The 56,667-nt window shown below is 62.8% G+C and carries 54 protein-coding genes and 1 pseudogene (1 of these 55 only partly in view); 20 read left to right on the forward strand and 35 right to left on the reverse strand.

What is annotated here, in order from left to right; all coding sequences use genetic code 11:
* A partial coding sequence (locus FXB40_RS34195; RefSeq protein ID WP_246208148.1) for an Ig-like domain-containing protein occupies positions 1–3,488 on the reverse strand: 3,488 nt, incomplete at its 3' end.
* A gap of 1,017 nt (positions 3,489–4,505) precedes the next feature.
* The gene (locus FXB40_RS34200; protein WP_148776690.1) at positions 4,506–5,345 is read right to left on the reverse strand and encodes a universal stress protein; all 840 of its coding nucleotides are present in this window, start codon (positions 5,343–5,345) and stop codon (positions 4,506–4,508) included.
* Positions 5,346–5,534: 189 nt separating this feature from the next.
* Between FXB40_RS34200 and FXB40_RS34205 the strand changes: the two genes are divergently transcribed.
* The 3 genes from FXB40_RS34205 (at position 5,535) to FXB40_RS34215 (ending at position 8,880) form a co-directional block, all read left to right on the forward strand.
* The gene (locus tag FXB40_RS34205; protein ID WP_148776691.1) at positions 5,535–7,055 is read left to right on the forward strand and encodes a bifunctional aminoglycoside phosphotransferase/ATP-binding protein; all 1,521 of its coding nucleotides are present in this window, start codon (positions 5,535–5,537) and stop codon (positions 7,053–7,055) included.
* Between the two features lie 25 nt (positions 7,056–7,080).
* Positions 7,081–8,055, forward strand: a complete 975-nt coding sequence (locus FXB40_RS34210) for a CHAD domain-containing protein (RefSeq protein ID WP_148776692.1) — start codon at positions 7,081–7,083, stop codon at positions 8,053–8,055.
* Positions 8,056–8,151: 96 nt separating this feature from the next.
* Positions 8,152–8,880, forward strand: a complete 729-nt coding sequence (locus FXB40_RS34215; protein WP_148776693.1) for a CBS domain-containing protein — start codon at positions 8,152–8,154, stop codon at positions 8,878–8,880.
* Positions 8,881–8,900: 20 nt separating this feature from the next.
* Here the strand turns inward: FXB40_RS34215 and FXB40_RS34220 are convergent, their stop codons facing one another.
* From FXB40_RS34220 to FXB40_RS34230, 3 genes are all read right to left on the reverse strand, one after another.
* Positions 8,901–9,359 (reverse strand): RidA family protein, encoded by a 459-nt coding sequence (locus FXB40_RS34220; protein WP_148776694.1) that lies wholly within the window; start codon positions 9,357–9,359, stop codon positions 8,901–8,903.
* A gap of 21 nt (positions 9,360–9,380) precedes the next feature.
* Positions 9,381–11,072 carry a benzoate-CoA ligase family protein gene (locus FXB40_RS34225; protein ID WP_148776695.1) on the reverse strand — a complete coding sequence of 564 codons (1,692 nt, stop codon included), beginning with the start codon at positions 11,070–11,072 and terminating at the stop codon, positions 9,381–9,383.
* Positions 11,073–11,221: 149 nt separating this feature from the next.
* Positions 11,222–11,740, reverse strand: a complete 519-nt coding sequence (locus FXB40_RS34230; protein ID WP_187437338.1) for a MarR family winged helix-turn-helix transcriptional regulator — start codon at positions 11,738–11,740, stop codon at positions 11,222–11,224.
* A 251-nt stretch (positions 11,741–11,991) separates the two neighbouring features.
* On the opposite strand from FXB40_RS34230, the gene FXB40_RS34235 reads away from it, so the two are divergent.
* Both FXB40_RS34235 and FXB40_RS34240 read left to right on the forward strand, forming a co-directional pair.
* Positions 11,992–13,167 (forward strand): ABC transporter substrate-binding protein, encoded by a 1,176-nt coding sequence (locus tag FXB40_RS34235; protein ID WP_148776696.1) that lies wholly within the window; start codon positions 11,992–11,994, stop codon positions 13,165–13,167.
* Between the two features lie 30 nt (positions 13,168–13,197).
* The gene (locus tag FXB40_RS34240; RefSeq protein ID WP_148776697.1) at positions 13,198–13,656 is read left to right on the forward strand and encodes a cupin domain-containing protein; all 459 of its coding nucleotides are present in this window, start codon (positions 13,198–13,200) and stop codon (positions 13,654–13,656) included.
* A gap of 9 nt (positions 13,657–13,665) precedes the next feature.
* On the opposite strand, the gene FXB40_RS34245 is transcribed toward FXB40_RS34240, so the two are convergent.
* The 4 genes from FXB40_RS34245 to FXB40_RS34260 form a co-directional block, all read right to left on the reverse strand.
* Positions 13,666–14,916, reverse strand: a complete 1,251-nt coding sequence (locus FXB40_RS34245; RefSeq protein WP_148776698.1) for a flavin-dependent oxidoreductase — start codon at positions 14,914–14,916, stop codon at positions 13,666–13,668.
* 53 nt (positions 14,917–14,969) lie between these two features.
* Positions 14,970–17,321 carry a bifunctional salicylyl-CoA 5-hydroxylase/oxidoreductase gene (locus FXB40_RS34250; RefSeq protein WP_148776699.1) on the reverse strand — a complete coding sequence of 784 codons (2,352 nt, stop codon included), beginning with the start codon at positions 17,319–17,321 and terminating at the stop codon, positions 14,970–14,972.
* A gap of 97 nt (positions 17,322–17,418) precedes the next feature.
* Positions 17,419–18,255, reverse strand: a complete 837-nt coding sequence (locus FXB40_RS34255; protein WP_148776700.1) for an enoyl-CoA hydratase family protein — start codon at positions 18,253–18,255, stop codon at positions 17,419–17,421.
* A gap of 26 nt (positions 18,256–18,281) precedes the next feature.
* Entirely contained in the window at positions 18,282–19,043 is a 762-nt protein-coding gene (locus tag FXB40_RS34260) for an SDR family NAD(P)-dependent oxidoreductase (RefSeq protein ID WP_148776701.1), read from the reverse strand.
* Between the two features lie 196 nt (positions 19,044–19,239).
* On the opposite strand from FXB40_RS34260, the gene FXB40_RS34265 reads away from it, so the two are divergent.
* The 5 genes from FXB40_RS34265 to FXB40_RS34285 are packed head-to-tail and all read left to right on the forward strand — an operon-like array spanning position 19,240 to position 24,965.
* Positions 19,240–20,058, forward strand: a complete 819-nt coding sequence (locus FXB40_RS34265; protein WP_148776702.1) for an alpha/beta fold hydrolase — start codon at positions 19,240–19,242, stop codon at positions 20,056–20,058.
* 7 nt (positions 20,059–20,065) lie between these two features.
* A complete protein-coding gene (locus FXB40_RS34270; RefSeq protein WP_148776703.1) occupies positions 20,066–21,355 on the forward strand; it encodes an acyl-CoA dehydrogenase family protein in 1,290 nt (429 codons plus the stop codon).
* Between the two features lie 2 nt (positions 21,356–21,357).
* Complete coding sequence (locus FXB40_RS34275) at positions 21,358–22,884, forward strand: class I adenylate-forming enzyme family protein (RefSeq protein WP_148776704.1); 1,527 nt, start codon at positions 21,358–21,360, stop codon at positions 22,882–22,884.
* Positions 22,881–23,969, forward strand: coding sequence for an NAD/NADP-dependent octopine/nopaline dehydrogenase family protein (locus FXB40_RS34280; RefSeq protein ID WP_148776705.1), 1,089 nt, complete (start codon positions 22,881–22,883; stop codon positions 23,967–23,969). Before FXB40_RS34275 ends, FXB40_RS34280 begins: the two co-directional genes overlap by 4 nt.
* Positions 23,970–23,972: 3 nt before the next feature.
* Complete coding sequence (locus FXB40_RS34285) at positions 23,973–24,965, forward strand: 3-hydroxybutyryl-CoA dehydrogenase (RefSeq protein WP_148776706.1); 993 nt, start codon at positions 23,973–23,975, stop codon at positions 24,963–24,965.
* On the opposite strand, the gene FXB40_RS34290 is transcribed toward FXB40_RS34285, so the two are convergent.
* From FXB40_RS34290 to FXB40_RS34315, 6 genes are all read right to left on the reverse strand, one after another.
* The gene (locus FXB40_RS34290; RefSeq protein WP_148776707.1) at positions 24,962–26,008 is read right to left on the reverse strand and encodes a 2,5-dihydroxypyridine 5,6-dioxygenase NicX family protein; all 1,047 of its coding nucleotides are present in this window, start codon (positions 26,006–26,008) and stop codon (positions 24,962–24,964) included. The genes FXB40_RS34285 and FXB40_RS34290 overlap by 4 nt on opposite strands.
* A 36-nt stretch (positions 26,009–26,044) precedes the next feature.
* Positions 26,045–26,809: an ABC transporter permease gene (locus FXB40_RS34295; protein ID WP_148776708.1), complete on the reverse strand. Its 765-nt coding sequence runs from the start codon at positions 26,807–26,809 to the stop codon at positions 26,045–26,047.
* The gene (locus tag FXB40_RS34300; RefSeq protein ID WP_148776709.1) at positions 26,809–27,594 is read right to left on the reverse strand and encodes an ABC transporter permease; all 786 of its coding nucleotides are present in this window, start codon (positions 27,592–27,594) and stop codon (positions 26,809–26,811) included. The genes FXB40_RS34295 and FXB40_RS34300 overlap by 1 nt, the downstream gene beginning before the upstream one ends.
* Positions 27,591–28,436 (reverse strand): ABC transporter ATP-binding protein, encoded by an 846-nt coding sequence (locus tag FXB40_RS34305; protein ID WP_187437339.1) that lies wholly within the window; start codon positions 28,434–28,436, stop codon positions 27,591–27,593. The genes FXB40_RS34300 and FXB40_RS34305 overlap by 4 nt, the downstream gene beginning before the upstream one ends.
* Before the next feature lie 127 nt (positions 28,437–28,563).
* Positions 28,564–30,258 (reverse strand): dihydroxy-acid dehydratase, encoded by a 1,695-nt coding sequence (gene ilvD, locus FXB40_RS34310; protein WP_148776711.1) that lies wholly within the window; start codon positions 30,256–30,258, stop codon positions 28,564–28,566.
* A gap of 78 nt (positions 30,259–30,336) precedes the next feature.
* Entirely contained in the window at positions 30,337–31,320 is a 984-nt protein-coding gene (locus FXB40_RS34315) for an ABC transporter substrate-binding protein (RefSeq protein WP_148776712.1), read from the reverse strand.
* Between the two features lie 177 nt (positions 31,321–31,497).
* On the opposite strand from FXB40_RS34315, the gene FXB40_RS34320 reads away from it, so the two are divergent.
* Positions 31,498–32,406 (forward strand): NAD(P)-dependent oxidoreductase, encoded by a 909-nt coding sequence (locus FXB40_RS34320; protein ID WP_187437340.1) that lies wholly within the window; start codon positions 31,498–31,500, stop codon positions 32,404–32,406.
* Positions 32,407–32,430: 24 nt separating this feature from the next.
* On the opposite strand, the gene FXB40_RS34325 is transcribed toward FXB40_RS34320, so the two are convergent.
* From FXB40_RS34325 to FXB40_RS34340, 4 genes and pseudogenes are all read right to left on the reverse strand, one after another.
* Positions 32,431–32,994, reverse strand: coding sequence for a flavin reductase family protein (locus tag FXB40_RS34325; RefSeq protein WP_148776714.1), 564 nt, complete (start codon positions 32,992–32,994; stop codon positions 32,431–32,433).
* 9 nt (positions 32,995–33,003) lie between these two features.
* Entirely contained in the window at positions 33,004–34,233 is a 1,230-nt protein-coding gene (locus FXB40_RS34330) for an acyl-CoA dehydrogenase family protein (RefSeq protein WP_148776715.1), read from the reverse strand.
* Positions 34,234–34,297: 64 nt separating this feature from the next.
* A complete protein-coding gene (locus FXB40_RS34335) occupies positions 34,298–35,566 on the reverse strand; it encodes a CaiB/BaiF CoA transferase family protein (RefSeq protein WP_148776716.1) in 1,269 nt (422 codons plus the stop codon).
* Between the two features lie 235 nt (positions 35,567–35,801).
* A pseudogene (locus FXB40_RS34340) lies at positions 35,802–36,233 on the reverse strand (GNAT family N-acetyltransferase).
* Between the two features lie 319 nt (positions 36,234–36,552).
* Between FXB40_RS34340 and FXB40_RS34350 the strand changes: the two are divergent.
* On the forward strand, positions 36,553–36,876 hold the full coding sequence (locus FXB40_RS34350; RefSeq protein ID WP_148776718.1) for a hypothetical protein: 324 nt from the start codon (positions 36,553–36,555) through the stop codon (positions 36,874–36,876).
* A 96-nt stretch (positions 36,877–36,972) separates the two neighbouring features.
* Here FXB40_RS34350 and FXB40_RS34355 read toward each other — a convergent pair whose 3' ends face one another.
* A complete protein-coding gene (locus tag FXB40_RS34355; RefSeq protein WP_148776719.1) occupies positions 36,973–37,164 on the reverse strand; it encodes a hypothetical protein in 192 nt (63 codons plus the stop codon).
* A 203-nt stretch (positions 37,165–37,367) separates the two neighbouring features.
* Between FXB40_RS34355 and FXB40_RS34360 the strand changes: the two genes are divergently transcribed.
* Positions 37,368–37,622 carry a DUF3551 domain-containing protein gene (locus FXB40_RS34360; protein ID WP_148776720.1) on the forward strand — a complete coding sequence of 85 codons (255 nt, stop codon included), beginning with the start codon at positions 37,368–37,370 and terminating at the stop codon, positions 37,620–37,622.
* 215 nt (positions 37,623–37,837) lie between these two features.
* Here FXB40_RS34360 and FXB40_RS34365 read toward each other — a convergent pair whose 3' ends face one another.
* The 3 genes from FXB40_RS34365 to FXB40_RS34375 form a co-directional block, all read right to left on the reverse strand.
* Entirely contained in the window at positions 37,838–38,230 is a 393-nt protein-coding gene (locus tag FXB40_RS34365; protein WP_148776721.1) for a VOC family protein, read from the reverse strand.
* A 374-nt stretch (positions 38,231–38,604) separates the two neighbouring features.
* Positions 38,605–38,853 (reverse strand): hypothetical protein, encoded by a 249-nt coding sequence (locus FXB40_RS34370; protein ID WP_148776722.1) that lies wholly within the window; start codon positions 38,851–38,853, stop codon positions 38,605–38,607.
* A 105-nt stretch (positions 38,854–38,958) separates the two neighbouring features.
* Positions 38,959–39,207: a hypothetical protein gene (locus FXB40_RS34375; RefSeq protein WP_148776723.1), complete on the reverse strand. Its 249-nt coding sequence runs from the start codon at positions 39,205–39,207 to the stop codon at positions 38,959–38,961.
* Between the two features lie 389 nt (positions 39,208–39,596).
* Here FXB40_RS34375 and FXB40_RS34380 point away from each other — a divergent pair, with 389 nt between their 5' ends.
* Complete coding sequence (locus tag FXB40_RS34380) at positions 39,597–39,791, forward strand: hypothetical protein (RefSeq protein ID WP_148776724.1); 195 nt, start codon at positions 39,597–39,599, stop codon at positions 39,789–39,791.
* Between the two features lie 32 nt (positions 39,792–39,823).
* On the opposite strand, the gene FXB40_RS34385 is transcribed toward FXB40_RS34380, so the two are convergent.
* Positions 39,824–40,084, reverse strand: a complete 261-nt coding sequence (locus FXB40_RS34385; protein WP_148776725.1) for a hypothetical protein — start codon at positions 40,082–40,084, stop codon at positions 39,824–39,826.
* A gap of 257 nt (positions 40,085–40,341) precedes the next feature.
* Between FXB40_RS34385 and FXB40_RS34390 the strand changes: the two genes are divergently transcribed.
* Complete coding sequence (locus FXB40_RS34390) at positions 40,342–40,527, forward strand: hypothetical protein (protein ID WP_148776778.1); 186 nt, start codon at positions 40,342–40,344, stop codon at positions 40,525–40,527.
* A 71-nt stretch (positions 40,528–40,598) separates the two neighbouring features.
* On the opposite strand, the gene FXB40_RS34395 is transcribed toward FXB40_RS34390, so the two are convergent.
* The 3 genes from FXB40_RS34395 to FXB40_RS34405 all read right to left on the reverse strand — a co-directional run bounded on the left by FXB40_RS34395 (position 40,599) and on the right by FXB40_RS34405 (position 41,945).
* Positions 40,599–40,772 (reverse strand): DUF3606 domain-containing protein, encoded by a 174-nt coding sequence (locus FXB40_RS34395; protein ID WP_148776726.1) that lies wholly within the window; start codon positions 40,770–40,772, stop codon positions 40,599–40,601.
* Positions 40,773–40,883: 111 nt separating this feature from the next.
* Positions 40,884–41,123, reverse strand: coding sequence for a DUF3606 domain-containing protein (locus FXB40_RS34400; RefSeq protein WP_246208149.1), 240 nt, complete (start codon positions 41,121–41,123; stop codon positions 40,884–40,886).
* A 195-nt stretch (positions 41,124–41,318) separates the two neighbouring features.
* Positions 41,319–41,945: a phytanoyl-CoA dioxygenase family protein gene (locus tag FXB40_RS34405; RefSeq protein WP_347339794.1), complete on the reverse strand. Its 627-nt coding sequence runs from the start codon at positions 41,943–41,945 to the stop codon at positions 41,319–41,321.
* A 377-nt stretch (positions 41,946–42,322) separates the two neighbouring features.
* Between FXB40_RS34405 and FXB40_RS34410 the strand changes: the two genes are divergently transcribed.
* Entirely contained in the window at positions 42,323–43,573 is a 1,251-nt protein-coding gene (locus tag FXB40_RS34410) for an NRAMP family divalent metal transporter (protein WP_148776729.1), read from the forward strand.
* A 138-nt stretch (positions 43,574–43,711) separates the two neighbouring features.
* On the opposite strand, the gene FXB40_RS48775 is transcribed toward FXB40_RS34410, so the two are convergent.
* On the reverse strand, positions 43,712–43,972 hold the full coding sequence (locus FXB40_RS48775; protein WP_246208152.1) for a hypothetical protein: 261 nt from the start codon (positions 43,970–43,972) through the stop codon (positions 43,712–43,714).
* Between the two features lie 94 nt (positions 43,973–44,066).
* Here FXB40_RS48775 and FXB40_RS34420 point away from each other — a divergent pair, with 94 nt between their 5' ends.
* The gene (locus tag FXB40_RS34420; protein ID WP_148776730.1) at positions 44,067–45,281 is read left to right on the forward strand and encodes a mandelate racemase/muconate lactonizing enzyme family protein; all 1,215 of its coding nucleotides are present in this window, start codon (positions 44,067–44,069) and stop codon (positions 45,279–45,281) included.
* Between the two features lie 2 nt (positions 45,282–45,283).
* On the opposite strand, the gene FXB40_RS34425 is transcribed toward FXB40_RS34420, so the two are convergent.
* The 4 genes from FXB40_RS34425 to rocF all read right to left on the reverse strand — a co-directional run bounded on the left by FXB40_RS34425 (position 45,284) and on the right by rocF (position 48,618).
* Positions 45,284–45,580, reverse strand: coding sequence for a hypothetical protein (locus tag FXB40_RS34425; protein WP_187437347.1), 297 nt, complete (start codon positions 45,578–45,580; stop codon positions 45,284–45,286).
* Positions 45,581–45,682: 102 nt separating this feature from the next.
* A complete protein-coding gene (locus FXB40_RS34430) occupies positions 45,683–46,222 on the reverse strand; it encodes a c-type cytochrome (RefSeq protein ID WP_148776732.1) in 540 nt (179 codons plus the stop codon).
* Positions 46,209–47,480 carry a sulfite dehydrogenase gene (soxC, locus tag FXB40_RS34435; protein ID WP_148776733.1) on the reverse strand — a complete coding sequence of 424 codons (1,272 nt, stop codon included), beginning with the start codon at positions 47,478–47,480 and terminating at the stop codon, positions 46,209–46,211. The genes FXB40_RS34430 and soxC overlap by 14 nt, the downstream gene beginning before the upstream one ends.
* 160 nt (positions 47,481–47,640) lie before the next feature.
* Entirely contained in the window at positions 47,641–48,618 is a 978-nt protein-coding gene (gene rocF, locus FXB40_RS34440) for an arginase (protein WP_148776734.1), read from the reverse strand.
* A 245-nt stretch (positions 48,619–48,863) separates the two neighbouring features.
* Between rocF and FXB40_RS49510 the strand changes: the two genes are divergently transcribed.
* Positions 48,864–49,124 carry a hypothetical protein gene (locus FXB40_RS49510; protein WP_148776735.1) on the forward strand — a complete coding sequence of 87 codons (261 nt, stop codon included), beginning with the start codon at positions 48,864–48,866 and terminating at the stop codon, positions 49,122–49,124.
* A 16-nt stretch (positions 49,125–49,140) separates the two neighbouring features.
* Here FXB40_RS49510 and FXB40_RS34450 read toward each other — a convergent pair whose 3' ends face one another.
* Both FXB40_RS34450 and FXB40_RS34455 read right to left on the reverse strand, forming a co-directional pair.
* Complete coding sequence (locus FXB40_RS34450) at positions 49,141–51,885, reverse strand: EAL domain-containing protein (protein WP_187437342.1); 2,745 nt, start codon at positions 51,883–51,885, stop codon at positions 49,141–49,143.
* Positions 51,886–51,946: 61 nt separating this feature from the next.
* Positions 51,947–53,212 carry a FecR family protein gene (locus FXB40_RS34455; protein WP_187437343.1) on the reverse strand — a complete coding sequence of 422 codons (1,266 nt, stop codon included), beginning with the start codon at positions 53,210–53,212 and terminating at the stop codon, positions 51,947–51,949.
* A gap of 129 nt (positions 53,213–53,341) precedes the next feature.
* Here FXB40_RS34455 and FXB40_RS34460 point away from each other — a divergent pair, with 129 nt between their 5' ends.
* Together FXB40_RS34460 and FXB40_RS34465 are read left to right on the forward strand one after the other, a co-directional pair.
* A complete protein-coding gene (locus FXB40_RS34460) occupies positions 53,342–55,138 on the forward strand; it encodes a ShlB/FhaC/HecB family hemolysin secretion/activation protein (protein ID WP_148776738.1) in 1,797 nt (598 codons plus the stop codon).
* Between the two features lie 147 nt (positions 55,139–55,285).
* Complete coding sequence (locus FXB40_RS34465; protein ID WP_148776739.1) at positions 55,286–56,116, forward strand: alpha/beta hydrolase; 831 nt, start codon at positions 55,286–55,288, stop codon at positions 56,114–56,116.
* Positions 56,117–56,610: 494 nt separating this feature from the next.
* On the opposite strand, the gene FXB40_RS34470 is transcribed toward FXB40_RS34465, so the two are convergent.
* Positions 56,611–56,667: the final stretch of a phasin gene (locus FXB40_RS34470; RefSeq protein ID WP_092228872.1), read on the reverse strand. Its footprint extends 285 nt past the window's final position; 57 of the gene's 342 nt are visible here — the last part of the coding sequence; its start codon lies off the right edge, out of view; it ends in the stop codon at positions 56,611–56,613.

The raw sequence follows: 56,667 nt of genomic DNA on the forward strand, positions 1-56,667 counted from the left end.
CCATTGTCGTTGCGCCAGAGAATGTCGCTCTGGCCATTGCCGTCAAAGTCGCCGGTGCTGGCGAAATGCCAGCTATTGGGGACGACGCCCGCCCCGGCCACGATATGGGCCTTGCTTATGTCGCCGTTATCCCAGATCGATACTGCGCCATTGTCGTTGCGCCAAAGGATGTCGCTGTGGCCATTGCCGTCGAAGTCGCCTGTGCCGGCGATATGCCAGCTATTGGGGACGACGCCCGCCCCGGCCACGGTATGGGCCTTGCTGATGTCGCCGTTATCCCAGATTGATACTGCGCCATTGTCGTTGCGCCAAAGGATGTCGCTGTGGCCATTGCCGTCGAAGTCGCCGGTCTCGGCGAAATGCCAGCTATCGGGCCAGACGCCCGCTTGGGCAATGATATGAGCCTGGTTGATGTCGCCGTTGTCCCAGATCGACACTGCGCCATTGTCGTTTCGCCAGAGAATATCACTATGGCCACCGCCGCTGAAATCGAAATTGGCAGTCAGGTCGAGGGTGGTCACCGCAAGTGCGTTCGAGGCGTTGCTGGTGTTCCCCGCGGCGTCAGTTGCTTTTGCAATGATGCTATGGGCTCCCTCCGCCAACGTCGATGTCGCAATGCTGAACACGCCAGTCGTCAGGTCCGCAGTGCCTGTGCCGAGCACCGTCGTGCCGTTCGTGTCGTAAAGCGTCACCGTGCTACCAGCCTGAGCCGTTCCGTCGATCAACACATGGGTGAAGCTGGTGATACCGTCGCCTTTGATGCCGCTGTCCGTCGTCGCGTCGAGGGACAGGCCCGTCGGCGGGACCGGCGCCGTGGTGTCCTCGGTCACCGCAAGGACCGCGGACGCCGTGCCGGTATTCCCCGCCGCATCGGTCGCTTTCGCGGTGATATCGTGCGTCCCTTCAGCCAGCGCCGACGTCATGACACTGAACGCGCCAGTCGTCAGGTCCGCAGTGCCCGTGCCAAGCAGTGTGGTGCCGTTCGTATCATACAGCTTCACCGTGCTGCCGCGCTCGGCCGTGCCGTCGATCTTGACCTGCGCAAAGCTGGTGATGCGATCGCCGATCGCACCGCTGTCAGTCGTTGCGTCGAGCGACAGGCCCGTCGGCGGGACCGGCGCCGTGCTGTCCTCCGTCACGGCAAGGACGGCGGACGCAGTGCTCGTATTCCCCCACGCATCGGTCGCTTTCGCGGTGATATTGTGCGTCCCATCAGCCAGCGCCAATGTCGTGATACTGAACGCACCGGTCGTCAGGTCCGCGGTGCCCGTGCCAAGCACTGTGGTACCGTTGCTATCATACAGCGTCACCGCGCTGCCGCGCTCGGCCGTGCCGTCGATCTTGACATGCGCAAAGTTGGTAGTGCGATCGCCGATCGTACCGCTGTCCGTCGTCGCGTCGAGGGACAGGCCGGTCGGCGGGACCGGCGCCGTCGTATCCGGATGGACGCTGACCTGAGCTACTGCCGTTTGCCACCATCCGTTGGCGACATATTCTCCCGATATCCAGAACCCGTTCGGGTTGTTCGGATCGGCGATAGCGGTCGAATAGGTGCCCCAGCGCTGGTCGTTCAGAGCGCCTGAATCGAAAAACGTGGTGCTCGCCTGATAAAGCGTCGGCGCGGTGAAGTCGGAAGCGCCGGCGCCGAGCACCGTATAATAGTCGGAAGGGTACATGTTCGGCCCGGAGGCCGAAAAATTGATGAGCACGTCGCCGTTCTGGTCGACCGCAATCGAAGGGGTGAACACGGCCACACCCGTGCCGATGGAGGCGCCGGAAATGACGTTCCCGATGACATATTGCGGATTCGTGGGATCGGTGACATCGAGCTTGAACCATTCGATTTGTGCGAGCCCTCCCGCACTCGGCATGGCTTCGCTCACGCCATAGACGTAGTTGTGTCCCCCCGAGGAAGTGTAGGCAAGGCCTTGGATGCGCCCGTCGCCAATGCCGAGCGTCTTGGTCGTGCCCAACTGCGCGGCGGTGTTGTTGCTTCCGCCCACATCGGCGTCACCGAGGTAGAGCGTTTGGGTCCCGCTGAAACCGTGCGTCGAATCGTAAGTTTGATATGTGAGCGCGGTCTGCCTGGCGGTCGAATAGGCGCTCAAATAGTAGGTCACCCCGTTGTCGCCGGCGATATTGCGCATGATGCCGCCGGCCCCTGATACGCTAGTGCCGGCGTCAGGCGTGATCGCATGGTTTCCAGCGGCTATTACGCTGCTTTCGTTGACGACAAATTCGCCGTTGTTGTAGCCGCCTCCCGCGTCGATAAATTCGGGCGCGGAGATGTAGATCTTGCCGTTGCTGACCGACAGATAGGGCATGTCCGATTGGGTCGTGGCGCCGTTGGACGTGTCGATCGAAGCCAAATACCAGCCGTCGTTCGGATTGCTATCTATCGACACGGCGATATCGATATTGGTGGCGAAGTTCCCGGTTCCCGGTTGAAAATTATCCGCGATGACCACGTAGTGGCCGGTCGAACTGTCATAGGTGGCGCGCGCGTCGAGAAGGTTGTTGTCGAGCGTGGCGCCAAGCGGCGCGAACAAACTATACAATGATCCGTTGGCTACGATTGGATTGCCGCTAAGGTCGGTTATCTCGTAGTGAGTGGTCTCCGCCGTGAAAATATAACTCGGCCCTACCGCCAACGCATTCTGGGGCGGAGTGTTGGTCGGGTCGGACAATCCGGAAAATGACAGGGTGACCGAGGCGGACGACGTCGGTGGCGTCGCCGAATAGAAGTTGAGCGCCGGTACGCCGGCGCTGTTGCCGATCGCAGCAGCTCCGTAGAGGCTTTCGATCGTGGCAAGCAGGGAATAGGCGTCAGCCGGCGAGTCGTTGACGGCCCCGGCCGGGACACCTCCGCCGACGACGATCGCCGCAACGTGATTGGGGTAGGTCACCGCTGGATTGGTGTTGTTTTCGTCGAAGGTGACGATCAGCAGCGAATTGTTGGCCTGCGCCCAGGCAGCGTAGGCAGAGAGATTGGCCTGGACCCAGGCGTCGCCCGCCGGAATCCCGCCGCCGTTGTCGCTCGTCGGCGTCATGTTGTGGGCGTCGTCGGGCGAAACAAAAGAGACGGTCGGAAGGTTGGCAAAGCCGGCCGCGGTCTGAGGAAACGTGCTGAAATCGTGACCGTCGTTGGCCGAATTGGCAAAGTGGATCCAAGGTTGGCGCTCGGGGACCGCCGTGGTTTCGGCGTAACCGCCGAAGGTGTAACCGTGGGCGGCGAGCGTGCTCGCCAGCGTCGGTACGCTGGCCGGAAGCTGGGTAACGGCGCCGTTGGTGGTGACGCCCTGCGTCGAGCCGGAAAACAGCGCAATGTAATTGGGCTGACTCGGATGGGTCACACCGTAGATGTTGGTGAGCAGCATCCCCTGAGCGATCAGCGAGTTCAGGTAAGGCGCCTGGGCACTACCTACGATGTCGGAATAGTTCTCATTTTCCAGGGAAAGGACGACAATGTGGCTCGGAGTCGTGGTCATAATCGTCAACCCTCCGTTGCGGTTCGATGCGCGCAGCCTTTTTCACCAAGGTGCGCTGCTCTTTGCGTACGTCTCTGCGGCGACCCCAGAAGGCGGACGCGGCAGACGAAGCGTGGGAGATCGGGGTACCTGTTGGTCGAGACAGCAGGTTCCAAGACGATCACTGCTACAGTCTCGGAACGCGGGCTACTTGGCGTCCGCATGAATTCCCCCTCCGGAGTGCGGCAATAGAGATTTAGGCGCGCCGCTGCCGCGGTCCGCTCGGCCTCTCCAAAACAGCTGACAACAGAAAGCCCCGACTCGCTGAATCCGAGACGCGACGAACTGCGATTTGTCTCGATACTCGCTGAGTTCACCTATCGAGCCAATGGCTCGGAGGGGGTACCTCATTCAATCACATGAGGGCGCGACGTGTTGAGAACTCAATAACCATTTCGGTCATCAGCGCTCCCCCCAAAGGTCTGCTTGCGACCGACGACGAAGCGTGTAGCTGCAACAAAGAAAGCGATCCAACGCGTCATTCGTGCAGGAGCATTTCATGATCCTGCGCGCAATAAAACGCGGAGGCCCGAGGAAAGGACGGCGTAGGCGCCAAGCGTTGACGTCCACCCGATCGAGCGCCCCAGAAAGATGCCTAGCGAAAATACCAGCAGGCCACCGTCGCAATTATTTCGGGCACTGAGCTGCGGTTCAGCGAAAGTTCGCTTGCAAGATCGGGCTTGAGGGCATGATCTCAAAAGTCCGCGACAGCGTCTAGAACCAGGTGACCCCGCTGCTCGCTGGCTTCGTCATTGCTCAACCAAGTCGAGCGCTTCTTCGCGATCCTTGCCGATAAGAATATCAGATTCGGGTCTATCGCACCGCCGCTGCCCTCAGGGCCGACATCACATCGTTTATCGACCGACACAACGCTGATCCCAAACCGTTCCGATGGACCAAGTCCACCGACAGCGCTTCTGCCGATACAATGCCCCAGCAGAGCACGACGCGATGTTGTGAAACTTCCGGTTCGGGACCCTAGTGCGACATCATCACCCAGCACGGTGGCTGGCCGATCACGGTCTTGGTCACGCCACCCCAGACGATCTCGTTCAAACGCGAATGATGGTAGGCGCCCATGACGATGGCGTCGATGGCGTGGGACTGCGCCCAGCTCCCCAGCACCTTGCCGATCGAGCTGCCGCTGCCCTTCACGATCTCGAAGGATGCGTAGACCCCATGTTCCCTCAGATGATCGACAAGGCTCGTTCCGGACTGCATGACCTCGTCAGTCTTGTCGTCCGTGGCGGTCACCACGCGCACCGCGTTGGCGGCTTGAAGGATCGGCAGCGCGTCGCCGATCGCACGTGCCGCGCGGGCCGAGGGCGCCCAGGCGACCATGACGTTCTCGATTTCCGGCCGTAGCAGCTCCACATGCTGCTCCGGACAGAGCAGCAGCGGCCGGCCGGATTCGAACAGGAAGGTCTCAACGATATTCTCCGCGCGACTGTCGTGCGGCTTCACGGGGACCAGGGTGAGGTCGCTGAAGCGCGCATGCTCGGCCAGGGTCGATGCGATCCGATCCGCCGGCACCCTGCCCGATCGGCTTTGGGCGCGAACGCCGATACGGGAGGCCGCATTGGTGAATGCGTTCAGGAGCTGCTGCATCTCACCCACCTCGCGCACAGCGCTGAGTTCGGCCGACGCCGGATCATCAGGGAATACCACCTTCGGCCGGACGAAGGCGTCATCCTCGAGCGCAAGCCCGGTCACCCTGGCGCCGAGGCCGGCGGCAACGGCTACGCACTTCTCGATCGCGGCCAGCGTGGGGGCACGCGGCTCGCCAATGAGCGGCAGAAACACATCCTTGATCGACATCGGATTCTCCTTGCCGGCCAGAATAGGCCGCCTTTGGTCCGGGCGCTCGATCCCCCTCAAGCCGGGAAAACTCCGCATCGCCAACCGACGACAGGCCTTGACGGAAGTCAAGGACTGGTCGCGGTCTCGACTTAAGGGTTACCCTGGTTTGCGGCCGAACCGCTTGGCCCCTCAACAATACGCCGGCAGATGACAGACAATTCTGCGACCCAGGAGCGGATCTTCGCGGCACTGACCGCGCATGCCGGCGTGAAGCGGATCGACACGCACGCGGCTTCGGTCTTCCTCGAGGAGACGCGCGCGCTGAAGATCAAGCGGGCGGTCAAGTATCCCTTTCTCGATTATTCGACACTCGAGAAACGCAAGATAGCCTGCGAGGAGGAGGTCAGGATCAACCGGCCGCATGCGCCACAGATCTATCATCGCGTCGTGACCATTACAGAAGAGCCGGACGGATCGGTGAAGGTCGACGGCCGCGGCCGGCCGATCGAATATGCCGTCGAGATGTCGCGTTTTGACGAGAGCCGGACGCTGGATCATCTGGCGAAGGCCGGACAGTTCGATGCGGACATTGCGTCGGGTATCGCCGACGCGATCGCGGCTTCGCACGCGGCGGCGACGCCCGCCGACGGCAAGGCCTGGATTTCCTCCATCCCCGCCCTGATCGACGGCAACAGCAATGGTCTGCGGCTCGGCAATCATGTCCCGGCCGCGGAGATCGAGCAGCTTGCACAGGCCTCGCACGCGGCATTCCTGCACGCCTGTCCCTTACTTGAAGAACGCGGCCGCCGCGGTTTCGTCCGCCGTTGCCACGGCGATTTGCATCTTGCGAATATCGTGCTGATCGGGCAGCAATCCGTGCTGTTCGACGCCATCGAGTTCGACGCGCAGATGGCGACTGTCGACGTGCTTTACGACCTCGCATTCACCCTGATGGATCTGCTGCGCCACGATCAGCCGCTGGCAGCCAACACCGTCCTGAACCGGTACCTTGCCCCGCCGCTGGAAAACCTCGACGCGCTCGGCGCGCTGCCGCTGTTCATGTCGATTCGCGCAGCGATCCGCGCGCAGGTAGCGCTGGCACGGCTGAAGCCGCCACATTCCGGTGATGCCGGCATTCTCGACGAAGCGCGCCGCTATTTTGACCTTGCCCGGGCGCTGATCCAGCCTCCCGCTCCCCGCCTCATCGCAGTGGGCGGACTGTCGGGCACTGGCAAGTCGGTTTTGGCGCGCGCGCTCGCACCCATCGTCGCACCGCAACCGGGCGCCGTCGTGTTGCGCAGCGACGTCATTCGCAAGCAGATGTTCGGGGTCGCCGACATGGAGCGGCTGCCGCCATCCGCCTACACGCCCGAGCTCGCGGCCCGCGTTTACGAGGCATTGGCCGAGCGCGCCCGGCGCGTGCTGGCCCAAGGTCATTCGGCAATCGTCGACGGCGTGTTCGCCCGCGATTTCGAGCGGGACGCCACCGTCACACTGGCCCGGGAATGCAACGTGCCTCTCACCGGCCTCTTCCTGGTTGCGGATCTGGCGACCCGGCAGGCCCGAATCGGCGGTCGCAGCAGTGACGCATCCGATGCGACGCAAGAGGTTGCCGCGTTGCAAGAGCACTATAATATCGGCCATATCGGTTGGACGACCATCGATGCATCCGGGACACAAGCGCAGACGCTCCAGAGCTGCCAGGACGCGATCGCTGAGGGCAGGTAAGGCAATCTGATTGGCGCGGGCTAGGATGGCGCGACCCACCACGAGTTCGACGGCGACCGCCCGCGCCAGGCCGGCGGCGAGCCGTAATGCGCTGCCCGGGCGCCTCAGCCCCGGCATGGCCTGCGACACCGCCTTTCGGATCATCGCCCGCCGCCACCTCGCCGCCGTCCTCGCCCAGCATGACGGGACCTGTCGTGGCGATCCGGAGGCGCTGCATCAGATCCGAATCGCGCTGACCCATCTGCGGACCGCGATTCGCTTCTTTTCGCCCATGGTCGACGATGCGCTGCGCCCCAAAGTCTGGGCCGAGTTGAAATGGCTGAACAGCCAGCTCGGCATGGTGCGGGACCTCGACGTCGCCATCGAACGCGTCGTGGCCGAAGCCGGCGACGAGCTCGCGGTGATCGCCGAGCTCCAGCACTGGGACGAGAAGCGGGCCGAAAGCCATCGCCTGCTGGCCCGCGCGCTGCAATCGGCACGATATCGCCGCTTGGTCGAGCAGACCTCGAGCTGGATCGAGAGCGGACCTTGGTCGACCAGGCGCAGCAAGGAGGCCATCAGGCTGCGCCGCTGCCCGCTCGCCGACCACGCCACGGCGCAACTGACCGAATGGGAAAAGGCGCTGCTCAGGAAGGCCAAGAGGCTGCGCAAGCTCGACGTCGAGAAACGGCACAAGCTGCGGATCCTCAACAAGCGACTGACCTATTCGATCGAGTCGCTGGAAGACCTGTTCGGCGAGAAATCGCTGACTAAACAAAAGTCGATCCTCAAGCAATTGCGCAGGGCGCAAAAGTCGCTCGGACAGTTGAACGATGATGCGCGCGGTCAAACACTGGCCGCGTCGTTGAACGAGGCCGTTCCCAAGGCCGGCATTCGCTTTCTCGACCGCAAGCGGGAAAAGAAGCTGCTGCGAACGGCTTCGACGGCCTATCGCAAGTTGGACAAGGCCAAGCCGTTCCGGTCCTCCGACCTGACACCGGATTCGGAGCCGGAAGACTAGCTCTACGCCAGCGCTGCTTGACCTGAGTCAAAGCAGGCATCCGCCGCTGATCTAAGCTCCGCACATCGATATTTGTGTGAACTTGCGGAGCCCCCCATGCGCGCCCACCAGATCATGACCCGATCGGTTATCTCGGTCACGCCCGACACCAGCATCGTCGAGGCCGCGAACATCATGCTGAAGCGCCACGTCAGCGGCCTCACCGTCGTCGACGACAGCGGCAAGCTGATCGGCGTGGTTTCGGAAGGCGACTTCATCCGCCGCAGCGAGATCGGCACCGGGCGCAAGCGCGGCCGCTGGCTGCGGTTCATCCTCGGCCCCGGTACCACGGCTAGCGATTTCGTCCATGAGCACGGCCGCAAGGTGTCGGAGGTCATGACCGCCTCGCCTGTCACCATTACCGAAGATACCGCACTTGCGGAAATCGTCGATCTTATGGAACGGAACAACGTGAAGCGGCTGCCGGTGGTTCGTGGCGACAACGTCGTCGGCATCGTGTCACGTGCGAATCTGCTGCAGGCCGTGGCAGGCCTCGCGCGCGAAGTGCCGGACCCGACCGCCGACGATGATCACATCCGCTGCCGCATCATCGATGCCATGGAGAAGAACGACTGGTGCCCGTTCGGGCTGAACGTCATCGTCCGCGACGGCATCGTTCATCTCAACGGCGTCATCACCGAGGAGCGCGCGCGGCATGCCGCGGTCATTGCCGCGGAGAATGTCGAGGGCGTCAAGAAGGTGCACGACCATCTGTGCTGGGTCGACACCATGTCCGGCGTCTACCTGAACTCACCCGAGGACGATAATCTCGCCAAGGCAAGCTGAAACGGTGAGCTGAGTGTAGTTCAGCGAGGAATAACGGCGGTGGCCTCGATCTCGACGCGCGCCGCCTTCTCGACCAGGCGCACGACCTGGACCAGCGCCATCGCGGGATAGTGCGCACCGAAGATCGTGCGATAGATCTTGCCGAGCTCCCTCAGGTTCGTGAGGTACTCGTCCATGTCGACGACGTACCAGGTCAGGCGAACGAGGTGCTCGGGCTGCGCACCGGCTTCGGCAAGGATTTCGGCGATGTTGCTGAGGGTCTGGCGGACCTGTGCGACAAAGCCGTCCGCGAGACGCTCCTCGGCATCCCAGCCGATGACGCCGCCGGTCACCACGAAGCGCCCTTCGGCAGCCATGCCATTGGCATAGCCCTTCGGCATCGGCCAACCGGACGGTTGGAGCACCTGTGTCTTAGGGCTGGCGTCGTCCCCGGCTGCAGCTGGCAGCACTGCGAGCTGTGGGCCTTTCGGTGTCGTCACGGACAATTCCTGATCCTCATCTCATTCTACCGCGGCGCCCGAGGACGTCGCCGCCGCCTGCGCCAATTGCCGCAAAGCAAAGCGCTTCAATTTTCCGGTCTCGGTCTTCGGCAGTTGGGTCACAAACTCGATCGCGCGCGGATATTTGTACGGCGCGATCTCGCGTTTCACATGCTCCTGTAACTCGGCTGCGAGCTTTGCATCCGGCGTCACCCCGGGGGCGGCAATGACATAGGCCTTCACAATCATCCCGCGCGCCTCGTCCGGCGCGCCGACGACGCCACACTCAGCGACGGAAGGATGCGTCAGCAGCGCGACTTCGACATCCGTGCCCGCGATATTGTATCCAGATGACACGATCATGTCGTCGGAGCGCGACTGGTACCAGAAGTACCCGTCGCCATCCATCAGATAGGTGTCGCCGGTAATGTTCCAGCCGTTCTGGACATACTTCCGCTGCCGCTCGTCGGCGAGATAACGGCAACCGGTCGGCCCGCGCACCGCGAGCTTCCCCATCGTGCCCGGCGGCAGATCATTGCCGTCATCGTCGACAATCTTCGCCTCATAGCCAGGCACGGGCTTACCGGTTGCGCCAGGACGAATTTCGTCCTCGGTCGCGCTGATGAAGATGTGCAGCAGCTCAGTCGAGCCAATCCCATCCATCAGCTTGATGCCGGTGGCCTTCAGCCAGGCGTCGAATGTCGGCTTGGGTAGAGTCTCGCCGGCGGAGACGCATTTTCGCAGAGAGGAAATGTCACGGCCCGAAAGCTTGCCAATCATGGCGCGATACGCGGTCGGCGCCGTAAAGCAGACTGTGGTCTTGTACTGCTCGATCGCTGAGAGGATATCATCGGGCGTCGTCTTCTCCAGCACGACGAAGGAAGCGCCGATGTGCATCGGGAACAGCACGCCGCCGAAACCGAAGGTAAAGGCGAGCGGCGCGGAGCCGACGAAACGGTCTTTCTGCTCGGCCCGCAGGATGTTGCGCGCGTAGCCGTCGCACACCGCCAGCATGTCCCGGTGGAAATGCATGGTGCCCTTAGGATCGCCGGTCGTTCCCGACGTAAAGGCGATCAGGCAGATATCGTCAGAGGCGGTGTCGACCGCCCTAAATTCCGGACTCGCATCCGCGATCAGCGCTTCGAGCGAGTCTGGAGCACCGTTGCCCCAATAGACCACATGCTTGAGACCGGGTGCGGCCAGCTTCGCCTTCTCCATCTCATCGGAGAGTTTTCCGTCGCAGAGCGCGAGCGTGATTTCCGCCTTCTGGATCGGATAGGACAGCTCCTTGGCGCGCAGCAACGGCATCGTCGCCACGCAAATGCCGCCGGCTTTGATCACCGCGAGATAGGTCGCAACCATCATCGGGCTGTTGGCGGAGCGCAGCATCACGCGGCCGCCGGTGACGAGACCGAGCTTGCCGACCAGCACGTTGGCAATGCGGTTTACGAGCGCCTGCAGCTCGCGATAGGTGTGGCTGACGGAGGGGCTGATGACGCAAGGCGCATCACCGTGCCCCTGCTCGACCCAGCGGTCGAGGAAATAGCTGACGCAGTTCAAACGCGGCGGATAGTGAAGCTCCGGGCGCGTGAAAATGAACTCCGGCCACAGCTCAGGCGGCGGCAGATGTTGCCGTGCAAACGTATCGACATGGGCGGTCGCAGCGTTTGCGTCATGCGAGCCCGAGACTTGAACCTTGGCGGCGTTGGCCATCGCACGCTCCTTTGCGCATGGAAAGCACCCGGCAGCACTAACTCGGGAAACATTTTAGGCTTAAAACAATTTGGCGCAATAGGGGATTTTGGGCATCCCATGCATTTTCACGCGGCAGAGGGGGATGAGAAGGGCGCGTCGGCCCGCGCTCAGGGCCGGCGACGCGCGGCCGATTTCTGCGCCGACGCCTTGGTCTTGGCCAGCAACCGCATCAGCTCGCGCACGTCCTTCGGCGTCAAATCGGCAAAGAGATCGGCGATCCAGGTCTCGTGTTCCGAAGCCATCCTGCGAAACTCGGCGCGGCCTAGTTTCGTGAGACGGATCACCTGGACGCGACGGTCGGTCTCCGAGGTGCGGCGGTCTAGATGGCCGGATTCCACCAGGCGCTCGACGAGGCCGGTGACGTTGCCGTTGGACACCATCATCCGCTTGGAGACGTCCGACAGCGTCATGCCGTCAGGCGCCTTGTCGAGCTGCGCCATCAGATCGAAACGGGGCAGCGTGACGTCGAAACGCTGTCGCAGCCGGCCGCGGACTTCTCCCTCGATCAGGGTCGTGCAGGTGAGCAGGCGCAACCACAGCCGAAGCTCTTCGGCATGGTCCTCCGGCGTTTCGACGGCCTTGGTCTCGGAATCGAGCATCTCGATGCAGTCATTCACGGCCGGCATTGGCGCTGGCACGGATTCCCCAACGTTTTGAGCTTCAAATAAATCGACGCCCGCCGCAAGCCCAAAGCTGCAACAATCGACCGCACGTCAGTTTCTTTAGGCTTCAAATAATTGGCGCGCCGCTTGCATGCTCCGCTGCCCGCACGATGGTGGCGCTTTGAGCTAACTTGCCGCGGCGGCCATCATCAGCATAAGCTTGGATTAAGGTACGCGGCTTGCGACACAAGCCCGATGGTGATGGGGGACAGATCATGAAGACGCAAACGACTTTGGCCGCGGCCGCCTTGCTGCTCGGCACCGCAATGAGCCCTGCCCTTGCACAGGAGAAGATCAAGCTGGGTGTGATCGTGACGCTGTCGGGCCCCGGCGCCGCGCTCGGCCAGCAGGTTCGCGACGGCTTTGCGCTCGCGGTGAAGGATCTCGGCGGCAAGATGGGTGGCCGCGACGTCGAAGTCGTCGCGGTCGACGACGAGTTGAAGCCTGATGTGGCCGTGACCAAGGTCAAGGGCCTGCTCGAACGCGACAAGGTCGACTTCGTGGTCGGCCCGATCTTCTCCAACATCCTCCAGGCGATCCACCGGCCGGTCACGGAATCCAAGGTGTTCCTGATCAGCCCCAATGCCGGCCCGTCGACCTTTGCCGGCAAGGACTGCAACCCGTTCTTCTATGTGACGTCCTATCAGAACGACCAGGTTCACGAGATCCTCGGCAAGGTGGCGCAGGATCGCGGCTACAAGCGGATGTATCTGATGGTGCCGAACTATCAGGCCGGCAAGGACTCGGTCGCCGGCTTCAAGCTCGACTACAAGGGCGAGATCGTCGAAGAGTCCTACATGCCGCTCAACACGCTGGACTTCCAGCCGGAGCTTTCCAAGATTTCGTCGCAGAAGCCCGATGCTCTCTTCACGTTCATGCCGGGCGGCCTCGGCGTCAACCTCGTCAAGCAATACAAGCAGGCCGGTCTAACCGATAGCATTCCGGTGCTCTCAGCCTTCACGGTGGATGAATCGACCCTGCCGGCACAGCAGGACGCGGCCGTCGGCATGTTCGGCGGCGCGAACTGGGCGCCCAATCTCGACAATCCTCAGAACAAGAAGTTCGTTGCCGCCTATGAGGCCGCCTACAACGGCGTGCCCGGCACCTACGCCTTCCAGGCCTACGATGCTGCGATGCTGATCGACAGCGCGGTCAAGGGTGTGAAGGGCGACCTCACCAACAAGGACGCCGTCGCGGCAGCCCTTAAGAAGGCGGACTTCACGTCGCTGCGTGGTTCGTTCAAGTTCAACACCAACGGCTATCCGATCCAGGACTTTTACCTGACCAAGGTCGCCAAGCGTCCGGACGGAAAGTTCCAGACCGAAATCGTCCAGAAGGTTTTCGAGAACTACGGCGACCGCTATGCCAAGGACTGCAAGGCGGCGAACTAAGGCCGCGCGTCGCGTTAAGGGAGGACTGCAATGAAGAGCGAAATCACCGGCATCACGCGGGCCAATGAGGGGATCCAGGGCATCTCCTGGAACATCCTCGGCCAGACTTATGTGCCGAAGAGCAACACCGAGAACAGCTTCTCCTGGCACGCTACGCTGCCGCCGGGCACGTTCGTGCCGCCGCACATTCATCCCGACCAGGACGAATATCTCTACATGCTGGAGGGCAAGCTCGACTTCATGCTCGGCAACTCGGAGGCGCAGGCAGCGCCGGGCGATCTGATCCGGCTCGGCATGGGCGTGCCGCACGGCATCTTCAACAAATCGGACCAGACCGCAAAAGTGCTGTTCTGGGTCTCGCCGACCAAAAAACTGTTCGACCTGTTCTGGGGCCTTCACAACATGAAGGAACAGAAGCCGGAGGACGTGGTGGCGATGGCCGCCGAGTTCAACATCCACTTCCTGCCGCCGCCTCCCGGCGCCGGCTAACGGCGCCGGCTAGCCGCGCACCGCCGCAAGTCCTGGCACTGCGGCGAAGCCTGCCTTGGTGGCATAGCCGCGCACGATCGCCTCGCGCTGGGAATAGCTCAGCACGTTGTCGACATTGTCAAAGCCGTCGGGCGCAAGCTGCTCGACGGCGTCGATGACGCCCTCGGGGCCGCCGCGGCGGTTAGAGCGGACGATGTCCGCCGTCATCGGCAGACGCTTCTTCTCATATTCCATCAAAGCCTGACGCGGATGCTCGGCGCGCACAAGTGCGTCGGCAAGGCAGCGCGCGTCGAGGATCGCCTGCGAGGCGCCATTGGAGCCGACCGGATACATCGGATGCGCGGCATCACCGAGCAGGGTGACGCGCCCCGACGACCAATAGGGCAAGGGATCGCGGTCGCAGGTCGGATATTCATAGAACTCGGGCGTCGCCGAAATCAGGCTCTTCACGTCGATATAGGGCACCGAGAAGCGTGCGACATGCGGCATCAACTCCTCGCGCCGACCTGGCCGCGACCAGTCTTCCTTCCGCGGCGGCGGCGCATTGCCCTCGCCCACCTTCACCAGCACCGCCCAATTGGTCAGACGGCTCGCTGGGCTCGATCCCTCCGCGATCGGATAGATCACCACCTTGGCATTGAGACCACCGGCGACGATCATCGATTTGCCGGTCAGGAACATCGGCCAGTCGCGCGCGCCGCGCCACAGCATCAGGCCGTTCCAACACGGCGGCCCTTCGTTCGGAAACAGCGTGTCGCGCACGCGCGAATGGATGCCGTCGGCACCGATCAGGATATCGCCGCGCGCGGTGTGGATGTGCGCGCCAGCACGGTCGAAGAAATAGGCCGTGACGCCGCCCTCGTCCTGTGTGAAGGCGCCAAGCCGGCAGCCGGTATGGATGGCATCCGCCCCGAGCCGTTCCTCGACGGCGCGATGGATGACGCCCTGAAGGCGGCCGCGATGGATCGAGAATTGCGGCACGTCATGCCCGGCGTCCACGCCGCGGGCTTCGCGCCAGACCTCCTGGCCATGGCGATTGAGATAGTAGAGCTGGTCGGTGCGGATCGCGACGTCGTCGAGCTTTTGCAGCAGGCCAAGACTGGCAAGCTCACGCATGGCGTGCGGCAACGTGTTGATACCGACGCCCAGCTCGCGGATCGTGTCGGACTGCTCGAAAATCTCGCAGCCGATGCCGCGCGACCGCAACATCAAGGCCGTGGTGAGACCACCGATACCGCCGCCGACGATAATCGCCTTCATCGCCCTTAACTCCACTCAATACACAGGCAACGGGGTTAACGTCGCACGGGCGGTCACTCCGCCGCAAGCGGCTTTGTCGCCTCCGCCTTGAGCTCAGCCCGGGTCTTGGGCTTAGCCTTAATTCTCAGCTCCTCGAGATCCTGCCGATCGCGCACGCTATTGCGGAAAATCTGGTCTTTCCCGGGCAGATATTGCGGCGGACAGAACGCATCGTTTGCGCCGTACCAGGCCGCCGCCTTCATGGTGAAGAAGGGGTCGACCAGATGCGGCCGCCCGAGCGCGACGAGGTCTGCCCGGCCGGCCGCCAGAATGGTGTTGGCCTGGTCCGCGGTCGTGATGTTGCCGACGCACATGGTTGCCACCCGCGCCTCGTTGCGAACCTGGTCGGAGAATGGCGTCTGGAACATGCGGCCATAGATCGGCTGTGCATCGCGCACCGTCTGCCCTGTCGAGACGTCGACCAGATCGACACCGGCCTCGGTGAAGGCACGCGCGATCGCCACCGCATCGTCACCGGTGATGCCGCCGTCCGCCCAGTCAGTCGCAGAAATACGCACCGACATCGGCTTGTGCTTCGGCCACACAGCCCGCAGCGCCTCAAATATCTCGAGCGGAAAGCGCAGCCGGTTTTCGAGCGAACCGCCATATTCGTCAGTGCGGGTGTTCGTCAGCGGTGAAATGAAGCTCGCGAGCAGATAGCCGTGGGCGCAGTGCAGCTCGAGCATATCGAAGCCACAGCGCTTGCCACGCTCAGCCGCGGCAACAAAAGAATCCCTCACCGCGTTCATGCCGGCGCGGTCAAGCTCGCGCGGCACCTGGCTGTCGGGAAAGTACGGCAACGGCGACGCCGAGACGACGTCCCAGCCCCCTTCGTCCAGCGGGCGGTCGATGCCGTCCCACATCAACTTGGTCGCACCTTTGCGGCCGGCGTGCCCGAGCTGCAGGCAGAATTTGGCTGCCGAGTTGCCATGGACGAAATCAACGATGCGCCGCCAGGCCGTCTCCTGCTCGTCATTCCACAATCCGGCGCAGCCGGGCGTGATCCGAGCGTCGCGGCTGACGCAGGTCATCTCGGTGAAGATCAGGCCGGCGCCACCGATGGCGCGCGAGCCATAGTGCACGAGGTGAAAGTCGCCGGGAACGCCCTCCTTCGCCGAATACATGCACATCGGCGAAACCACCGCGCGGTTGGCAATCTCCATCTCACGCAGGCGGAATGGCTGGAACAGCGGCACCATCGGCTTGTCGGTGCTGACGTCGAAGCCGCTGCTGCGCACTTGCGTGGCAAATGACTTCTCGACCTCGGCGACGAAATCGGGGGCGCGGAGCTTCAGATTGTCATAGGTGATCGCCTTCGAGCGCGTCATCACGCCAAAGGCGAACTGCACCGGATCGAAATCCCAGAAGCGGTCGACATGCTCGAACCAGACCAGCGAAACGTCGGCCGCGTGCTGGGTCTTCTCGACCTCTTCGCGGCGGCCGTGCTCGTAAAAATCGAGCGCCGCCTTGATGCTGGGCGCCTTCGCCATCGCTTCGGCCAGCGCGATCGCATCTTCCATCGCGAGCTTGGTGCCGGAACCGATCGAGAAGTGCGCGCTTGCCTTGGCGTCGCCGAGCAGAACCATGTTGTCCTTAACCCAGCGCTTGCTGCGGATCATTGGGAAATTGCGCCACATCGAGCGGTTGGTGAGCAGCTTGTGCCCATCGAGGAACCAGCCAAAGATCTCGGCCATCCGCGCGGCAGATTGGCTCTCGTTCAGCCCAGTCAGCCCTGCCCGCTCGAACGTCTCCGGGTCGGTCTCGAAAATCCAGGTCGAGTGACCGGCTTCATATTGGTAGGCGTGGGCGATGAAAGGTCCCCACTCCGTCTCCTGGAAGATGAAGGTGAAGGCATCGAGAGGCCTGGTCGAGCCCATCCAGGCAAACTTGTTGGTGCGGAGGTCGACTTCGGGCTCGAAGTGATCGGCATGCTTCTCCCGGAATCGGCTATTGACGCCGTCGGCGAGCAAGACGAGATCAGCATCGGCAAAGCGCGACTCGTCGTCGACATCCACTTCGAAATGGAGGTTGACACCGAGCTCACGCGCTCGCTCCTGCAGGATCATCAACAGTTTTTGCCGAGAGCAGCCGCAAAAGCCGTTACCTCCGACCCGATGCACCGTGCCGCGAAAATGCACGGCGATATCGTCCCAATAGGCGAACTCCTGGGTGATGCGGCGGTAGCTCGGAAGATCGTGCTTTTCAAAATTGTCGAGCGTGGCGTCCGAGAATACCACGCCGAAGCCGAACGTGTCGTCGGCGCGGTTGCGCTCATAGACGGTGACATCGGCGCTTGGGCGCTGCTTCTTGAGTAGGATTGCAGCGTAGAGACCCGCAGGTCCGCCACCGATGATCGCGACTTTCATGGGAGCCTCGCCAATACACCCGGCCATGAAAACTATTTTAAGCCTAAAATAATTTCTGGCAAGTCCCCGTTCCAGGCCTTCCGCAGAAAAAGGCCACTCAGTCGCCCCTGAAGACCGGCTTGACCTTGTTGGCAAACGCCTCGAAGGCACGCTCGAAATCAGCCGTCGTCATGCACAGAGCCTGGGCAACGGCCTCCGCTTCGATCGCTTCCTCAACCGACATCGCCCATTCCATGGCCAGCATCCGCTTGGTCATGGTGTTGCCGAAGGTCGGCCCTTCCGCGACCTGCTTGGCCAGCAACTGCGCCTGGGGCAGCACCTGCTCCGGCGTGACGATGCGGCTGAAGAACCCCCAGCGCTCGCCCTCCTCCGCGGTCATGAACCGGCCGGTGTACAGAAGCTCGGAGGCGCGGGACTGACCGATGATCCGCGGCAGGATCGCGCAGGCGCCCATGTCACAGCCGCCAAGACCCACCTTGTTGAACAGGAACGCCACCTTGGTTCCGCTCGCGGCGAGCCGCATGTCGGATGCCATGGCGATGATCGCGCCGGCACCGGCGCAGATACCCTCGACCGCTGCCACGATCGGCTGCGGGCAGGCTCGCATCGCTTTGACCAGATCGCCTGTCATCCGCGTGAATGCCGTCAGCCCCTTGGTGTCCATCTTGACCAGCGGGCCAATGATCTCAAACACGTCGCCGCCGGACGAAAAATTGCCGCCGGCGCCGGTGACAACGATCGACTTGACCGCGTCGTCGAACGCGCAGGCACGGAAGAAATCCGTCAACTCGCGGTAGCTCTCGAACGTCAGCGGGTTCTTCCGCTCAGGACGATTGAGCGTCACGGTCGCAACGCCGTCGACCACGGCCAGCAGGAAGTGTTGCGGCGAATAGTCCGCGAGCGGCACGGTGACGGGATTGGCTGGTCTGCTCATGAGATTTCCTTCCTTGTTCCGCGCGGTTAGATCTCGCCACCGGCAACGGCAATCGCCTGCCCCGTGATCGCACTGGCGTTCTCGCTGCACAACCAAAGCACGGCATTCGCCACTTCCTGCGGCGTGATCAGGCGCCCCTGCGGATTGTGCTTTGCAAGCTCAGCGATCGCCTGCTCACGGGTTCGCCCGGTCTTCTTCATGATGTTGTCGATGCTGCCGGCAACGAGATCAGTGTCGGTGAAGCCCGGGCAGACCGCATTCACGGTTACGTTGCTGCAGGCCATTTCCAGCGCAAGCGAACGCACGAGACCGATCACAGCGTGTTTCGCCGCCGCATACGCGCTCACATAAGCATAACCCTTGAGCCCGGCCGTCGATGCAATCGCGATAACGCGGCCATAGGGGCGATCCTTCATCCCCGGCAACACTGCGCGGACGGCATGGACGACGCCCATGAAATTGACATCGATCATCCGCGCAAAAAGGGCGCTGTCCGATTTCGCGAATGGCGCGGACTCGGCGCTGCCGGCGTTTGCGATCAGGATATCGATCGGCTGTCGCGCATGCGCCTCAGTGATCGCTGCCTTCAGCGCGGTTTCGTCCGAGACGTCGGCGATGGCTGCAAAATGCGCGGCGCCCGCGTTGATCGCTTCTTCGAGAGTAGCCGCGTTCCGACCGAGCACCGTCACGGTGGCACCAGCGCCAACAAGGGACGCTGCGATTGCGCGGCCGATGCCGCGACCGCCACCGGTCACCAGCGCGTGCGGCGAATGCGGCAATGCGGACATGCGCGGGCTCCCTCAAAATCTGCTGATCGTTCCTCCGATATATTTTAACCTTCAAACTTTTGCAACGAAAGCGCGGATCGGCGCCGCAAAAGCCCGCGCGCGCGGAGCGGCCCGAAAATTGCTTTAAGTATAAAATTATCTCTTCCCATCCCCCACAGGCCTGTTAGCATCGTCGGGCCAAGCAAAAGGATGTCGCGTGTCGCAGCCTGCGCCAATGATAACAAGGGACGGGCGCTTCGCCTATGAAGCCGCGGGCGATCCGGGTGCGATACCCCTGATTTTCCTGCATGGCATTGGCGGCGCAGCGCGGGCCTGGCGGCAGCAGCTCGCCACATTCGGTAATCGTTTCCGCGCAATCGCGTGGGACATGCCGGGCTATGGCGGCTCGGCGCCACTCGCCAGCGTCAGCATCGCTGCCCTGGCCGATGCACTCCAGCAATTCATCGCGCAGATCGGGGCGACAAGCCCCATTCTGGTCGGCCATTCGATCGGCGGCATGATCGTGCAGAAATGGCTGGTGCAAGCGCCGAAACTTGCGCGCGCGGTCGTCCTCGCGCAGACCAGCCCGGCCTTCGGCAAGGCCGACGGCAACTGGCAGAAATCGTTCATCGCGGCACGCCTGGGTCCGCTCGATCGAGGCGAGACCATGAAGTCACTGGCCCCCTCCCTGGTGAAGGAGCTCGTCGGCGATGATCCCGATCCCAAGGGAATGGAGCTCGCGCGCGAGTGCATGGGAAGTGTGCCCGAAGCGAGCTATCGCGCCATGATGCTGGCACTGATCGGATTCGACCAGCGCAGCACGCTCAAGGACATTTCTGTGCCGACGCTGCTGCTGTCTGGTTCCAAAGACAACAACGCGCCTGCGCCAATGATGGCGAAAACCGCAACCTACATTCCCGCGGCCGAATATGTCGAACTTCCCGGCGTTGGCCATCTCGCCAACCTTGAGCGGCCTGATGCCTTCGACAAAGCTCTCGGCAGCTTCGTCGATTCCGTTGCCGCAAAACACGGGTGACTGCGCCATGACCGTGCAAGTCAGCAAGACCATTGGCGCGAGCGACAAGGTCGCGCTGGACGCGCCGATCTTCGATCCCGTGGCGTTCCGCTTGAACGACGAACAAGCCGGGATCATCGCGCGGGCGCGGGAGATCGGCCAAAGCGTGTTCGCAGGCCGTGCCGCGACCTACGATCGCGAGGCGGTCTTCCCGACCGAGAATTATCGCGATCTGCACCGCGTCGGCCTGCTCGGCATCGCCGTGCCGAAGAAGCACGGCGGGCTCGGAGCGAACTACCAGACCTATGCCCTGGCCGCGGCGGAGATCGGCCGCTATTGCGGCGCGACCGCGCTGACCTGGAACATGCACGTCTGTTCGACGCTGTGGTCGGGCCCATTGGCTGATGATCTCGACATGGATGCGGAGACCCGCGCGGAACACGAAAAGCGGCGGGCCGTCCACTACAAGCGCATCGTCGAGGACGGCGCGATCTATTCGCAACCCTTCTCCGAAGGTGGCGCGGCGGCCGCGGGCGGCGTTGCCTTCGGCACGGAAGCAAAGCCTGTCGAAGGCGGATGGATCGTCAACGGCAAGAAGATCTTTGCATCGCTCTCCGGCCACGCCGACTATTACGGCGTGCTCTGCACGGAAATCGCGGAAGGCGCGAAGGCCTCACGCCGCAATACGCTTTACCTCGCGATCCCTGCGAAGTCGCAAGGCGTTTCCGTCGTCGGCGACTGGGATCCCCTCGGTATGCGCGGCACAGTCTCGCGAACGCTGCTGTTCAAGGACGTCTTCGTTCCAGAAGATTCTGCGTTGATGCCGCGCGGCGTCTACTTTCAGGCGGCGATGCGCTGGCCGCATATGTTCCTGACGCTGTCGCCAACCTATATGGGCCTCGCGCAGGCCTCTTACGATTTCACGGTACGTTACCTGCGTGGCGAGGTGCCGGGCATGCCGCCGGTCAAGCGCCGGATGTACCCGACCAAGCAGATCGCGGTCGCGCAGATGCAAATCAAGCTGGAGCAGATCAAGGCGATCTGGTTCCAGGCGGTCACGGAGGCGCGCGCCAATCCGAGCAAGGAGCAGGTGCTGCGCGCCTATGCCGCGCAATATTCGGTGATGGAAGGCGCCAATGAGCTCGCCGCGCTTGCGATCCGCACCTGCGGGGGACAGGCGATGCTCCGCTCGCTGCCGCTGGAGCGCATCTATCGTGACAGCCGCTGCGGCTCGCTGATGCTGCCCTGGACGGCCGAGCTGTGCCTCGACCGGATCGGCCGCGAGGCGCTGTACGAGGCCGGCGAAACGGACGACTGACGGTGGATCTCTGCAGTTTGATCGATCGCAACGCGGCGTTTTCGCCAGACAAGACGGCCATCGCCTTCGAGGGCGAGCGGCTGAGCTACGCCGCGTTCGCCGATCGCATCGAACGAACCGCAACAGCTTTGAAGCAGGAATTCGGTGTCGGCCGAGGCGACCGCGTCGCGATCCTGAGCCTGAATCGGCCGGACTATCTGGTCCTGCTCTACGCATGCGCGCGGCTCGGCGCGATGTTGGTGCCGCTGAACTGGCGGCTGGCTGTCGCCGAGCAGCTCTTCATCCTCACCGATGCCGGCGCCAAGGTGCTGGTACTCGAACAGGCATTTGAGGGAGTCCTTGGCGAACTCGCGCCGGGGACCGCGGTCGTCGGCCTCAATTTTGCGCCACCGCACGGCATGACCTTCGAAAGCCTGCTGGCACGTAAGGGAAGCAGCGGACGCAATCCGCACATCGAGCTCTCTTGCCCGCTACTCATCGTCTACACGTCGGGAACGACTGGGCGGCCGAAGGGGGCTGTGCTACGCCAGGAGGCGCTGTTCTGGAACGGCGTCATGAGCCAGCACATGCACAACATGACGTCCGACGATCATGTGCTGACGGTGTTGCCGTTCTTCCACGTCGGCGGGCTCAACATCCAGACGACCGCGGCGCTCCAGCTTGGCGCGACCGTTTCAATCCACGCTCGCTTCACCCCGGATGCGGCGCTTGCGGCCATCGAACGGGACCGGCCGACCCTGACGGTGATGGTGCCGGCGATCATCCAGGCCGTCAGCGAGCACCCCGCCTGGACCACGACCGATCTCTCATCGCTGAAGGCCGTCGCCACCGGCTCGACCATCGTGCCGCCACACCTGATCGATCGCTTTGTCGCGCGCGGCGTGCCGGTGCTGCAAGTCTACGGTTCGACGGAAACCTGCCCCATCGCCATCTACACCCGCCTCGGCGGCGACCTGTCGCGCGCGGGATCGACCGGCCTTGCCGGCCTGTGCTGCGAGGCGAAGGTGATAGATCAGGCCGGCAACGAGGTGCCGGCGGGCGCGCCGGGCGAGATCGCGGTCCGCGGACCCAACGTCTTCTTCGAATATTGGGGCAATGCGGACGCCACACGCGATGCGCTGCATGACGGCTGGTATCGCACCGGCGATATTGGCCTGTGCGACCCGGACGGCTACTTCTGGGTCCGCGACCGCAAGAAGAACATGATCATTTCCGGCGGCGAGAATATCTATCCGGCCGAGGTCGAAAGGGTGCTGCTCGAACATCCTGACGTCAGCGAATGCGCCGTGATCGGCCGGCCAGACCCGCGCTGGGACGAGGTGCCCATCGCTTACGTCATCCCGCGATCCGGCTGCCGGCTCGAAGCAGACGAGTTGAGAGCGCACGTTCAGGCGCAGCTCGCCCGCTACAAGGTTCCACGCGACATTGTCTTCGTCGCCGACATGCCGCGCACGGCGCTGGGCAAGGTCCAGCATTTCCTGCTGAAGCAGCTTGATGCGCAGTCGCGCGAGCAAGGAGAAGCATCTTGAAGATTGCGGTTCTGGGTGGGGGAAACGGCTCTTTCGCGGCCGCAGGCGATTTTGCGCTATCGGGGCATGAGGTCCGGCTGTGGCGCCGCGATGCAGAGCAGGTCGAGGCACATCGTGCCGCTGGCTCCCGCATCCTCGTGAAGGACCACAATGGCCAGCACGACGTAAAGCTGGCACGGGTGACCACCGACATCGCCGAAGCCGTCAGCGATGCCGAGCTGATCCTGTGCCCTGCCCCCGCCTTCGCGCAGCCAGATATCGCCCGGCTCCTCGCCCCGCATCTGCAGGACGGGCAGGTCGTGTTTCTGCCGCCCGCAACATTCGGCTCGATGATCTTCGCCCAGGCCGCCCGAGACATCGGCAATCGCGCCAAGGCGAGCTTCTCTGAAACCGGCACGCTGCCATGGCTCACCCGCAAGCACGGGCCATTCGAGGTCGCAATCACCATTCGCGCCAAACGGCTGCCGGTCGGCGTGTTCCCGCTCGACCGGGCGCCACAAGCACTTGAAGTGATTGGACGCGCCTTCCCTGATGTGATCGAGCCCTGCGGTGACGCGCTATCCGGCGCGCTGATGAATGCAGGCTGCATCATCCACCCGCCGCTGATCGTGATGAATGCGGGTCCGATCGAGCATTTCGAGCGGTGGGACATCCACAAGGAGGGAACGCAAGCTGCGATCCGGCGAGTGACTGACGCACTCGACGCCGAGCGGATCGCCGTGCGCGAGGCGCTCGGATATGGCGCACCGCATTTTCCGCTCGTCCATCACTACGCAAAGAAGGGCGAGATCTGGATGTATGGCCGCGGCTCGCATGACCGTCTGACCGATTCCGGCGACTGGCGCGAGCAGATCGTGCTGACCGAGCATCGCTACATGCGCGAGGATTTGCGGTTTGGGTTGTCGCTGCTGGTGTCTGTCGCGGGGCTCGCAGGCGTCGCCACGCCGATCGCCAAGGCCTTCCTGGCCATCGGTGGCGCGATCTGCGGCGAGGATTTTGCGCAAGGCGGGCGGACTTTGGAGACACTGGGGCTTGGCAAGCTTCACAAGGCCGAATTGCAGACACTGCTTCGTGAAGGATTCTGACCGATGAGCAGACGCGTCAACATTGCCTGTCTCGGGGCCGGTCGCATGGGCCGTGGTATCGCCGTCGCGTTCGCCTATGCGGGGCACACGGTCACGATGATCGACATCAAGGCTCGTTCTGCGGAGGATTTCGCCAGGCTGGAGGCGGACGCGCTTGGCGAGGTCGGGAAGACTTTTGCCAGCCTGTCGAAGCTGGGGCTGCTGACCGAGACCGACGTTGATCCGCTGATCGCGCGGGTTTCGGTGGTGCCGGCCAGCCAAAGCGGCGCCACGTTGTCCGAAGCCGGAATGGTGTTCGAGGGCGTTCCTGAGGTCGTCGCGCTCAAGCGCGAGGTGCTGGGGGCGGCTTCAAAACAGGTCGGCCCCGACACGATCATCGCATCGACCACGTCGACCATCCTCGTCGACGATCTCTCGGGCGCGATCGTGAATCCCCGCCGCTTCCTCAACGTGCACTGGCTCAACCCGGCCTATCTGATTCCACTCGTCGAAGTTTCGCCCGGCAAAGCCACCGATCCTGCTATCATTGACGAGGTCAAGGCGCTGCTGGAAGGCATTGGCAAGAAGCCGGTCGTCTGCGCGGCGACGCCCGGCTTCATCGTTCCGCGCATCCAGGCGCTGGCGATGAATGAGGCCGCGCGAATGGTCGAGGAAGGTGTCGCCAGCGCGGAGGAGATCGACAACGCGATCCGCTACGGTTTCGGCTTCCGCTATGCCGTGCTCGGGTTGCTCGAATTCATCGACTGGGGTGGCGGTGACATTCTCTACTACGCCAGCAAGTATCTGGAGGGCGCACTGGGCAGCGACCGCTATCGCGCGCCGGACGTGATTTCTCGCAACATGCATGAAGGCCGGATCGGCCTCCGCACGGGCGCAGGCTTTCTCGATTATTCGGGCATGGACGTTGACGCCTATCGCGCAAAGCGCCTCCAGGCCATGGTCGACCTGCTCCGGCACTTCGACCTCGCTCGCCCGCCGGTGCTCGACCGCAGCTAGCCGAAGACGTCCTGAAGCACGCCATCCCGCACCACCGCGACGCCATCGAGCTCGATGGTCGTTCCCATCATCGGCAGATCGAAATGGCCGGCCGTATAGCGGCCGGCGAATTCATTGGCGCCGGTCGAGAACAGAAAATTCCCGGAGACGGCACGGATCTCCGTGCCGTTGGTGTCCCGCTGGTCGTACATTGACAGCGCCTCGTAACGCGCAGCCGGGTTCATGCCGAAACCGACATGCGACACGGCATAGGCCTCCCGATCGCCCCAGGCGGCGAGATAGGCGCGCATCATCGCTGCGTCCGTACCCTCGCCCTCCAGATCGACGACATAGTCGTCCTTCAACGTCATCTTCACCGGCGACGTCAAATAGCGTTTGAAGGTGAGATTGATGTCGCCCGGGGCCATGACCAGCGTGCCATTGATCGTCCCGCTCTTGGGAAAGCTGACAACAATGCCGCCCGGCCAATGCGCCAGCGTGCCGGGCTTGTCGGTCCAACCCCATACGCCGACCGTGGACGCACCGACCATATCGACATCAAGTGACGTGCCGGCCTTCGAGGTGACCCGCATCCGCTTGGTCCCGCGCAGCATCTTTGCCGCCGCGCGAACGCGCTTCTCCAGGGCCGGATCCGGCACCATCCGCTCCAGCGCCTCGGGATGCTCGTTGGAGATCACCAGAATACGCGCGCCGGCCTTCAATATCTCAGGCGTCTCCACGGCATGCATCAGACCTTCGATAGTGCAATCCACCACGAAGCCAGCTTGCTGAAGCGCAGTGATGACCGGCCCAAGCTTTTGGATTGCTTCGCTGGCGCCGGTTGAGCGGACCGGAACGATATTCCGATTGCGCGGCGTCGGCATGACGACATGAAAAGGCTTCGCCCCCATGCGCAACAGTGCAAGCTCTGCCAGATGCACATTCAATGCGCGCGACTGCGTCTCCGAGAGGATCGCCGCGGTATCGCCGGCCTTGACGGCGCAACGCTCAAATATCTCGCAAAACGCGTCGATCCATTTTGCCTCGATGCGATCAGCCAGCATGGTTACTCCCGGTCTTCTGGTTTCTTGTTCGTCAGCTCACGCTTCGGGGAAGCCCCGCAAGAGGTACGATCGCACGGCGCCCAACAGGCCGTTGAGAATCAACCCTAGCAGCGAGATCGTGATCAGCGGCACGAACATGTCGACGGCCTGAAAGGTCCGGGCCGCGGTTACAAGCACGTGCCCCAATCCGTCCGTCGACGTGATCATCTCGGCCAGAAACACCACGATGCACGAAATGACAAGGCCAATCCGGCACCCCGTCAGGATCGACGGCATCGCCGCCGGCAAGACGACCTTGAACAGGATTTCGTAGCGCGGCGTTCCCGCCGCCATCGCCGACCAGATCAACTTCTGCTCGACGGTAGAAGCCCCATAGTAGGTGGACAGCAGAATGGGAAAGAGCGCGTCCGCCGCCACCAGCGTGATCTTCGATCCGTGACCGAAGCCGAGCAACAGCAACAGCGCCGGATAGAGCGCGACCTTCGGCAACGGCGCCAGCACCCGTACGATCGGCCGAACTATGGCATTGATCGCCGGACTGGCAGCCGCCGCGATGCCAATGCTCACGCCGAAGACGACCGCAATCGCAAAGCCGGCAAACAGCCGGATCAGAGTCGCCGCGATTTCCTGCTGAAACGTCCATGTCACGAGCTGCTGGAGCAGCCGGCTGAAGACGACGCCAGGCGGCGGCAACAAAACCGCAGGCGCGAACCCGAATGACACCAGGCCTTGCCACAGCGCGATCACCAGTACGATTGGCGCGAGCCCAAGCATGACGTTTGCTGAGAGAGAACGTGACATCAGGAGAAGCTCAACGGCATGTCAAACTGAGGCTCGGACCAGCGCACCAGTCTTGCGCGGACGCGTTCGAAGATCGCATCGAGACAGATGCCCATCGCGCCGACGATGATGATCATCGCGTAGACTGTGTCGTATTGGCCCATATCGAGCGCGTTGAACAGGATGTTCCCTGCTCCCGATTGGCGCGCGATCATCTCGCTGGTGATCATCGTGATCAGCGCCAGCACCAGGCCGGTGCGGCACCCGGTCAGGATCTCCGGGAGCGCGGCCGGCAACACGATCCGGATCAGGCGCTGCAACAGCGAGAGTCCCATGGCCGCGCCCGACCACAGCATCTTCTCTTCGACGGCCTTGGCGCCTTCAAAACTGTGATAGATCACCGGCAGGCTGACGCCGAGAAAGATCACCAGCGTCTTGGTGATGTCACCAACGCCGAGCCACAGCATGATGATCGGCATCAGCGCCGCCTTCGGCACCGGATAGATCACCATCAGCAGCGGATTGAAGAAGGCGGCGACGGCCCGGCTACGGCCCATCAACAGGCCCAGCGGAATCGAAACCAGCACCGCTATGCCGAACCCGATCGCCATGCGGCGAAGCGAGGCCAGGATATTGATCAGAGATTCCTTGTCGCCGAGGATATCCGGGATCGCACGGATCGCTTCGATAGCCGTTGGAAAGCTGTCGTTCTTCAGCGCAAGCGACGCGATCTGCCATACCGCAAGCAACCCGATGCAAGCGAACATAGGGGCAGCACGTCTGGCCAACGCCAACGGCGAGATCATGACACTGATCCCGTCTCGTCGACCTCGTCAAACATACGCTCGATGTCAACGACGTATTTCTGGTAGCGCGGATCGAGCAACAGCTCGTTGCGGCGCCGCGGCCGCGGCAGATCGATATCGATGACCTCCCGGATACGCCCGGGAGACTTTGACATCATCACGACCTTGTCCGAGAGGAAGACGGCTTCGTCGACCGAGTGGGTGACGAACAGCACCGTCTTGCGGTCACGCTCCCAGATGTTCAGGAGATCGTTCTGGAGACGTGTCCGGGTGTGAGCATCGAGCGCACCGAACGGCTCGTCCATCAACAGGACCTCTGGATGGTAGGCCAGCGTCCGGGCCAGCGCGACGCGCTGCTTCATGCCACCCGACAGCTCCTTCGGATAGAAGTTTTCGTAGCCCTTGAGCCCGACCATCTCGATCAGAGCGCGGCTCTGTGCTTCTGCCTCTGCGGCTCGCACGCCCTGCTGGCGCGGGCCATACATCACATTGCCCAGCACGGTCTTCCACGGAAACAGCGCGAACTCCTGGAATACCGGCCCGCGATCCGGCCCCGGCCCCGTGATCGCCTGTCCCTTCATCTTGGCCGCGCCGCTGGTCGGACTAACGAAGCCACCGACAATGTAAAGCAGCGTGGACTTGCCGCAGCCGGACGGCCCGAGGATGGAGACGAACGCCCCTTCCTCGATCGTCAAGGAGATGTCCGACAGCGCCAAATGATCCTTGCGCGCCGAGGTCTGGAAGACCTGCGAGACGCCGTCGATCTCGATGATCGCAGAAGCCGGCTTTTTTGGCGTCACCGGTCTCACCCATTCGCTCGATCTCGAAGGCACTACCTTCATCCCGTCTCTCGCTTCACTCACGCGCGCGAACGTCACGCAACCGATCTTGCTGAATGTCCTCCATCAGCGGCACGAGCTTAGCAAGAAACTTGCCAGACAGGTCGCCATTTCTCACGCGCGCGACTTCTCAGTCGAACCACGGCCACTCCGCCGGTCCCTCATGCGTGACAGCTCCACCTGGTGCCTGGCCGACCAAACGCGCATATTTTGCCAGCGCACCGGCGCGATGACGCGGCGGGCGTTGCTTCCAATCGCGTCGGCGTGCAGCAAGTTCCTGCTCGTCGACCAGCAAGTCCATGCGGCGGCCAGCGGCATCAATCCGGATCTTGTCGCCATCGCGGACAAGCGCCAGCGGACCGCCGACGAATGCCTCCGGAGATACATAGCCGATACACATGCCGCGCGTGGCGCCGGAGAATCGCCCATCCGTGATCAGGGCCACCTTCTCGCCCATGCCCTGGCCGTAGATCAGCGCGGTGACGCCGAGCATCTCGCGCATGCCGGGACCGCCCACCGGCCCTTCATTGCGGATCACCAAAACCTCGCCAGCCTTGTAGCTGCGGTCACGAACAGCTGCGACGCAAGCCTCTTCATCCTCGAAGACGCGCGCCACGCCCTCGAAGAACTGGCTCTTCAAGCCCGCGACTTTGATGACGGCGCCATCGGGACAAAGATTGCCCTTCAGCACCGCCACACCGCCGTCAGGCATGATCGGCGCGCGGGCCGCATAAACCACCTCGCCATCGGGCGCGTTGGCCGCACCATACTCTTCCGCGAGCGTACGGCCGGTGATGGTGAGGCAACTACCATCGATATGCCCGCTCTGGATCAGCTCGCGGATCACAACGGCCGCGCCACCGATGTCGTAGACGTCCTTCGCCGTGTACTTGCCCCCTGGGCGCAGGTTTCCGATCAGCGGCGTTTTGGCAAAGACCTCGCCGACGTCATCGATCGTGAACGTAATGCCGGCTTCGTTCGCGATCGCCGGCAGATGCAGCGCGGCATTGGTCGATCCGCCCGTGGCGGCAACGATCGCGGCGCCATTTTCCAGAGATTTCCGCGTCACGATGTCACGCGGCAGCGGCCCGCCGCGTTCGAGCATCTCCATGATCAGCCGCCCGGCCCGGCGGGAAATCTGCGCGCGCTCGACATAGACACCGGGCACCATCGACACATTGGGGATGGTCAGGCCCATCGCCTCCGACACCATTCCCATGGTGTTCGCGGTGAACTGACCGGCGCAGGCGCCAATGGTCGGCAGGCACGCGCGCTCGATCCGCTCAAGCGTCGCAGCGTCGATCTCTCCGGTCATGAAGCTGCCGACGGCCTCGTAGGAGTCGAGGACGGTCAGCGTGCGTCCATCAACGCGGCCCGGCAGCGAGCTGCCGCCATAGATGAAGATGGAGGGCACGTTGCAACGAACCATGCCCATCATCACGCCCGGGAGCGTCTTATCGCATCCGCCATATCCGATCAGCGCGTCATAGGCGAGGCCGTGGACCACAGCCTCGATGGAGTCGGCGATCAGCTCACGCGAGAACAGAGAGAACTTCATTCCCTCGTGATTCATGCTGATGCCGTCGGACACCGAGACGGTCGAGAATTCACGCGGCGTGCCGCCGGCCTCCTCGACCCCGGTCTTGGCTGCAGCCACCTGGAAATCGTGTGTCATGTTGCAGGGCGTCTGCTCGCCCTTCATGCTGACGATGCCGACCATCGGCTTGGCAATGGCCGCGTCGTCCAGCCCCATGGCGCGCATGAAGGCACGGTGCGGAGCCCGGTCGAGGCCGTTGGTTGTTATCCGTGATCGCAACTTCTTCATGCCTGCATCATCTTCATGCAATGTCCCGCACGCGGCGGGACATTGCGACCTCATTGGTCCAGAGAACAGCCCGATCGCCTATTGCAGCGGCGCGACGATCGTCGGGTGCTTGAACTGCGCAACATCCAGTTTCGGCAGCATTCCCGTTTCCGCATAGATGTCGAGCATCTTCTGGATCGCCGGGAAATTCGGCGCCGCACCGGGATCGCGACCGAAATCATTGTCCTTGAGCAGATAGGTCTCGAGCACCGGGATGGGTGCTTTCAAGACTTCATTGACCACCTTCAACGTCTCTTCGCGGTTCGCGAGTGCCTTTTTCATGCCCGACGTGATGTCACGGACATAGGCCTTGACCAATTCCGGGTTCTTGTCGACGAAATCGGCACGACAGGCTTCCAGGATGTGTACGATGTTCGGCATAGCCTGCGATAGCGAGAACAGCTTTCTTGTGCCGCCCTTGGCCTCAGCTCGCGCAGCAAATGGCTGGTTCATGTTGACCGCATCGACCCGGCCCTGACGCAGCGCATCCTCGGAGACGGCAAAGCCGACTTCGACCAGCTTGATGTCCTTTGCCGGATCGACGCCGTTCTGCTTCAGCAGCAGATTGAACGGGCCCTGCGTGCCGCCGCCGATCACGGAAATGCCGACGGTCTTGCCCTTGAGATCAGCAATCGTCTTGATCGGCGAGTCATCCATGACCGCCCAGTAGACCGAGAAGCCACCGGCCTTCTCGAAGACGTGCTGCGCCACGATGTAGGCCTTGAGATTGCCGCCGACCACGCCGTTGGCAAGTGAGAGCGGCGCCTGCGTCGCGCAATCCAGTGCGCCCGCCGCCAAGGCCTGCGTCATCGGCGCAGTGCCCTGAAACTGGGTCCACTCGATGTTGTAGGTCTTGCCGATATCGGGAAATTCGGCCGGCCTGCGCATCATCCAGTATTTGGATTCCTCGGCCGGGATGGTCCAGCCCACGCGGATCGTCTGCTGCGCCCATGACGGGCTCGCGCCCGCGTTCATGGCCGCCACGGCTCCTATTGCCAGCATCCACGTCGAAACTGCCCGCATCGTGCCCACTCCGTTGCTCCGGCGCCGACCGACGCCACCCACCCCGACCGGCTCAAATGTTTCATGGTTCAAACAATCAAGCAAGCCATGCAAGCCGGCCTGGTTTCGCTGCGTGATGCGTTATGTATGGTGCGCAGCGGTCGCGCGGCGTTGCGCCGCGACACAAGGAGGCAACCTATGGCTGATGCGAGCAAGGCAAACCCGCAAGGCGTCGAGAGGCTCGGCTATCTCGGCCTGGGATTGATGGGGACGCCGATGACCCGGCGCCTGCTCAAGGCCGGGTATCCCATTAGCGTCTGGAACCGTTCGGGAGGCACGGTCGCTCCGCTCGTCGAGGCCGGCGCTAAGCGCGCGGACACGCCACGTGACCTCCTAGCGAACTGCGACATCGTCTTCATGTGCGTGACGGATGCCGCAGCCGTCGAAGACGTGATCTTCGGGCCAGAAGGCCTTGCGGCCGCTCCCGGCGCAGGCAAGCTCGTGGTCGATTTTTCATCCATCCACCCAGACGCCGCGCGCAAGCTTGCAGCGCGATTGAAAGCGGCAAACGGCGCAAGCTGGATCGATGCACCGGTGTCCGGCGGCACCAAGGGCGCCGAAGAAGGCACGCTTGCCATCATGGCTGGTGGAGAAGCCGCCAACATCGAGCGCGCACGGCCCTATGTGCTGGCCATGGCGCGCAGGTTCACTCACATGGGTCCGACGGGCGCTGGCCAGACCACAAAGCTTTGCAACCAGGTGATCGTCGGATGCGCAATGGCCGTGCTCGCGGAAGCGACGCGCCTAGCCTCGAATGCCGGAATTGATGCAAGCCGGCTGCCCGAGGCGCTCGCCGGCGGCTTTGCGGATTCGATCCCGCTTCAGCTCTTCGTGCCGCGCATGGTCCAGGGCATTCATTCGCCGCCACTCGGCCACATCGCGACGATGCTGAAGGATCTGGACACGGTTGCGGATGTCGCCCAAGCAACGTCAACACCGGTGCCAATGGCAACGCTCGCGGGACAGATCTTCAGGCTGGCCAAGGCTGCGCGCGGCGCAGACGCGGACGCTCTGGAAATCTACAAGCTCTCGGCCACAGACCGTTGAACCGACGAGCGTCCCTGGATCGCCCTACGGCGACTTCTTGCGCTCGTCGTCAGACAGAAACCGGCCATACGTCCCCCGCGCAAACAGCAGCGGCTCTTTTACGTTATAGGCATAAGCCTCGACCGCGCCGAGAAAGATGACGTGATCGCCGCCATAATAGCGATTGACGGAACGGCACTGAAAATTGGCCACGCTCTCGGCAAGCACCGGCGCGTTGCCCAGGCCCGGCGTCCAGTCCACGCCGGCGAACTTGTTCTCGGACGATTTTGCGAATTTGTTTGCAAGCGCCTGCTGCGAGGTGCCCAGCACGTGGACGGTGAAATGGCTGGCGTTCTGAAACACGGTCAGACTCGATGAATAGACCCCGAGGCTCCAGAGAACCAGGGGAGGATTCAAGGAGACCGACGCAAACGAGTTGCAGGTGATGCCATACGGCTTTCCATCAGAGGCCATGGCTGTGATGATCGTTACGCCTGTTCCGAAAGTGCCGAGCGCACTGCGAAAATCACGCGGATCAATCTGAGAGCTGTCGCTCGCGAGTTCGTTGGCTGGATCAGGCGCTGTCGGCTGCTTTGGCAAATCATTCATCCGCCGGCCTCACAAGGTGAGATTCTCGGACGGCAGACCGAGCGCCACGCGTCCATAATTGGTTCCGGCCGCATCGAAATTGAATGCGAGGTGCGAATTGATGGCGTGCGCATCGCGGAACTGCCGCTGCAACACGCCCGTCGTGAACAGGCCGCGCGCGCCGCTCGCCGCGAACAGCATCGAGACGGCATCGGTGCATAGATTGACCGAGAACGCCCCGTCGCGCCGATACCTGGTCTTGATCGCCATGTCAGGCGTGTGCTTGCTTCGCGCATGCTCCATCGCTTCGACGCAGCCCGAGCGCATGATGAGGCGCGCAGCATCGATCTTGGCGGAAGCCTCCGCGATCTTGATTTGCGTGCTTTGGAAGTCGCTCAGCTTGGCGCGGTTGTACGTCGATATGCGGTGACGCGCGACCTCCGTGTAGTCGTCCAGGCAGGCCTGCGCATTCCCGAGCGCAACGCCGGAGAGAACATAAGGAAATAGCGAAAACACCGGCAGCGCGTACAGCGGGTTGGCGTTCACGTTCCTTCCTGGCGCTACGCCTCCGGCGAGATCGCCCACGGCGACCGTCATATGCTGGGGCACAAAGGCGTCCTTGACTTCGACATCCGACGACCCGGTGCCGCGCAGTCCGGTGACGTTCCAGGTGTCGAGAATCCTGTAGTCGGCCTTGGGCAACAGGAAGATGCGGTATCCGATGCCGTCGGCCTCGTCATCGGACGAAACGACGCTCGCGAGCATGTTCCACGCGCAGGAGCCGACACCCGACGAGAACGGCCAGCTTCCGTGCAGCCGGTATCCGCCCTCGACCTTGCTGGCACGGCCGGCGGGAAAGATGAACGATGATGCGATCAGCACGTCCGGGTCGTCGCCCCAAACCAGATCCTGCGCGCGCTGCTCGAACATGCCGAGCATCCAATGGTGGCTCGCCAGATTGGCCAGATTCCAGGCTACCGACGCGTCAGCGCGACCGAGCAGCTCGGCGCAATCAATCAGAGCGACATAGTCGAGCTCGGCGCCGCCGATGCGCTTCGGCTGAAGCATCCGGAACAGGCCGGCATCGTGCAGGTCCTGCTCGGTTTCCGGTGGCAGATGCCGCAGCTCCTCGGTGCGAGCCGCGCGTTCCCGCAATTGCGGCAGGAGCGACCGGGCCTTGGCAATCATCGTCGCATAGGCTCGTTCGCCGGAGTCTGTCGCTACCGACTGACCCACACTCGGCTCTTGACCTGGCGCCATTCGTGTCCCTCGCTCTTATGTATTTATGCGGCGGGAACCTTGCCAAATCAAGCTGGCGCAACGGTCAGTCGGACGTCGTGGCCTTGCGCAACCCGAATGCCCCTTTTTCGGCCAAAGCCGCAATCCGGCCCGCGTCGTAACCGAGCGTCTCGCGCATGACGCCCTCGGTATGCTGGCCCAGCAGCGGCGCCGCTACCGGATCTATCGCCGCTGTCAGGCTCATATTGATCGGCGGCTCGATATTAGGCACCCACTCTGCTGTACGATGCGGGATCCGGCTTAAGCGCGCGCGCTCGCGCGCCTCTGGCGCATTGAAGCCCTCCTCGACGGTCCGGAGATAGCCGACCGGGATATTGGCTAGCTTCATCTTTGCCATCCAGTTCTCGAGCGTGTCGCTCGCGAACACCTCTGCGATAGCTGCGCGCAGTAGCTCCTTGTTCTCGGACCGTGCCTTTCGCGTAGCAAACTGCGGCTGATTGATGAGATCGGGACGATTCAGCACCTCGACCACCAGTCGCCGATACAACCGATCATTGGCGCAAGCCATGTAGAGCGGACCATCGGATGCCTCGTAGACGCCGACGGTGGGAGACCCACTCGGCGAATTTCCGAACCGTCCGGGGTTCTCGCCGTTGATCAGATAGGCCATGCCATAGAAACCGGTCATTCCCATGGCGACGTCGAACAGCGCGACCTCGACATGCTGTCCGCGGCCGAGCCGATCCCGCGCCAACAGCGCCAGCAGGATGGCATTGCAGGCCGACATCCCTGTCGCCATGTCGACAATCGGCGGGCCGGTCCGAACCGCCGGGCCATCGGCAAATCCGTTGAGCGACATGAAGCCGCTCTCGGCTTGCGTGATGGGATCGAAGCCGGGACGCGAGGCGAACGGTCCGGTGCGCCCGTAAGCGGAGATCGAACAATAGACGAGCCGAGGGTTGAGCGGTGCAACAGCCTCGTAATCGAGGCCGAACTTCCTCATGACCCCGCTGGAAAAATTCTCGACGACGACGTCCGCCCTGCGGATCAGATCCAGTGCGATCTCGCGCGCTTCCGGCACCGCGAGGTCGAGCGCAATGCCGCTCTTGTTGCGGTTCAGGCTGAGATAGGCCGCGCTTTCCCCGCCGATGTCGGCATGCTCATAAGCGCGCGTATCGTCGCCACCATCGGGGTTCTCGATCTTGATGACGCGCGCGCCGAAATCGGCGAGCGTCTGCGTGCAGGCGGGACCCGCGACCACGCGCGTGAAATCGACGACCAGAAGACCATCAAGTGCGGTTGGTCCTCCTGCCGCCCGCGACGGACGTTCCGGCAATTGAGGCTTGGTGGACATCCCAGGGGCTCCCTTACATCGGCTTGTGCTCGCCGAATTTCCTGCAAGCGAACTTAAAGCCCGGCGGGGCCGACTTCGCAAGTGCCTCAGCAGCAACGCGTCAATACGCAAAAAGGACCCGGCCGCGGTCAAGCTGCCGGGTCCTCACGCATTCCGGGTGAACAAGGCCGCGCCTGCATCAACGCGCGCCATTTGACGTTGCGAAAAGCACCTTCCGCATCACGGGAAGCTCCACTCAGCGAAGCGACCGTCGCCAATAGAGCGTATGCGACCAAGCCCAGGGCACCTCAGGTTCGTAGAGCCGGTACCCGGCCCGGATGAAATTATTCGCGGAGAAACTGTTATCTGTCGTATCCGAAATGATGCTGTCCCATCCAATGCGCCGCCCGTGCGCTTCGATCGCTCGCATCAACCTGAGCTGAAGTCCCCTGCCCCAGTGCCGCTGCATGACCCCTACTACTCGGGAGAAGTAACCGCTATTGCGCGCATAGGTCGACGGCACGACGCCCGCAAAAGCGACCGCATCATCGCCGTGATAAGCGAGCCACTAGGCTCCAAGATCGAACTGCGGCATCGCCGCGGCATCGAAGAACGTCAGCCGATGCAGATCAGCCAAGGTGTCGGCAACTTCGTCATCAGACGCATCGACCATACGAATCTTGTACATGGCACGCCCCATCGGAACAGACCTTGATCGGCCTCGCGGCGGTGTGATCGCCACGAGGAGCTCACTTGCTCAGCACGACCTTCACGCGAGCCAGACGGCCCCCATCAGGCCGGTCGCAATCACCGTAATCACAGCCTTGAAGGTGTAGCTCTGCGCCTGCTCCACGCTCTTTCGCCACCGCCGCAGGTGCTGGAAATCCGCCCTCACCTCTGGACAGATTAATTCCGCTGGCGATGAAATACTTAGGAATGCCGCAACCGCGATAAATGGTTCACGCTGGGAGGCTCCAGATGCGAATCTCGACGAAGACATTGCGAGGATGAATCGAATCATTTTTCTTTTCGACAAAATGCAGCTCGCCTTCTATGGGAACTTAGTCGGCCATGAGCGCGACTTTCGAATCGAAATGAACGCTATCCTGTTTCCGCGGGAGCAATTTCTAGAGTTCAAGAACGGCGCTGAGCAGTTCCGCGATGGATTATCCATATGGAAGCAGCTCCGCAACACCGACTCAAAAGACGGCGTTTTAAGACCTGTGCACGGTTCACGTATAACTTTCGCGACGGCGCGGCAGAATTTCGTAAATTGGCTTTCTGGACGCCAAGAACTCGTAGACCTAACGCGAACGGCGCTGAAGCAATGACATCAAGGGCAAGCAGGGAGTCGGCTAACACTCGCAGGCTAGCGTTTTTCCCGACGCGCCGAATGCCACGTCGCATGCCATGCGACGCGCTCGACATCACGCCTCGTTCAATCCAGCACCGCGATCCACCACGGCCGCTTCTCCCTTTGAGGTAAGCTCGAAGGTGTCACCATCCTTCTGTACGTAGCCATCCGCGATGAGGCGGAACAGCTCCGCCCGCTTATCATCGCTGAAGGCGATGGACTGGCCGATGTCGCAGAGCACGGCGATCTGGGCGTCTGTCAGCATGGAATCCTCCTGACGGTACAAGAGCCAGGGCCGTCGACTCGTTCCTCCGGGACGCCAGGCCGGAACCGCGGACTCAAAAAGCCCGCGGCGGATTGCTCCGCGCGGGCTGAACCAGACTTGTCGATGATGTGATCCTGCGTGTGTTTTGCCCGACGTCTCAAAGCCTATATTGAAACGAACCCGCAAATCCTCGGAGTACCATCATGCGCGCGCTTCCCATTCTCTTCCTGGTCGGAATCACAATGACTGTGGCTGCTCCGGCCTCAGCGCAACGGTTCGCCGGCAATGCTCCGGTGTGCATGCAGAAGTGGGAGTGGGGCGGCAGCAGCTATATTTCGTGCGATTATCGTTCGTGGGACGAATGTCGCGCGTCCGCTGCGGGCCTTCCCGCCATGTGCATGCAGAACCCTTATGTGCAGCAGCCGTCTTATCCAGAGCGCAGTCCGCGTTCCCGATAAAGGCGGTTGCGGCAGCAGTTGCTGCCCTGCTGCGGTGAACGTTTCGGTTGCTCATGCAAAAGCCCGCGGCGGATGTCTCCGCCGCGGGCTGAACCAGATTTTCCGATGATGTCATTCTGCCAGTGTTTTGCCCGACGTGTCAAACGAACGAAGCAGCACAGCGACGGCGGCACAATCGACATGCCAACGAAGCCCGGCGATCTCTCGCGGGACGATTAGCGTTTCGCGTCTGTCCGCGCGCGTGCGCGGAGACGGGTTGGCCAACCGACACGGACCAGCGTCTCATCCGGATCGGAGAGCGCGAATTCGTACATCCCCCACGGCTTGTCTTCGGGCGATTGCTGAAATTCGCGCGCCGCAGCATCGACATCCTCGAGGTAGAGATAGAGCCCGAACGGGTTTCTGCCCGGCGTCAGCCATCCCTCGACCGCGTCTGTCAGATGGAGATATCCGCCCTTCGCATTCGACAGTATGCGATAGGTGTCGGGCTCTCCCGGAGCAGGCCTTTCGCTGTCCGGTCGCGCAAAGCCCAGCCGATTGTAGAACCGCTCCGACGCATCAAGGTCATTGCACGGCAGGATCGCGATCAAGGCTCCGGAAGGGCTCATTCTGCACTCCGAATGGAACCGGCAAAACAACCGGCAATTTCAAGAGCTGACTTATAATCAAGCTATTGATTTCCATGTACTATAACCGGCAAACAAACCGGCAAAAATGGCCTCTCGTTTTGCGTCTGTCGGCACAAGAAAGCCCGCGGCGGATGTCTCCGCACGGGCTGAACTCTTTTCGATGATGCCATTGTGCCGGTGTTTTGCCCGACGTGTCAACGCGAGAGGACGGCCCCGGCGCGGGACGGGGGGCTTGGGCGCCGGAGCCGCATTTCAGGCCGGTCAATCGGCGGCGAACCGGCCAATTGATAAATTCGGATGCAGAGCCGAAAGTTCCTGGCGGAGCTGCCGTGGCTTGAACGACGCCCGGTCGCTCACGCGGCGTGCGACAACTCCGCCGCGCGCTCTTCGCGTCCCTGCAGCATGGCGATCGAGGCGCGCAGGTTGTCCCTGCGCGACCGCAAGGCCAGGGCCAGCATCGAATAGGTGGGGCTGCCGGGGTCGGCATTGCCGGCATTGCGCTCCTCTTCGGCAATGTCGCTGTCGAGCATCTGGATCCGCCAGCGCAGGTCGGAGATCAGAGCGTGGAGCGCGTTCGCTTCGAAACGGGACGTTGTCTGCATGTGATCGCCTCAATCTGAAACGGACCGATGGGCCGGGCCGTGATTACGACGTCATGCAGCAAGAGCGATGCCAGCTGCCTTGCGGGAACCGGAGCAAGGAGCGCCTCACTCCTCCGCCAGCTTCCGCTCGATGTAGGCATCTACCGTCTCGGCAAACGAGCGCTGCACGCCGACCGACGTGACATGCAGCTCGATCGCATCCTGCCGGAGCACGCGCAGGCCACGGCTGCGTGCGCTGACCGGCGCCATCGCGACATAATCGTCGATGGCGCTCATCGCCAGCGGGATGCCTTTCGGGTCTCCTCGCGCAATCAGCAAACGCAGAAAGCTCAGGCAATCGGCCAAGCCCGGCATGGGTTCGCGATCTCAGTTTTGCTGCGGCTTTTGCTTGGGCTTACTGACGGGCTGGGTATGGGTGCCGAACAGCGCCAGCAGCAACGCGACTTCTTCCTTCGAACCGACCTGGATCATGGTGATCTCCTTTGCGCTCCGTTGGTCGGGCCGAATTGCGAAGGCGTTCAGGACGATCTGGTTTCAGGACTGTTTCAAACCTGTTTCGTGGGGCCGAGCATGCCCGACGGAGCGTCGGCCGGAACGCCCCGGACGCGGTCGCCGGCCATGTCGACGTTTCAAAACCAACAAATGTGAATCGGCGGCGAAGGACATGACCGACAGGCGATCGGTCGACGAGATTCTCGCGGGCGCTCCGAACGAACAATGCGGTCGCCCCCGCGTTGTCCGCGATGAACGAATTCGAACACCTCACCGATCAAAACGTGCTGCGTCTCTACGATGCCATTCGGCATCAGGTCGATGCCGACAAGGCACTCGGTAACAGATACCGTCTCATTGGCCAGGCGGCAATGGACCGCGCCGAACGCCTCAAGGACGAGATCGTCAGCCGGGGACTGAAATTCTCGCCGATCGTGTGGACGTGAGCAGGCTGGCTGGCTCCAGGCCATGCGGATGCTCAGACGTTCGGCTGCCACCCGATGATCGCGCCGACGAGGCAGAGCAGCGCGCCGAAGGCCGTGCCGACCATCTGCATCCAGTAGCGGATCGGCATGGTGTCGCGGTCAAATTCCTGCCGCGACCAGCGCGACCAGTCCAGCCAGTCGTCGCTCACGAACAGGATCTTTCGCTCGACATAGCCGTACCAGGCCTTGCGGGCGCAATAGATGCTGATCCCGATCGCAGCCAGGCGATAGAGGAGATCGAGCGCGGGATTCATGCAAACATCCGTTGGTCAGGCCGGGCTGCGATGACCGGGCGGTATTACCGATCCCTCGGCAAGGCCCCGGCAGCTAGGGCAATAGCTCTGCCTGTCTTAGTGTTCTCGGTGAGGATGCAGGTTCAATCGCGGCCGCGATCGGCTCAGGCGTTTTACCCAACGGGTCAAACTTTAATCGAATGCAACCAGGCGAATTCGGCGGAATGAAATCTCTCCGCGCCATGCTGGCACACGCGCGCCCCGAGGAGAGATGTGCGATGTATTACGTCGCCGCCGCATTGCTGGGACTGTCAGGACTGTTCTATTCCGCGAGCCATCACGAGCTCGGCCAGTTCGGCTCGAACGTGTGCAGCTATGGCGGCGCCTTCTGCGATAATCCGGTGGTCGTCTTCACCGGTGCTGCGCTCGCCGCCGCCTGGGGCATGTTCGTCAGCATCAAGTAGCACGAAAGCCCGGCGTCCATGGGAGGCGGGGCTTGATGATCGCATGTGCGTCGCTTGACGGGCGGCCCGGCTCAGGTCGCCAGCTCCTTGCGGACGGCGGCGGCCGAATTGCCGACCTTGTCGACAGCCTGTTGCAACTTCTCTTTGGAAACGCCGAGCGCGTGGGTCCAGTATTTGACCTCGTAAGCCTCGTGCATGTTGATCTTGCTGCGGTCGGGCTGCTCGCGCTTCGTCAGATTGTCCATTGGCCGTTCCTCGTTTTGCTGAAACGGGAAACGTCGTCCGTCGGCAGCCGTTCCTAAATCCTGGGCTTGGCCGAACGTGGCCGTCGCAGAAGAGCTGGCCGGCTTGCCGACTTATGCCATTGCCTTGGCCGGCATGGATACCGCCGCTTCCTTGACCGCTTGCATGGCAGCCTGCTTGGCAGCTTCGTTGGCAGCTTCCTTGGCGATCGCCGAGATCGAGTTGCCGGACTTGCGAACGACCTCGGCAAATTGACCGTTCGACAGGTTGAGACGCTTGCGCAGGATCTTGACCTGCACCTTGTCCCTGAGATCGAGCGAATTGCGGAAGTAGGTCGGCCGGGGCCTGTTCATGAGTTTGCTTTCGGATGAGGAGAAGGATCGGACCGCGACAAGGCGGGCATGACGCCGCCTCTGTCGCGATGGTGACTGTCCCGCTCCTCGCGAAGATTCCGTCTCCGCAGACTCAACATGCATTGGGGACGGGTGTTCCGTCGCGCGCGCAAATATACGAACGAAGCTGCTCAGATGAACGTTCGGCAACGTCGCCTAGGGCACGAACACCTCGGACGTGTCCATGCGCACGTTGCGCAGCGCGCGGCAGGACTCCTGTGCCTCGCGCATGCGCTCCGGCATGAAGCTCAGCAGCAATGAACGCCGCCGCGCGCCCGTGCGATTAAGGGTCGCGCCGTGCGGCAGGTCGGCGTCGAACACCAGGATGTCTCCCGCCTCGCCCGCAAGGATCAGTGACGAGGCTTCGTCCGGCTCGGCGGGATCGACAAGGCCTTGGTCGAGATGGCGCGGCACGACGCGCGTGGCGCCGTTATCCGGCCCGTAAGCGTCGAGGAAGACCAGGGCGGCGACGGCGTTGGTGCCCACGCCATCGCGGTGCAGGGGCTGATGGCCGCCGTCCCTGAGCGGCTCGCGCCCCTCGACCTGGGCGAGAAAGAAGGGGCCGGCCAGAATGCCGGCCGCCGCCGCCAGCAGCGGCGGCAGCCGGCAGGTCCGCTGCACCGTCGGATCCAGATCGACCAATGCATGGCGCCAGCCGGTGCCGCGGGGCACCGCCCATTGATCGCCGGTCCCCACCCCCGCATCGAAGGCGGCCCGCAATGCCTCGCGCCAGTCTTCGGGCACGGCGCCGCGGAGCAGCAGATAGCCGTCGCGCATCAGCATGGCGGCTTGATCCGCTGCAAGCGGGGCGACCCTGGTCGGTGTCAGGCAATGGCTCATGACGCTCCCTACAATCCTGGCGTGTTTTCCGCAAGGGCATCGCCCGCCGCCGCAAGCGGGGTCACGGCCTTGTCTTGAAGCGAAGCTAGACCGCGGTGAACGAAAAACCGCGAAGCGTGACGGCGCTGGATGCCGCGCATGTTTGCGATGGTACCACGCTACAACTCCGCGCATCGCGCCTGCTGGCCGGCCGAGGAACTTTACGGCTATGATCGCGCTTAGGCTTTGACTTCGCAATTTCCGGAAAGAAAACCCTGTCCAACCGATCGCAACATCGCCCCAAGCACGACCGCGCCGACGCGCCGACCAAGTCCGCTCCGATGCTGCTGCAGCGTCTCGGTCCCGGCCTGATCACCGGCGCGGCCGACGACGATCCGTCGGGCATCGCCACCTATTCCCAGGCCGGCGCGCAATTCGGCTACGGGCTGTTGTGGACGGTCTTCCTGACCACGCCGTTCATGATCGCCATTCAGCTCGTGAGCGCGCAGATCGGCCGCGTTACCGGCAAGGGGTTGGCTGCCAACGTGATGGAGCTTGCACCGCGCTGGCTGGTGCTGGGACTCGTGGCGTTGCTCGTTGCCGCCAACACCTTCAACATTGCCGCCGACATCGCCGCGATGGCGGAGGCGCTCTCGCTGGTCATCGGCGGGCTCAACCACGAGCACGCGCTGATCTTCGCGGCCGGCTCGACCATCCTCCAGGTCTTCCTGCCCTATCGTCGCTATGCGCCGGTGCTGAAGTTCTTGACGCTGACGCTGTTCGCCTATGTCGCGACCGCATTCACCGTCAAGATTCCGTGGAGCACGGCGCTGCTCGCCACGGTGTGGCCGAAGGCGACCGTCAACGCCGATTATCTGATGATGGTGGTCGCCGTCCTCGGCACCACCATCAGCCCCTATCTGTTCTTCTGGCAGGCCTCGCAAGAGGTCGAGGAGATGAACCAGGGCAAGCGGGACAAGCCGCTACGCGAGGAGACGCAGCGCGGCGGCGATCCCGAGATCGCGCGCATCAAGGCCGACACCACGCTCGGCATGCTGCTGTCGAACGGCATCGCCTTTTTCATCATCCTGACCACGGCCGCGGTGTTGAACGCCAACGGCGTCACCAACATCAATTCGGCGACGGAGGCGGCCGAGGCGCTGCGGCCGCTCGCCGGCGACTTCACCTTCGCGCTGTTCGCGCTCGGCATCATCGGCACCGGCCTGTTGGCGATCCCGGTGCTGGCGGGCTCGGCGGCTTACGGCGTCGCGGAAGTTTTCGGCTGGCCCGCCACGCTGGAGGCAAGGCCGGAGAATGCGGTTGGCTTCTACACCATCATCGCCGCCGCGACCGTGATCGGCTTCGGCCTCGGCTTCACCGGCATCAGCGCGATCCACATGCTGGTGTGGAGCGCCGTGCTCAACGGCATCGTCGCCGTCCCGATCATGGCAATGATGATGTTGATCGTCTCGAACGGAGCCATCATGGGGCGCTTCAAGGCCCGGTCGTGGCTCGTCACGCTGGGCTGGCTCGGCACCGCGCTGATGGCGCTTGCCGTCCTCGCTCTGCTCGGCTCGTTCGTGATCGGCTAGAGCGGCGACAGCGCCGCCGAAATCTGCGAGGCGATGACGAAAGCCGCGAACACCGCCGGCACACTGATAAAGCGCAAGAACTGGTCGATCGAAAGCATTGTTGTCTCCCCAAAGACAAAGCGCCCTCGCCCGTGCGCGCTATTCCACCCCTTGCGCGACGTGCTGATCGGCTGTCAGAAACCGATCGGAAACGGCGGCCCCGCTGATCGTGAGGAGCGCCAGAACCGAAATCATGGCCAAAAACTGCATGTCTCCTTGATCGGTTCCGATTGTGGCCAAAAGAGTCTGGGCGTGGCGCAATTTCGGGACGATCCCAAGAAACATAATGCCCCCGGATTCTACGGGTTTTTCGCTGCATGGCCGAAAATCGACGCCCGGCCAAACGCTTGCAGGCTTCACGGCCGTCGGTCGTTAGCCTAACAATTGTGGCTGGGCTCGGGCTTGCGACCGGACCACAAAACCAACAACGCCCGGCCGGGCGACAGGGAGCGACATGACAAGATCATCAAAAGCAACAAGTCTCGAAATCCTCGCCTGCGACGCCGGCTGGAGAAACTACCACTTCGTCAAGGTGACGACGGAAGACGGCATCGTCGGCTGGAGCGAATTCGATGAGGGCTTTGGCTCGCCCGGCGTGGGCGCCGCGATCCAGCGCCTCTCGGCCCGCGTCATCGGGCAGAACGTCTTCCAGCATGAGCGCATCCATGCCGAACTGTTCGCTGCCACTCGTCCCGCCGCCGGCGGCGTGGTGGCGCAAGCGCTCGGCGCGATCGAGAATGCGCTGCTCGATGCCAAAGCGAAATGCCTCGGCGTGCCGTGCTACGAGCTTCTCGGCGGCAAGATCCGCGACCGTGTCCGGGTGTACTGGTCGCATTGCGCGACGTGGCGGATCAATCATCCGTCCTGGTACAAGCCGCCGATCGAAAACCTCGACGGCGTCAAGGCGATGGGGCGCGAGGTGCGCGAGAAGAAGTTCACCGCGCTCAAGACCAACATCTTCTCCTATGACGACGGCAAACCGACCGGCTGGCGGCCCGGCTTCGGCTCGCCCTTTGCGCCCGAGATCAATGTTGACCGCAAGACCCTGCGCGACCTGCGCATGCATTTGGAAGCGATCCGCGACGGCGCGGGTCCCGACGTCGACATCCTGCTCGACTGCAACTTCAACGCCAAGACCGAAGGCTATTTGAAGATCCTGCGCACGATCGCCGACCTCGACATGTTCTGGATCGAGATCGACAGCTTCAACCCGCAAGCCCTCGGCTATATCCGCAGGCAGAGTCCGCATCCGATCTCGTCCTGCGAGACGCTATTGGGCCTGCGCGAATTCCTGCCCTATTTCCACGAGCAGGCAATGGACGTGGCGATCATCGACACACCCTGGAACGGCGTGTGGCAATCGATGAAAATCGCCTCGGCCGCGGAAGCCTTTGAGGTCAACGTCGCGCCACATAATTTCTACGGCCATCTCTGCTCGATGATGAACGCGCATTTTTGTGCCGCGGTGCCGAACCTGCGCATCATGGAGATCGACATCGACCGTCTGGCGTGGGACCGCGAGCTGTTCACGCATGAGCCGGAGATCCAGAACGGCCATCTCGTCATTCCGGATCGCCCCGGCTGGGGCACTGAGCCAAACGAGGAGGCCCTTCGCGCGCATCCACCGAAGACGACCGGCGGTCTCCTCAACTACGGCCGCAAGGGCTGAAATTACGGCGTCACGGGATTGACGGTCGGGGACGTCTTGGGCCCCGGCCGCTCCGGCTCAACTGCCGACCTTGGTTCGGTGGGAAGCACCTTGGCGCCCGCTGCGTTGGCGGCTTCGCCCGTGGTCGCGTACATCGCGACATGAGCTGGCTGGGTCTTGGCACGATTCCAGGGGCCGTGATCAACGATCAACATCGCAGCAATGGTCACGCCGGCCACGATCAGAGCGATCACGCCGGGATGGCGAAGCGCGGAGGACATGGAGTTTGCGAAGCGGTCAGTTGTCATCGAAAGACCCATCATTTTTCCTCTCGCAGGTTAATTCAAATGCGGCCCACGAGTTCCGCGCCAGACTTAAGCAAGTTCCGAGCCAATGCCCGGAACTCGACCATGTCGCTTCGTTCACTTTACGTCGGGGCGCGCGTCACCGACGAACTTGTCGCGGTTCGGCATTTTGATCGCCGCGAGCGATTTGGCATCGAGCGTCGCATCCGCTCCCACCAGCCCATTCAGACTCAAGACATAAGCGGACAGCGCGTAGACATCTTCATCGCTCAGCGACTGAGGCGCGTTCTGCGGCATCGCGCGGCGAATGTAGTCGAACAACGTTGGCGCATAAGGCCAGAAGCTTCCGACAGTGCGGATCGGTTTGGCGGTCCCGATCGTGCCTTGCCCGCCGACGAGGCGATCGCCTAATCCGCCCTCGCCGTTGTCGCCGTGACATGACGCACATTGCTGAGCGAAAACCTCGCGTCCGTGACTGACCGAACCGCTTCCCTTCGGCAGATTGCTGCCATCGCGCCCGACATCGATATTCCAGCCCGCGATCTCGGCCGCCGTCGCCGGCCGCCCGATGCCATAAGGACTTTGTGCCCGCGCGGTGCTCGCTGGAGCGCAGAGCAAGATTGCGAAGGCGACGCCGCAGATTTCACGCCAGCGCATTGGTCACCTCTCCGTCGGCCGCGATGCGCCAGGGCCAGATCGCATTGTTATGGTAGAAATAATTCTCGCCGCGTACCGCGAGCAGCTCGGCGAGCGTCGGCTGCACGTAGCCTGTTTCGTCGATTGCGCGGCTCTGGATCACTGCGGGCTTGCCGTCCCACTGCCAGGGCAGGCGGAAGCGCGTGAGGGCACGGGTCAGCACCGGCTCCTGCAATTGCGCATCCTGCCAGCTCTTACCATCATCGACGGACACCTCGACCCGTTTGATCTTGCCATGTCCACTCCAGGCGATGCCGGTGATTTCGTGGAAGCCGGGTGCGCTGAGACGCTGGGTGCCCGATGGACGCGTGATGATCGACTTCGCTTCCATGTAGAAGGAAAACTCGCGTGCGGTACCGTCGGGAAGCAGGTCGGTGTATTTCGAGGTCTCCTCGCGCGAATAAGCGGGCTCTGCCGTCACATGCAGGCGCCGCAGCCACTTCACATTCATATTGCCTTCGAACCCCGGCAGGAGCAGCCGCAGCGGATAGCCCTGCTGCGGTCGCAACCGCTCGCCGTTCTGGCTGTAGACGAGCATGGCATCCTCGAGGCATTTCTCGATGGGGATGCTTCGGGTCAGCGCGGCAGCGTCGGCGCCTTCGGCGATCACCCATTTGGCTTCCGGCTTCAGCCCAGCCTCCTGAAGCACCAGCTTCAGGCTGACGCCGGTCCATTCGGCGCAGCTCAGCAGGCCGACGAGGTCTGACGCAGTCTTGCCATAGGGCTTGGTGTAACCGGGATTGCCGGAGCATTCGAGAAAGTGGATGCGCGATTCCGACGGGAAGCGCCGTAGATCATCTACAGTGAAGATCAGGGGACGCTCGACGAGGCCGTGCAGCATCAACCGGTGCTGTGCCGGGTCGATGGTGGGAACACCGCCGTGATGACGCTCGTAGAATAGCCCGTTCGGCGTGATGATGCCGTCGAGCTCCTGCAACGGCGTCCGGCCGGACGCGGAGATGTACTGTTTGAGGTTCTTCGAGATGTTTTTGACGACGCCCTTCTCGAACGGCGACGGCGCTCCGTAGGGCTGGCTCCCCATCGGATCGCCCGGCGCCTTCATCCAATCGGGGACGTTAGGCGGAAGGTTTTCGGTCTCCGCGGCGGCTGATGCACCGGCTCCCAGGACAACGCCGCCTGCCACGGCGCCGCTCCCTTTCAGGAAGCCGCGACGTGTTGTCGTTGCGGATTTGTCGCTTGTGTCGATCGTGCTGCTCATAGCGGACCCTCGGATGAAGCTCGGCCCGCATGAAACCTTCCGCGAGGCACATTTGCAATTCGCGTGCATTTCAAAAGCAGGCGATTTCGATCAGGACTGACCTAAATCCGGCGGTAGCCGCAGCAGTTCCATTCTTTGCGATGCACAAACGGCTCGCGTGTCACTCACCCGGCGCGATCGCATTGCTGGGTGTCGGCCGATCTGCGATCTGCTGGCCGAACAGGCTGCCGATCAGTTCGACCGCGGTACGTGCCGTGCGGCCGCGCTCGTCCAGGAACGGATTCAGCTCAACAATGTCGACCGATCCCACCACGCCGGAATCGTGCAGCAACTCCATGATCAGATGCGCCTCGCGATAGGTCGCCCCTCCCGGCACCGTGGTACCGACGCCCGGCGCGACGCTAGGGTCGAGAAAATCGACATCGAAGCTGACATGCAGCACGCCGTTGCTCACCTTGACGCGTTCGATGACACGCCGGATCAGCACCGCGACGCCGAACTCGTCGATCTGGCGCATGTCGACAACCCTGATCCGGCGTGTGCGCATCAGCTCCTTTTCGAGCTTGTCGATTGAACGCGCCCCGAACAGGTCGAGCCTGTCCGGATCAATCGAGGTGCGCGGATCATCGCCCAGGAGGCCATCGAGGCCGGCCTCGCCGCACAGGAACGCCGCCGACATGCCATGCATATTGGCTGTGATCGTCGTCTCCGGCGTATTGTAGTCGGCATGGGCGTCGAGCCAGAGCACGAACAGCTCGCGTCCACGCTCCTGCCAATGTCGCGCCATCGCAGTGACCGAACCCATTGACAGCGTGTGATCGCCCCCGAGGAAGATCGGCAGGGCACCGGTTTGCGCGATCTCATAGCCGCGACGACTGAGCGTGCGCGTCCAGCGCTGGATTTCGCGGTAATGATTGGCTTTCTCCGGCGGCCTGTCGGCGAGATCGCTGACCTCGGCCACGGAGAGATCGCCGTAGTCGACGACTTCGAAATCCAGGCTTTCGAGCAATGTGGCAAGGCCGGCGGTACGCAGCGCGGCCGGTCCCATCAGGGTACCACGCTGTGAGGCCCCCATGTCGATGGGCGCGCCGAGCAATGCTATACGCCGGGCTCGATCCGCAATGGTTCGATCGGTCACGGCAATCTCCTGAGATCAGCAAGGCTGCGCCAGCCTAACAGAGATTCGCACCCGTCGTTTCACGGGGATGGTCGGAACAAATTCCAGAACGCCGAATTGTTTATCCAAGGCCGGCACCCGCCGTTTCAACACGGCGCCCGTCGCGGATAGCCAAAGGTCTCCGGACCCGCTGTTCAACACTAGCGCTCGCGCGGATAGCCAAAGGTGCCGGCCTCATTCACCTCCTCTGAGCGGAGTTCACGAACTTGAGCACGGAAATTCCGCAGTCCCCCACGCAACCCGACATGGCCGAGCGCGCCATTGACGCCGCAACCGACGTCTCCCAGACAATCGGCGAAGTCGTCGGCGGTCTGCGCGCCGGTGTCGATCGGCTGACCTCTGTCATCGACGAAGCCCGAAAGCCGGGTAAACCGCTCTCGACAGTCGCCGCGATAACACGTGAAGCGCCCTTGGCCAGCCTGTTCGTCGCCTTCCTGTTTGGCGTAGCGGTTGCGCGCCGGCGCTAGAATCAAACCAAATCCGCTAGGCAGCGCTGACAGTTTCCAGCTCGGCCACCAAAAATTTCTTTTCGAACGCGTCGGCGGGCATCGGACGGCCGAAGAAGTAGCCTTGCCCTTCCTCGCAGCCCATGCTGACCAGGAAATCCGCCGTAGCGCGATTCTCGATACCTTCGGCAACGACCGTAAGACCGAGCTGCTTGCTGAGGCCGATGGTCGAGCCGACGATCGCCGCATCGTCGGAATCCGCGAGCAGATCGAGCACGAAGGAGCGGTCGATCTTGAGCCCGTCGAGCGGAAACTTCTTCAGGTAGCTCAGGCTCGCATAGCCCGTGCCGAAATCGTCGAAGAGGATGCGGACGCCGAGCTGCTGGATCCGCTTGAACATGTCGAGCACCCGGCCCTCGTCGTGCAGCAGGATGTCCTCGGTGACTTCGATCTCGAGCAGCGAGGGGGTTAGCCCCGTCGCTCTCAGCAGCTCTGCAACCGAATGCGCGAGATCGCCGGAGTCGAGTTGCGACGGCGAGAGGTTGATTGCGACGCGGACAGCGTTGCCCGACAGCTCCCACGCACGCGCCTGCCGGCCGGCGGTGTCCATCACCCAGTTCGCGATCCGCTCGGACAGCGCCGAGGTGTTGACCACCGGCATGAACTCCCCGGGCGAGACATAGCCGCGCACCGGGTGCCGCCAGCGGATCAGCGCTTCGGCACCAATCAGGCCGCCGTCGATCAGGCGAACCTGGGGTTGGTAGAACAGCTCGAACTCGCCGCGGTCGGCGGCAAGCGCCAGTTCGCTCTCCAGCGTCAGCCGGTTCTCCAGCTCCTGCCTGATCGCGCTCTCGAAGATCACATAGCTGCCGCGCCGGGTCGCCTTGGCGCGGCTCAGCGCCAGATGGCCGTTGCTCAGGAGATCATCCGCGCTCTGTCCACCTTCCGGATAGACGGCGACGCCGATGCTGATCCTGACGCGGTGCTGGCGCGCGCCCGTCACAAGCGGCGCCTCGAATGCGCGCGCAATGCGCTCAGCGAACGCGGCAATCGGCTCGTCGCTATCAGCGCAATCCAGCACAATCGCAAACTCGTCGCCGCTGAGCCGGGCGACCACCGCCCTGCCATCGACCTCGGTCCGCAGGCGTTCGGCAACCGCCCGCAGCACGAGATCGCCGATCGAGTGTCCAAGCATGTCGTTGATTTGCTGAAAGCCGTCGAGCCCCAGTACGAGCAGCGCGACCTCGGAGGACCGCCGCTGCGCCACGGCGAGCAGGCCGGCAAGCCTCGCATGGAGCGTATTGCGGTTGGCAAGACCTGTCAGCGCATCATACTCGGCGAGATATCTGACGCGTTCCGCCTCGCGCTTGCGTACGGAGATGTCGCGGAGAATCGCGCCGTACTGGAAGCCCTCCGTCCCCTGCCAGCCCGAGAAACTCGCCTCGACCGGGAAGGTTTCGCCATTCTTGCGCCGGCCCTCGAACTCGACGACCACGGCTCCACCGGGAACCAGCAGCGCCTGGCGCGCAGCGTCGCGCATGGCGAAGGTTTTCGTGCCCCCTTCTGTCGGTGTCGCGCAAAGCGTTTCGAACGGGCGACCGATCATCTCGGTCGGCATGTAGCCAAAGATCGCGCTCGCACCGGGATTCCAGACCGTGATCCGGTGATCCTCGTCGGTGCAGACCAGACCATCGCCGAGCGACATCGCGATGCGGTGAAAGCGACTTTCGGCGATGCGCCCCAGCAGACTGCGGAAATCGATCTCATCCAGCGCGATCGCCGTCAGATAGGCAACGATGGCGATGTGGAGCAACGACGTGTCGATGACGAGCGGCCACCTTCCCTGTACAAGGACCGCGGTCAGCTCGATGCCGGCTCCGGCTGCGACCAGGATCGCGACGCGGACACCCGGTCCGAAACGGCGCCATGAATACATCATCAGCAGGCAGATCACGCCGAGGCCAGCAATCATGCCGACATTAGACGTCCAGCGCAGCATGCGGTTCTGCAGGACCGATTCTGTCGCCAACGCCTGGAGGACGGGACCCGCAACGATACGGCCATTTGGAACGCTGAACCGGTCGCCCAGTTCGAGTGCCGTGGCACCGACGATGACCTTCTTGTCCCTCAGCCTGTCGAGGGTCGCGGCATCGCCTCGCAGCACATCGACATAGGAGACACTCGGGATAGACATCGCACGAATGCTGAAGTCGATCAGGAACGGCGGCCGCCGATTGGCGTCCTGCCCGGCCAGTACGACGGCCATCGACGGCATCTGCGCATCGCCGAGCTTCTCCGCAACCGGATAGCGGCGAACGAGCCCGTCGGATTCGACCGCGACATTGACCACGGCCGGCCACGACTGGTTGCTGAACGGCTTCAGGGGGCGATTGATATAAGCCGCACCACCATTTGGTGTCGGCTGCTTGAAGGACGGCAAAATCGTCGAGCCGCCGACTTCTCGAAGCGCGGTGACGAAGGCTTCGTCGGAGGCCTGATCGGATGGCGTGCTGAAATCGACGTCGAAGGCCACCTCCTGCGCACCTGCAGCCTCGAGCCTGTGCAGCAGCTCCGCATGCAGCCTGCGCGGCCAGGGCCACACTCCGATCTGGTCGATCGAGGGCGCGTCGATGGCGACCACGACCACGTTACCGCTGGCAGCCCGCGACTCCCATGCGAAGCGCAGGTCGGTGAGCGCGTTGCGAAGCGAGCCGTGCCATCCCGTGGACAGCACGACTGCCAGCGCGATCACGACAAGAATATGCGGCCGATAACGTTTCACCCGATCCTCCCGCGCACCCGCTGCTTCGGAGGGTGCGCCCCTCATCCCCTAGGAAATCGCCTTAGTGTCGGTGGCCATTTCCATTCCCGTTGCTGCCGTTACCGCCGCCATTTCCGTTGCCGTTACCGTTGTTACCTTTGCCGTTACCGGTGGCGCCGCTGTTACCGTTCCCGTTATTGCCGTTGTTACCCTTGTCCTTCCCGTTATTTCCTTTTCCGTTGCCGTTATTTGCGTTGTCGTTGGTCCCGTTACCCCCGCCGGAATTATCGCCGGTCGCCCCAGCGGTGGCCGCAACGGTCGTCGTCACACTCGATGAGGTCGATGAGGCGCTGGAAGCAGGTGCGCTGCTGCTCACGGTGACCGCCGTGACGGTGGAGCTATTGGCGCCAGCTGTGGTCGTCGTGCTCGACTTGCTATCGCTCCACACCGTGTCGGTGCTGGCATTCGCATTACGCACCCGCCCCGGCGCGACTGCACCGTGGGCAAGACCGTTCGTGACCTTATGGAAGTTCAGCTTGACCTCGCCGAGCGAGCTCGAGATGCGCACCACGCCAGATCTTGGCGCGTGAGTCTCGCTTGCCTGGCGCGATTGCGCCGGCGCGCCGGCCGTCCTGGTGCCCTTGTCGATCGCACCAAGCGCATGGATCGCATGGCCGTTCGCCGCATTGCGCGGCATCGACAGGCCCGACTTCGGCACAGGAACGCGCTCGATCGTCGAAGCGCGCGGCTTGCCTTGCTCGATCGGATTGAGCGTACCGGCACCGCTCAGGCTGAGACCGGGCTTGCCGTGCTCGAAGGCGGTAGCCACTTGCCCCGGCATGACTTGCGCGATCTGGCCGGTCTTGAAATCGGAGACTTCAACCTGGCCGCGGAGCACGCCAACCTTGGTGCTGCCCGCGCCCACGGTGACGCTGAAATGCGTGCCCTTGACCACGGCGGCGAGATACGGCGTCTCGACCTCGAAATGCTTGACGTTGCGCTTCTCGACCTCGAGCAGGATCGAACCCGCCTGCTGGATGATGGTGGTCGAAAGTCCCTCCTTCTTCTCGGTCGGCACGCTGACCACCGAGTTGGGAGAGATCAAAATCGTCTCTTCGCCGCGAACGAGCAGCACGCGTCCGTTGCGCCCGGTGCGAATGGTATCGCCCGGCTTCAGAATCTCCTGCTGATTCAACGACACCTGCTGGGCGCCGTTGGTTGCAAGCCAGACCTCGCCCGACGACTTGCTGACTGACCAGACGCCGTCATCCGCTGCGGATGCACCGAACGCCGTTCCCAGGATCAGCGCTGCCATCAAGGTGCACCGTATTCCAATTCGAACGAGCATGATGACCCTCAGCCTGAGTTACTGCGAGCCTGATGCGTATCCGAGATCACTCAAGATTGGCTTAGCGGGAACCCGGGAGTCCGGCGGACGCATTAACCAATCGTTGACCATAAAAAACTATGAAAAATCATGTGGCTACTGAATCCTTACCGGCGCCTGGAGACCTCTCCGTCAAACTACGGAGAACGGTCCGCACTTGGCGCGGTTGGACGGTATCTTGCTGCCGCGCTGGTGCTACTCGGACCGACGCTTGCGGGAAATCCGCAGGCGTACGCGCAGCAGGCGAACCAGCCGGGGTTCGACCCGCGCCAGCCGGAGAAGTACTTTGAAAACCAAACCGAGCAGGAATCTCTGAGCCGACCTCCGGTGAAGCTGCCCTCGGTCGGCCAGTCCAATACCGACGGGGATACCAGGCCACAGTTCGTGCTGCGCGGCATCAAAGTCAGCGGCGCCCACGTCATCCCTCACGAGCGCATCGCCACCCTGTATCAGCCCTATCTCGGCAAGAAGGTCTCGCAAGCCGACCTCGCTGCGATCGCCGGCGCAATCAGTAATCTCTACCGTGCCGACGGTTTCCATCTCAGCCGGGCGATCGTGCCACCGCAGGACATCGCCGATGGCCGCGTCCGGATCCAGGTGATCGAAGGCGCCATCGTGCAGGCCGATCTGAAGGGTGACGGCGCCGAGCAGTTCGGTGTAAGGCCGATGCTCGGGCCGGTCCTGGCCGAGCAGCCGTCGCGGCTGGCAACGCTCGAACGCCAGCTCTTCCTCATCAACGGCAGGCCGGGCGTTCGGATCACCGATACCGCGCTGGAGGAGATCGGCGGTGCAACCGGTCGCTTCCGCCTCACCGTCTATCTGAAGACCTGGCATGTCTTCACGTCGTTCGGCCTGGACAATCTCGGCTCGTCATCGGTCGGGCCATGGCAGACCTACGCGACGGGCGCGTTCAACTCCTACCTCACGCCCGGCGACACGCTCGCCGTCAACCTGTCGACCGTCGCCAACGATCCGCGCGAGCTCGGCTTCGCGCGGCTGTCCTATGACGCACCGGTCGGCGTCGACGGCGTACGCCTCGGCGCCTCCGTCCTCTACAGCGAAGTCCGGCCGGGCGATGCGCGGCGCCTCGACAGCGACATCACCACAACGGAGGCTTTTGAGGTGCGGGCAAGCACCGTGCCCTTCATGTCGCAATCGTCCGGACTGACGCTCACCATGGCCGGGACTTTCAGCAACGTATCGGAGCACGATCTCTACGGCCCCTGGTACAACGACCACATCAGGACCGCGAGCCTCACCGCCGACTACCGCCTCCAGGATCGCTTTGGCGGCACCAACTACGCGACGATGACCTTCCGCCAGGGCCTCGACGTCTTCGGCGCCTCGCATTTCGACGACGATCTGTTGTCGCGCGATGGCGCGTCCTCGAATTTCTCGGTGCTGAACCTCTGGTTCACGCGCTACCAGACGCTCAATGACGCCTGGTCGCTCAAGCTGTCTGCGGCGAGCCAGACCGCGTCGCGGCCGCTGTTCACCTCGCAGCAATTCTATCTCGGCGGCGCAGCCTTCGGCCGCGGCTATGGCGCGGCCGAGATCAGCGGCGACAACGGTCTTGCCGGCTCGCTCGAAGTTCGCTTCGACCAGAAGCTCAACTTCCGCTACTGGAGCGGCTACCAGCTCTACGCTTTCGGCGACGCCGGCGCAGTCTGGAACGACGGCTACCGGCTAAGCGACGGTCTGGCGCTGACGTCCGCCGGTGTCGGCGTGCGGTTCTTCCTGCCGGAGGATATTCAGGCGGATTTCGGCGTGGCCGTGCCGTTGAGCTACCGGGCGCCGGACAATGAGCGCCGCAGCCCGCGCTTCCTGTTCACACTTTCAAGCGCCTTCCGGCTCTGCCCGCAACGCGGCAAGGCGAGCTGCCTCTAGCCTCGCCCGGCTCGATGGGCTTTTGGGGGCCCTTTTTGAGACCCTTCTCACAGACTTGCCTAAATTTAATCCCGTAACGTACTCACGATCTCTCGATCCGTGAGTTTTCAATAGCCATGTTCAGTCAAAAGTGATTGAGACGGAACCATGAAGAGGGTGTTTGCAATCCTGGCTTTTCTCTGCGTCCTCGCGGCGGGCCAGTATGTCGTCGTCAGCAAGTTCGCGATCCGTCACGAGATGCTGTCCTTGTTCGACGCCGCGCGACAGCGGCCGATCTCGGTCGAGATTGCGGTGCGGCGCGACTACGAGACCAAGGCCAATCTCGGCCTCTGGAAGCTTCCGGTCGCCATCATCAGCAATGGCAACACGGTCAAGGCCACCGAGTATTCCTTCCTCGCCAACGTGCTTGCGGCGCGCGGCTATCTCGTCGCCAGCATTCAGCAGGATCTGCCGAGCGATCCGCCCCTGATGACCCATGTCGGCCAGAAATATGTCGGCCGCCGCGAGGTCTATATGCGTTGCGAAGCCAACATCCTCTACGTGCTGAACACGTTGAAGGGGCGGCAGGAGAACGCCGACTACGACCACATCACGCTGGTCGGTCATTCCAATGGCGGCGACGTCTCGATGTATGTCGCCCAGCAGCATCCCGAGCTCGTGTCGAAGGTGATCACACTCGACAATCTCCGGGTGCCCTTCGTGCTCAACGACCGCATGAAGATCCTGTCGTTCCGCTCCAAGGATCCGCATTTCCAAACCGACCCCGGCGTGCTGCCGACGCCCGAAGAGGCGAAGGCGCGCGGCATCGACATCATCCCGACCGGTGCGCAGCATACCGAGATGAGCGATCGCGGGCCCGACTCGGTCAAGGAGAAGATCCAGGCGACACTTGACCGCTTCCTGCGCGACAGCGCGAGCAGCGCGCTCGCGCCGGCCGATACGACCTCCCCGATGATCATGAATCCCGGCGACTACTAACCGGGATCCTTGCGGCAGATCAACGCAGCTCCGTGCCGGCCACGATAGAACGGCGGTACAGCATGGGAGAGGCACGTGTCGCACCATATCGAAAGGCTCGATACGGCGAGCCTTGATACGACGAGACTTGATACGACGAGACTTGATACGACGAGACTTGGCCTGCCCCCGGCACGGGTGCTCGGGCGCGTACGCCATTTCTATCGTTCGGCCCGCAGGCTGGTGCGGTCGATCATCGCCCGCATCGACCTCTCGCAATTTCCGGGATCGTGCTGCGGCTGAGCTTTGCGCCGAGCGCGCAAACGCGCTCTCGAAATGCAAATCCCTGCCGGGTGAACCGACAGGGATCAGCAGAAAGGATGACGGACGGCGAATGAGGTTCATCCGGTGGCCCATCATGGACCTGCACTGGAATTGAAATGCGTAGCGCGTCACTGCGCAAGATCAATTTGTAAGCACACGGCCGTGGCGCGGGAAATCAGAACGTTCCCTTGTCAGGATTTGCCCTTGCCCGGCTGCATGAAGTTGCCGGTCATTTGTCGCATGTGATC

The sequence above is a fragment of the Bradyrhizobium rifense genome (genome assembly GCF_008123425.1).
Lineage (GTDB): Bacteria > Pseudomonadota > Alphaproteobacteria > Rhizobiales > Xanthobacteraceae > Bradyrhizobium > Bradyrhizobium rifense.

Coding starts and splice junctions, on each gene's coding strand:
- FXB40_RS34200 (WP_148776690.1), bottom strand. CDS start 5,345: ATGTCGATCAAGGATGTGTTTCTGCCGCTCATTGGCGAGCCGCGTGCC.
- FXB40_RS34205 (WP_148776691.1), top strand. CDS start 5,535: ATGACAGACAATTCTGCGACCCAGGAGCGGATCTTCGCGGCACTGACC.
- FXB40_RS34210 (WP_148776692.1), top strand. CDS start 7,081: ATGGCGCGACCCACCACGAGTTCGACGGCGACCGCCCGCGCCAGGCCG.
- FXB40_RS34215 (WP_148776693.1), top strand. CDS start 8,152: ATGCGCGCCCACCAGATCATGACCCGATCGGTTATCTCGGTCACGCCC.
- FXB40_RS34225 (WP_148776695.1), bottom strand. CDS start 11,072: ATGGCCAACGCCGCCAAGGTTCAAGTCTCGGGCTCGCATGACGCAAAC.
- FXB40_RS34230 (WP_187437338.1), bottom strand. CDS start 11,740: ATGCCGGCCGTGAATGACTGCATCGAGATGCTCGATTCCGAGACCAAG.
- FXB40_RS34235 (WP_148776696.1), top strand. CDS start 11,992: ATGAAGACGCAAACGACTTTGGCCGCGGCCGCCTTGCTGCTCGGCACC.
- FXB40_RS34240 (WP_148776697.1), top strand. CDS start 13,198: ATGAAGAGCGAAATCACCGGCATCACGCGGGCCAATGAGGGGATCCAG.
- FXB40_RS34245 (WP_148776698.1), bottom strand. CDS start 14,916: ATGAAGGCGATTATCGTCGGCGGCGGTATCGGTGGTCTCACCACGGCC.
- FXB40_RS34250 (WP_148776699.1), bottom strand. CDS start 17,321: ATGAAAGTCGCGATCATCGGTGGCGGACCTGCGGGTCTCTACGCTGCA.
- FXB40_RS34255 (WP_148776700.1), bottom strand. CDS start 18,255: ATGAGCAGACCAGCCAATCCCGTCACCGTGCCGCTCGCGGACTATTCG.
- FXB40_RS34260 (WP_148776701.1), bottom strand. CDS start 19,043: ATGTCCGCATTGCCGCATTCGCCGCACGCGCTGGTGACCGGTGGCGGT.
- FXB40_RS34270 (WP_148776703.1), top strand. CDS start 20,066: ATGACCGTGCAAGTCAGCAAGACCATTGGCGCGAGCGACAAGGTCGCG.
- FXB40_RS34285 (WP_148776706.1), top strand. CDS start 23,973: ATGAGCAGACGCGTCAACATTGCCTGTCTCGGGGCCGGTCGCATGGGC.
- FXB40_RS34290 (WP_148776707.1), bottom strand. CDS start 26,008: ATGCTGGCTGATCGCATCGAGGCAAAATGGATCGACGCGTTTTGCGAG.
- FXB40_RS34295 (WP_148776708.1), bottom strand. CDS start 26,809: ATGTCACGTTCTCTCTCAGCAAACGTCATGCTTGGGCTCGCGCCAATC.
- FXB40_RS34300 (WP_148776709.1), bottom strand. CDS start 27,594: ATGATCTCGCCGTTGGCGTTGGCCAGACGTGCTGCCCCTATGTTCGCT.
- FXB40_RS34305 (WP_187437339.1), bottom strand. CDS start 28,436: ATGAAGGTAGTGCCTTCGAGATCGAGCGAATGGGTGAGACCGGTGACG.
- ilvD (WP_148776711.1), bottom strand. CDS start 30,258: ATGAAGAAGTTGCGATCACGGATAACAACCAACGGCCTCGACCGGGCT.
- FXB40_RS34315 (WP_148776712.1), bottom strand. CDS start 31,320: ATGCGGGCAGTTTCGACGTGGATGCTGGCAATAGGAGCCGTGGCGGCC.
- FXB40_RS34320 (WP_187437340.1), top strand. CDS start 31,498: ATGGCTGATGCGAGCAAGGCAAACCCGCAAGGCGTCGAGAGGCTCGGC.
- FXB40_RS34325 (WP_148776714.1), bottom strand. CDS start 32,994: ATGAATGATTTGCCAAAGCAGCCGACAGCGCCTGATCCAGCCAACGAA.
- FXB40_RS34330 (WP_148776715.1), bottom strand. CDS start 34,233: ATGGCGCCAGGTCAAGAGCCGAGTGTGGGTCAGTCGGTAGCGACAGAC.
- FXB40_RS34335 (WP_148776716.1), bottom strand. CDS start 35,566: ATGTCCACCAAGCCTCAATTGCCGGAACGTCCGTCGCGGGCGGCAGGA.
- FXB40_RS34350 (WP_148776718.1), top strand. CDS start 36,553: ATGAATCGAATCATTTTTCTTTTCGACAAAATGCAGCTCGCCTTCTAT.
- FXB40_RS34355 (WP_148776719.1), bottom strand. CDS start 37,164: ATGCTGACAGACGCCCAGATCGCCGTGCTCTGCGACATCGGCCAGTCC.
- FXB40_RS34360 (WP_148776720.1), top strand. CDS start 37,368: ATGCGCGCGCTTCCCATTCTCTTCCTGGTCGGAATCACAATGACTGTG.
- FXB40_RS34365 (WP_148776721.1), bottom strand. CDS start 38,230: ATGAGCCCTTCCGGAGCCTTGATCGCGATCCTGCCGTGCAATGACCTT.
- FXB40_RS34370 (WP_148776722.1), bottom strand. CDS start 38,853: ATGCAGACAACGTCCCGTTTCGAAGCGAACGCGCTCCACGCTCTGATC.
- FXB40_RS34375 (WP_148776723.1), bottom strand. CDS start 39,207: ATGCCGGGCTTGGCCGATTGCCTGAGCTTTCTGCGTTTGCTGATTGCG.
- FXB40_RS34380 (WP_148776724.1), top strand. CDS start 39,597: ATGAACGAATTCGAACACCTCACCGATCAAAACGTGCTGCGTCTCTAC.
- FXB40_RS34385 (WP_148776725.1), bottom strand. CDS start 40,084: ATGAATCCCGCGCTCGATCTCCTCTATCGCCTGGCTGCGATCGGGATC.
- FXB40_RS34390 (WP_148776778.1), top strand. CDS start 40,342: ATGTATTACGTCGCCGCCGCATTGCTGGGACTGTCAGGACTGTTCTAT.
- FXB40_RS34395 (WP_148776726.1), bottom strand. CDS start 40,772: ATGGACAATCTGACGAAGCGCGAGCAGCCCGACCGCAGCAAGATCAAC.
- FXB40_RS34400 (WP_246208149.1), bottom strand. CDS start 41,123: ATGAACAGGCCCCGGCCGACCTACTTCCGCAATTCGCTCGATCTCAGG.
- FXB40_RS34405 (WP_347339794.1), bottom strand. CDS start 41,945: ATGCTGATGCGCGACGGCTATCTGCTGCTCCGCGGCGCCGTGCCCGAA.
- FXB40_RS34410 (WP_148776729.1), top strand. CDS start 42,323: ATGCTGCTGCAGCGTCTCGGTCCCGGCCTGATCACCGGCGCGGCCGAC.
- FXB40_RS34420 (WP_148776730.1), top strand. CDS start 44,067: ATGACAAGATCATCAAAAGCAACAAGTCTCGAAATCCTCGCCTGCGAC.
- FXB40_RS34425 (WP_187437347.1), bottom strand. CDS start 45,580: ATGGGTCTTTCGATGACAACTGACCGCTTCGCAAACTCCATGTCCTCC.
- FXB40_RS34430 (WP_148776732.1), bottom strand. CDS start 46,222: ATGCGCTGGCGTGAAATCTGCGGCGTCGCCTTCGCAATCTTGCTCTGC.
- soxC (WP_148776733.1), bottom strand. CDS start 47,480: ATGAGCAGCACGATCGACACAAGCGACAAATCCGCAACGACAACACGT.
- FXB40_RS34455 (WP_187437343.1), bottom strand. CDS start 53,212: ATGCTCGTTCGAATTGGAATACGGTGCACCTTGATGGCAGCGCTGATC.
- FXB40_RS34460 (WP_148776738.1), top strand. CDS start 53,342: ATGTGGCTACTGAATCCTTACCGGCGCCTGGAGACCTCTCCGTCAAAC.
- FXB40_RS34465 (WP_148776739.1), top strand. CDS start 55,286: ATGAAGAGGGTGTTTGCAATCCTGGCTTTTCTCTGCGTCCTCGCGGCG.